Genomic DNA, 57,298 nt, shown 5'->3' on the forward strand with positions numbered 1-57,298 from the left:
GCGAACAGGCCGCCGTTGTTCGCGGCCAGCCACTGCGGGCGAAGCACCACGCCGTCGTGTCGCTGGCCTCCCATCCAGGCCTGCGTCAGCAGCCTCGACAGCGTCAGGTAGCCGGCGTGGTCGCGGCACAGCAGGGTCAGCCGCGAGGGCGGCTCGTCGCCTTCGGCGATGAACACGTCCGCGCCCGCGATCGGCTTGATCCCGGCCGCCTCCGCGGCGCGGTAGAACTTGACCAGCGCGAACAGGTTGTTGCGATCGGTGACCGCGACCGCCGGTTGCCCCAGCGCAACGCAGCGCTCGACGAGTTCCGGGATGCGGATCGTCGAGTCGGCGAGCGAGTACTCGCTGTGCAGGTGGAGGTGGGCGAAACGGGCGGACATCCGGGTGCCTGGGTGCTGCGGTGCGGACGCCGTCCAGGCACCCGCTGCGTCACGAAACGCCCGGCCGGGGCAGGACGGATCCGTGGAACAGCGGCAGGTGGCGCCTTGGCGGCAGTCTTGCGAAGGAAGCAGTCTTGCGAAAAGAGCAGTCTGCCAACGAGAACAGCAGGTTAGGCTGCGGGCAGGGTCCGGACAAGGCTTGACATCACCAGCCAGCGCCCTTGGCGGGACGGGAGTTCAGGCCGGCTCGGGAAGCAGCGTGCCCTGCGCGCAGTCACGCACCGGGGCGAAGCTGCGGCGGTGCTGCGGGCAGGGCCCGTGGTCGCGCAGCGCCGCCAGGTGCGCCGGGGTCGAATAGCCCTTGTGCAGGTCGAAGCCGTAGCGCGGCCAGGTGTCGTGCAGTTCGCGCATGAAGCGGTCGCGCGAGACCTTGGCGAGGATCGATGCGGCCATGATCGAGCGGTCGCGCGCGTCGCCGCCGATCCAGGCCTCCGCTGCACAGGGCAGGGGGCGCGGCAGGTGGTTGCCGTCGATCCGCGCCAGGCAGGCCTGGCCTTCGAGCGCCGGCAGCACGCCCTCCAGAGCCCGCCGCATGCCGAGCATGGTGGCGTGGAATATGTTGAGGCGGTCGATCTCGTCGACTTCGATGAACACTACCGTCCAGGCGAGCGCGCGTTCGACGATGCGCGAGTACAGCGTTTCGCGCCGCGCGGCAGTGAGCTGCTTGGAATCGTCCAGGCCGTTGACCGGCGTGCGCCCGGGCGCGAACACGACCGCGGCGACGACGACCGGGCCTGCGAGCGGTCCCCGGCCCGCCTCGTCGACGCCGGCGATGTGGGGCGCGGGCGGGGCGATGCGGGCGGGTGGAGCGAGGCAGGCGGATGTCGCGGACATCGGGCGATTATGCCGTGGCTGCGTCGCAGGGTCAGCCGGGCCGGAAGCGGCGATGCTCGCGCGGATGCCTCGCAGCGGGCCCAGTGGTCTTGTGGTGGGAGGAGCCTGGGGAGTGCCCTTCGCCACTCTGGCTCGGGAGCGCCAAGCTTGCACGCACAGGTAAGCCCGGACATTGGCGGCCAGGGCTGTGCCCAGAAAATACGCCCAGAGGTTTCCACGCTCCCGCCTGAGGCTCTCCGATCGGTGTTCCCGCGATCTGCGCGAAAATTGCTGTCGGGATCAGGAAAGCAACGCCCCAACAGCCGGCAGCTGCGACCAGCGACCGGCGACGCTATCGGAATCCGGCCTGCGTGCCGCCGACCAGCCCGGCCACCGCTTCGGCGGCACGCAACGACGCGTCCTGCCGCAGTTCCTCGTGGATCTCGCGATAGCGCGACTGCAGCGAGGCCACCGATTCCGGATTGCGCAACCAGCCCAGCACCGCATCGGCGAGCCTGTCGGGCGTGCAGTCGGCCTGCATCAGTTCCGGGGCGAGGTCCGCGCCGGCGAGCACGTTCGGCAACGCATAGCGATCGACTTTCAGCATGCCCAGCCCCTTGACGATCGCGTGGGTGAGCGGGGCGATCCGGTAGCCGACCACCATCGGGCGCTTGGCCAGCATCGCTTCGAGCGTTGCGGTGCCCGAAGCCAGCAGCACCACGTCGGCCGCGACCATTGCCGTGCGCGCCTGGCCGTCGAGGAGCCGCGGCTGCGCGCCGGTGACCGGGGACCGCGAAAGCAGGCTCTCGAGCGCCTGCCGGCACGCCGCGTTGGCGGCGGGAATGACGACCTGCAGGCCGGGGACTTCGGCCGCGACCTGCGCGGCGGCGGCGAGAAACGGCTCGCCCAGGCGCGCGATCTCGCCCAGGCGCGAGCCGGGCAGCACGGCGAGCACGGGTGCGTCGGCGTGCAGGCCAAGTTGCGCGCGCGCGGTCGCGCGGTCGGGCTCCAGCGGCATCGCGTCGGCGAGCGGATGGCCGACGAAGCGTGCGTCCACGTCGTGGCGCGCGTAGATCGGCGGCTCCATCGGGAACAGGCACAGCACCCGGTCCGCGCTTTGCCCGATCCTTTCCGCGCGCTTCTCGCGCCAGGCCCAGACCGACGGGCTGACGTAGTGCACCGTGCGCACGCCGCGCTGCTTGAGCCACTTCTCGACGCCCAGGTTGAAATCCGGTGCGTCGATGCCGATGAAGGCGTCCGGCTTCCAGTCGAGCACCCGCTGGCGGAAACCGCGGCGCAGCTGCAGCAGCCGCGGCAGGTGCGCCAGCACCTCGGCAAGCCCCATCACCGCCAGCTCCTGCGCGTCGTGCCAGGCCTCGAAGCCCGCCGCGCGCATCGCATCGCCTCCGATCCCGGCGAACTGCGCGTCCGGAAAGCGCGCGCGCAGCTGCTCGATCAGTCCTGCGCCGAGCAGGTCGCCGGAAGCTTCGCCTGCGCAAAGCACGAAGCGCCTTGGAGCGGGATGACCAGCCTGCGGCTGTTGAAGAGCGCTGGGGGTTGGGAATTGGGAACTGGGCAAGGCGAGGACCACGATTGCTGGGCGCCTCGCATTCTGCCGCAGGGCGCCACGCGGCGTATCCGGGAACAAGGCCGGCTTCGGCGAATCCCCGGTGCGGGTTCCGATTCAGGCGCTCAACGCGCCAACGGCCGCTCGCCGCGCTCGATGAAGTCGAGGAACTCGCGCACGTCGCCGCTTTCGGCCGCGATCTCCGCGAGTCGTTGCCTGGCGTCGGCCAGGCTGCCGCCAGCGAGGTACACCGCGCGGTAGGCGCGCTTGATCGCGGCGATCCGGTCGGCATCGAAGCCGCGGCGCTTGAGGCCTTCGCTGTTGATTCCGCGTGGTCGGCCGTAATCCTCGGAAGCGACGAGCAGGTAGGGCGGCACGTCGCCGTTGACCAGCGCGCCCATGCCGATGAAGGCGTGGGCGCCGATCCGGCAGAACTGGTGGATGCCGGCGAAGCCGCTCATGATCACCCAGTCGCCGATCTCCACGTGGCCGGCAAGCGTGGAGTTGTTGGAGAACACGCAGTGGTTGCCCACCTGGCAATCGTGGGCGATGTGGGTATAGGCCAGCAGCCAGTTATCGTCGCCGATCCGCGTCGCACCGCCACCGCCGCCGGTGCCGCGGTTGATGGTGACGAATTCGCGGATCACGTTGCGGTCGCCGATGACCAGTTCGACGCGTTCGCCGCCGTATTTCTTGTCCTGCGGGTCGCCACCGATCGCGGCGTGGCCGTGCACGTGGTTGTCGCGGCCGATGCGGGTGGGGCCGTGGATGCTGCAGTGCGGACCGATGCGGGTGCCGTCGCCGATCTCGACGTCGGCGCCGACGATGGTGAAGGCGCCGATCTCGACGCCGCTTCCGATCCGCGCCGACGGATCGACCACCGCGCTGGCGTGAACCGATGCGTCGCCCACGTCAGCTCTTGACCTCGGCGCAGAGGATGTCGGCGCTGGCCACCTGTTGCCCGTCGACGCTGGCGATGCCGCAGTACTGCGTCATGTTGCGGATCTCGCGGCGGATCGTCACTTCCAGGTCGAGGCGATCGCCGGGCACCACCATGCGCGAGAACTTGGCGTTGTCGATCTTGACCAGGTAGGACAGCCGCCCCTCGGCGCTGGTGCCGCGGGTGAGCTGGGTCAGGATGCCGCCGGCCTGCGCCAGGGACTCGATCACCAGCACGCCCGGCATGACCGGCTTGTCGGGGAAGTGGCCCTGGAAGAACGGCTCGTTGGCGCTGACGTTCTTGTATCCGAACACGCGCTTGCCGGGTTCGAACTCGACCACGCGGTCGATCAGCAGGAACGGGAAGCGGTGCGGCAACATGCGCCAGATTTCGGCGATGTCGATCGGCATGGTCACGGGTGCGGACATCAATCCTCCTTGTCGCGCGCGGGTTTGTCCTGGGCGTTGACCCTGCGTGCCAGTGTATCGAGTTGCCGGAAGCGCGCGGCGTTCCTGCGCCACTCGCGGTTCGGCATCAGCGGGGTGCCGGAAGAATACTCTCCCGGTTCGCGGATCGAGCTGGTGACCAGGCTCATCGCGGTGATCATCACGCGGTCGCAGACTTCGAGGTGGCCGAGGATGCCCGCGGCGCCGCCGACCAGGCAGTAGCTGCCGATCGTGGCGCTGCCGGCCACCGCCGCGCAGCCGGCCATCGCCGTATGCGCGCCGATGCGCACGTTGTGGCCGATCTGGATCTGGTTGTCGAGGCGTACGTCGTCGCCGAGCACCGTGTCCTCGATCGCGCCGCGGTCGATGGTGGTGTTGGCGCCGATTTCGCAGTCGTCGCCGACCAGCACGCCGCCCTGCTGCGGCACCTTGATCCAGTGCCCGGCGTCCATCGCCAGGCCGAAGCCGTCGGCGCCGAGCACGGCGCCTGGATGGATGAGCACGCGCTTGCCCAGGCGCACGCGGCGCACCAGGGTCACGCGCGCGACCAGCCTTGAGCCTTCGCCGACCACGCAGTCATCGCCGATCACGCAGCCCGGGCCGATCACCGCGCCGGCGGCAATGCGCGAACGCGCGCCGATGCTGCAGAACGCGTCGACCTGCGCGCCCGGGTCGACGCTGGCCGACGCGTGCACCACGGCGCTGGCGTGGATGCCCGGCTCCAACGGAGGAGGCGGGTCGAACAAGGCGGCGATCCTGGCGAACGCGACGTAAGGATCGGCGGCGAGCAGCGCGGTTCCGGCGTAGTCCTCCGCGTCCGCGGCGCGCATCACCACCACGCCCGCCTGCGAATCCGCCAGCTGGCCGCGGTAGCGCGGGTTGGACAAGAACGACAGCTGGCCGGCCGTTGCGTGCGCCAGCGTGGCGACGCCCGAGACGACGAGGCCGCCGTCTCCGATCAGCTCGAGGGCGAACCTCTCCGCCAGCGCGGCGGCGGTGAACCCGGCCGGCACATCAAGGTTGCCGATGACCACGTCCCGATTCCCGGCGCGCCGTCAGAACGCGCCGCCGAAGGTGAACTGCAGGCGCTCGAGCTCGTCGTCGTCGCCCTTGCGCAGCGGGAACGCGTAGCTGATCGAGATCGGGCCCACCGGCGCGCGCCACATGAGCGCGATGCCGCTGGAGACGCGCATCTCGCTGGCCTCCACGCTGTCGACGTCCTTGAACACGTTGCCGAAGTCGACGAACGCGGAAATGCGCGCCGCCGGGCTGTCGAACAGGGTGGGGAAGAACATTTCCAGCGAACCGACCGTCTTCACCGCGCCGCCGAGCGGCTGCAGGTAGGTGCTGCCCGATGCGGACTCGCGCGGGCCCAGCGTGTTGTCGCGGAAACCGCGCACCGAGCGCGCGCCGCCGGCGTAGAAGTTTTCGAAGAACGGCAGGCCGGTGGCGACCAGGGTCTTGTCGTAGGTCGAACCCGGCGCGCAGTCCGCCGGCGCGGCGGCCATCTGTGCGCCCGACGGCGACGTCGGCGGCTGGCCGGGATTGGTCTGGCAGAACACGCGCACCGCGTCGGCGCCGTAGCTGTCGCCGTAGCCCAGGTCGATGCGGGTGTTGAGCACCAGCGCGCGCGAGATCGGCCAGTACTTCGAGAACTCGTAGTTGAGCTTGTAGAACTGCACCGTGGAGCCGGGCAGGGTGGTTTCCAGCGAAACGCGCTGCAGCGTGCCGCGGGTCGGCTGCAGGTAGTCGTTGCGGGTGTCGCGGGCCCAGGCCAGCTCGCTGCGCCAGGAATGGAACGTCCTGGCGTCCAGGGCGTCGATGTAGTCGACGATGCTGTCCGGGGTCGAGCCGCGGTAGGTGTTGATCTGGTTGCGGTCGAGGCCGACCACGGCGCTGACCGTGTCCGACTCGGTGATCGGGATGCCGAGCACCATCTGCGCGGCGGCGCTGGTCGAGGAGTACTGCGCGGTGTTGAACTCGGAGTTGTCGAACTCGCGCCACCACAGGTTGTAGCCCAGCGACAGGCCGCCGTCGGTGAAGTAGGGGTTGAGGAACGAGAACGAATAGCGCTGCAGGTAGACGTTGCGCTGGGCTTCGACCGAGACCCGGTTGCCGCTGCCCAGGAAGTTGTTCTGCGACAGCTGGATCGAGGTGGTGACGCCGGACAGCTGCGAATAGCCCAGGCCGAACACGAAGCTGCCGGACGTGGTTTCCTTGACGTTGAACACCACGTCGACCTGGTCCGCGGTGCCGGCGACCGGTTCGGTCTGGACGTCGACGCTGCCCGGCTCGAAGAAGCCCAGGCGCTGCAGGCGCACCTTGGAACGGTCGATCGCGACCTGCGAATACCAGGCGCCTTCGAACTGGCGCATCTCGCGGCGCATGACCTCGTCCGAGGTCCGGGTGTTGCCCTTGAACACGACGCGGCGCACGTTGACGCGCGGGCCCGGGACGACCTGCAGCTTGATCGCGACGGTGCGCTTCTCGCGGTCGATCTCGGGGATCGGGTTCACCTGGGCGAAGGCGTAGCCGATGTTGCCCAGGGTGGCGACGATCGCGTTGGACGTCAGTTCGAGCAGCGCGCGGGAGAACGTCTGGCCCTCCTTGACCATGACCATGCGCTCGATGCTTTCCTTCGGCAGCACGGTATCGCCGGTGAGTTCCACCGAGGACACCTTGTAGATCTCGCCCTCGGTCAGCCCCATGGTCAGGAACATGTCGCGCTTGTCGGGGCTGATCGCGACCTGGGTGCTGTCGACGCTGAAGTCGACGTAGCCGCGGTCGAGGTAATAGTTGTTGAGCTTCTCCATGTCGCCGGAGAGCTTTTCGCGCGAGTACTGGTCGTCGCGCCGGTACCAGCTCAGCCAGTTGCTCTCGGCCGACTCCCAGGAATCGGTGAGGTCTTCCTGCTCGAACGTCTCGTTGCCGATCAGGTTGATGTGGCGGATCTTGGCCGCCTTGCCTTCCTTGATCGCCAGCGCGACGTCGACGCGGTTGCGGTCGAGCTTGGTGACCGTCGGCGCGATCTCGACGTTGTACTTGCCGCGATTGTTGTACTGCTTGGTGAGTTCCTGGGTGACGCGGTCCAGGCTGAGGCGGTCGAAGGTCTGGCCTTCGGACAGGCCGATGTCGGACAGGCCCTTGAGCAGTTCCTCGCTCTTGATGTCCTTGTTCCCGGTCACGGTGAGCTTGTTGATCGCCGGGCGTTCGACCACGGTGACCACCAGGATGTCGCCCTGGCGGCCCATCCGCACGTCTTCGAAGAAGCCGGTCTTGTACAGCGCGCGGATCGCCTGCGCGACGCGCGAGGCGTCGATGCTGTCGCCGCGCTCGATCGGCAGGTAGGTGAAGACGGTGCCCGCGCCGATGCGCTGCAGGCCGTCGACCCGGATGTCGCTGACGGTGAAGGCGGCGTCCGGCCTGGCGGCCGGCGCGAGGTCCGCGGTTGGGGCGGACGAGGGGGTGATCCCGAAGGCGGCCTGCGGATCGACCGTCTGCTGGGCCCAGGCGGCAGGCGCGGTGGCGGCCGTGGCGAGGGCAAGGACAAGCAGGCGGCGGGTAGGGGTACGCGTCATCAAATCGGATCCAGGTGGGGGTCGGCACCCATCCCGCGAATGCAGGCGGGGCAAAGTTGGACAGCTACCGCACGAAGTTGTTCAGGATGTCGTTGTAGAACGCCAGACCCATGAGTCCTGCCAGCAGGGCGAGGCCGACATACTGCCCTGCGGCCATCGCACGCTCGCTTAACGGGCTGCCCTTGACCAACTCGATAAGGTAATACAACAGGTGACCCCCGTCCAAGAGCGGGATCGGCAGCAGGTTGAGGATGCCCAGGCTCAGCGACAGCAGCGCGAGGATCGTCAGGTACCACGCGACGCCCTGCTGGGCGTAGGCGTTCGCCGCGCGGGCGATGGTGATCGGCCCGGCCACCGAGTTCTGCACCGAGACGCGGCCGGAGAACACCCGGCCGACCATTTCGAACAACTGCACGGTCTGGTAGCGCATCTCGCGCAGCGCAGCGGGCACCGCCGCCAGCGGGCCGTAGTGCTCTACCGCGTCCTTCGGCGGCAGTTCGCTGCGCCGGACCGGTTCGATGCCGAGCATCCAGAAGTCGCCGCGGCCTGCCTCCGTCGCCAGGCGCGGGGTGACCGGCAGCGCCAGCCGCTCGCCTTCGCGCTCGACCTCGACCATCGCCTCGCCGCCCTGGCGACCGAGCGCCTGGATCATCGGGCCGATGTCGTCGAAGGCGCGCACCGGGCTCCCGTCGATTGCCGTGATGCGGTCGTTCTCCGCCAGCACGCCCCAGGCCGGCGTGTCGGGCCGCACCTTGCCCACCACCGGCGGCAGCAGCGCCTGGCGCGCGGTCAGCCCGATGCCGGGCAGCACGCTGCGCTCGTCCAGGCCCGCGGGCAGGGCGGACAGCTTCAGCTGGCGCACGCGCTCCTGGCCCTGCGCATCGCGCACGCGAAGCGCGACATCCTCGCGGTCGAGCGCGTGCGGCAGCAGCGCCATCTGCACCCCGTCCCAGGTCTGGGTGACGCGCTTGCCGACCGCGAGCACGGTGTCATCCCGCTGCAGGCCGGCGGCCTCCGCGATGCCGTCGACGTGCCCGACCACGGGCGCGTAGCCCGGACGGCCGACCACGAACATCGCCCACAGCAGCAGCACGGACAACAGCAGGTTGGCGACCGGACCGGCAACGACGATCGCGATCCGGCGCCACACCGACTTGCGGTTGAACGCCTGGTCGAGCTCGGCCGGATCGACATCGGCCTCGCGCTCGTCGAGCATCTTGACGTAGCCGCCCAACGGGATCGCGGCGATCACGTATTCGGTCCCGTCGCGTCCGCGCCGCGACCACAGCGGCTTGCCGAAGCCGACCGAGAAGCGCAGCACCTTGACGCCGTTGCGGCGCGCGACCCAGTAGTGGCCGAACTCGTGGAAGGTGACCAGTAGGCCCAGGCTGATCACGAACCACCACAGGGATCCAACGAGGGTGCTCATGCGGGCGTGCTCATGCAGGCGTGGTCATGCGGGCGGCGTCAGTTGGCGCGGATGCGGGACGAAAGCCGGGTGGCGCAGTCGCGGGCCCGGGCATCCGCGTCGCGCAGGGCCTCGAGCGACGCGGCCGGCGCCGTGGGCAGTGCCGCGAGCGTCTGTTCGACGAGCGCGGGAATCGACAGGAAACCGATCCGGCCCTGAAGAAACGATGAAACCGCCACTTCGTTGGCGGCGTTGAGGGTCGCCGGCGCGGTGCCGCCTGCCGCCAGCGCCGCGTATGCCAGGCGCAGGCACGGAAAGGCATCGGTGTCCGGGGCCTCGAAGTCGAGTCGCCCGTGGGCCAGCAGGTCGAGCCCCGCGACGCCGGACTCGATCCGCTGCGGCCAGCCGAAGCCCACCGCCAGCGCGGTGCGCATGTCGGGCAGGCCGAGCTGGGCCAGGGTGGAGCCGTCGATGAATTCCACCAGCGAATGCACCAGGCTCTGCGGATGCACCAGCACGTCGATCCGCTCGCCGGGCAGGCCGAACAGGTGGTGGGCCTCGATCACTTCCAGGCCCTTGTTCATCAGCGTCGCCGAATCGACCGAGATCTTCGGCCCCATTGACCACTTCGGATGCGCGATCGCCTGGGCCGGCGTCACGTCCCCCAGCTCGGTCCGCCCGCGACCGCGGAACGGCCCGCCGGAGGCGGTGAGGATGATTCTCAGCAGCCCATCGTGCCGCCCGCAGCCTTCCCCGGCTCCTGGCTCCTGGTCCCTGGCCCCTGCCTCCGGCAGGCACTGGAAGATCGCGTTGTGCTCGCTGTCGATCGGCACGATGCAGGCGCCGCCGTCGCGCGCCGCGTCCATCAACAGTTCCCCGGCGAGCACCAGTGATTCCTTGTTGGCCAGCAGCAGGCGCTTGCCCGCGCGCGCCGCGGCCAGGGTCGAATCCAGCCCCGCGGCGCCGACGATGGCGGCGACCACGGTCTGGCAGGTGTCCCCGGCGGCCAGCTCGGTGATCGCGTCCATGCCGGCGTGGGCGCGGGTCGCCAGGCCGGCGGCGGCGAGGCCGTCGCGCAGGTCCTGGTAGCCGGCGGGATCGGCAATCGCCGCGTGGTCGGGGCGGTGCGCGCGGCACAGGTCGAGCAGGGCGCCGACATTGCGGCCGGCGGCCAGCACCGAGGCGCGCAGCCGGTCCGGATGGCGCGCGACCACGTCCAGCGCGGACGTGCCGATCGAGCCGGTGGCGCCCAGGACGGCGACGGATTGGATGGCGGAAGCCGGCATGTCAGAAGCCGAACAGTTCCTTGCCGAGCAGGAACACCGGCAAAGCCGCGAGCACGCCGTCGAGGCGGTCGAGGACCCCGCCGTGGCCGGGGATCACGTTGCCCGAGTCCTTGGCGCCGACGTGGCGCTTGAGCAGGCTCTCGAACAGGTCGCCGACCACCGAAAACATCACCGTGGCCACCGCCACCAGCGCCACCGCCGGCAGCTGCGAGGCCCCGGCGCCGGCAAGCCAGCCGAATCCCACCCCGGTGGCGACACCTGCGACCACGCCGCCCAGCAGGCCTTCCATGGTCTTGTTCGGGCTGATCCGAGGCGCCAGCTTGCGGCCTTTGAACAATTTGCCGCCGAAGCGCCGGCCGGCGAAATAGGCGCCCGAGTCGGCCGCCCAGACGATCGCCAGCGCCGCCAGCAGCCAGCGATGGCCCATCGCCGGGTCGGCCTGCACCGGCTGGTCGCCGCCGTGGATCAGCACCAGCGCGCACCACGCTGACAGCGTCGCCAGTGTGCCCGCGGCGATCTTGAACGCGCGGGCGTGGGTGTCGTGGTCGGACGCGAATTCGTAGAAGCGCAGCCACAGCAGCGCCAGCAGCCACCAGCCCACGCCGATCACCGCGATGATCTGCAGCAGCACGAACGAGCCTTGCGCCGCCCACACCATCAGCACCATCACCAGCAGGTTCAGCAGCAGCAGGATCGTGCGGTGCAGGGTGTCGTCGACCTCGGCCAGCTTCAGCCACTCCCACAGACCCGCCAGGAACACCACCGCGGCCAGCGCCGCCATCCAGGGCGTGGGCAGGAACAGGATCGCCAGGATCGCCAGCGGCGCCATCAGCAGGGCGGCGATCACTCGGGTGCGGGTCATGCGGAAGTCTCCAGGTCGGCGACCTGGTCGCCGGTCAGGCCGAAACGGCGCTCGCGCCGGGCAAAATCGTCGAGCGCGAGCGACAGGGTGGCGGCGTCGAGCTCCGGCCACAGGGTATCGGTGAACCACAGCTCGGTATAGGCGAGCTGCCACAGCAGGAAGTTGCTGATGCGGGTGTCGCCGCCGGTGCGGATGAACAGGTCCGGTGGCGGCAGGTCGGCCAGGGCCACGCGGGAGGCGAACAGGGCCTCGTCGATGTCGTCGGGCTGGATCCGGCCTTCGGCGACATCATGCGCCAGCGAACGCGCCGCCGCGGCGATGTCCTGGCGTCCGCCGTAGCTCGCGGCGATGTTCAGCGCCAAGCGCGTGTTGCCGGCGGTCTGCGCCTCGGCGGCCTGCATGCGCTCGCGGATCTGCGCGCCGAAGCGCCCGCGCTCGCCGATGAAGCGCACGCGCACGCCGCGGCGGTGCAGTTCCACCACTTCGCGTTCGAGCGCATTGAGGAACAGCTTCATCAGCGCGCCGACTTCCTCTTCCGGCCGGCCCCAGTTCTCGCTGGAAAAGGCGAACAGGGTCAGGGCCGCGATGCCGCGTTCGAGGCAGAAGTCGATACACAGGTTCACCGCGCGCGCACCGGCGCGGTGGCCGATGATGCGCGGCCGCCTGCGCCGCGCCGCCCAGCGGCCGTTGCCGTCCATGATGACGGCCAGGTGCCGGGGAATGGTCATTGGCCGCTGGCCCGGGTTCCGCATCCGGAATCGGGGATCGGGCTGGACGGAAGAAAACCGGTGCCGGCGCGACCCGGGGAGACCGGTCGCGTTCGCAGTTCCGAATGTCCGCTCCCGAACCCCGGATCCCGGCTCCTCATACCGCCATCAATTCCTGTTCCTTGGCCTTGACGACTTCGTCGACATCCTTGATGCCCTGGTCGGTGATCTTCTGGATATCGTCGCCGCCGCGGCGCTCGTCGTCTTCGGAGATCTGCTTTTCCTTGAGCAGGTCCTTGATCTGCTGGATCGCGTCGCGGCGGATGTTGCGCACCGCGATCTTGGTGTTCTCGCCTTCGTTGTGGACCAGCTTGGACAGTTCCTTGCGGCGCTCCTCGGTGAGGGCAGGCAGGTTGATACGGATGACGGTGCCGGCCGTGGTCGGGTTCAGCCCGAGGTCGGAGGCCAGGATCGCCTTTTCGACCGGGGCCACCATCTGCTTCTCCCACGGGGTGATGACCAGCGAGCGCGCGTCGGCGACGGTGACGCTGGCCACCTGGGTCAGGGGCATGTCCGAGCCGTAATAGTTGACCTTCAGGTGGTCGACCAGGGCGGTGGACGCACGGCCGGTGCGGACCTTGGTCAGGTCGTGGCGCAGCGCTTCCACGCTCTTCTGCATGCGCGTCTGCGCATCCTTCTTGATGTCGTCGATCATGCCCGGCTCCGGTCGAGTGCTTAATCCCGGGATTATAGGGCGAAGCGGCGCGCTCACGAACCGAGCAGGTTCGTGCGCCGCTGAGCGCCTGGCCATGGATGGCCGGGCCGGGCGACCCGGAGCCAACGTTGTTGCGCCAAGGATGGCGGGAGCGGAGTCCCGGCCTGCAGCGTGGCAAACCGGCCGGTTCGTGCGCTGCCGAACACCCGGCCATGAGGGCCGGATTTCCGCTGGAATACTTCATGTAGGAGCGGCTTCAGCCGCGAGCCCTTTCTCCGGCCCGCATGCCAAAAGCTCCCTGAACCCGCTCCGGAAGATCCCGCAAGATCGCGGACCGCCGGCCGTCAGTGGTGATGCTGCACAGCGTCCCCGTGCGCATCCTGGCGGCAGGTCGCGCCGTGTTCGATCTGCAGCGTCGGATGCTGGATGCCGAAGCGCTGGTCCAACGCGTGCACGACGCCGGCGAGGAATGCGTCGTGGCCGTCGCTGTCGCCGCGGACCAGGTGCGCGGTCATCGCGATTTCGTCGGAGCCCAGCGCCCAGATGTGCAGGTGGTGGACCGCCGATACCCCGGGCTGCGCGGCCAGGAAGGCCTGCACTGCGGCGCGGTCGACGCTGTCGGGCACCGCATCCATCGTCGCGTTGAAGCTGTCGCGCAGCAGCGCGAAGGCGCCTGCCGCGACCACCACGCCCACCAGCAGCGCGGTCACCGGGTCGAGCCAGGACCAGCCCAGCGTAAGCATGCCGACGCCGGCCAGCACGGCGGCCAGCGACACCGCCGCATCGGCCACCAGGTGCAGGAAGGCGCCGCGGCGGTTGAGGTCGTTGGCGTGGCCGTCGCGCACGAACCAGGCTGCGCCCAGGTTGACGACGATGCCGATCGCGGCGACCACGATCACCGGCATCCCCGGGATCTGCGGCGGCGCGCCGAGGCGGCGCACCGCCTCCCAGGTCAGGGCGCCCGAGAACGCGATCAAGAGCGTGGCATTGGCCAGCGGCGACAGCAGCGTGGCGCGACGCCAGCCGTAGGTGTGGCGCTCGGTTGGCCGGCGCCTGGCCAGCGCCGCGGCTCCCCAGGCCAGGCCGAGGCCGAGCACGTCGCCGAAGTTGTGCAGCGCGTCCGACAGCAGCGCCAGCGAGTCGGTGGCGAAGCCGTACCCGGCTTCCAGCGCCGTGTAGGCAAGGTTGATCAGCGTGATCGCCGCGAATGCGCGGGTCGACGAGCCGTGCGCGTGGGCGTGGGAGTGGCCGTGCATGGGGCGGCATGCTGCCATCGGCGGAGGGCGGACACTATTCCAGGAGGCGGTGATCCGCTCTCTTGGGAGCGGCTTCAGCCGCTAACTCCTGGTCCGACTGGTCCGGCAAGCTGGAAGCACGCGACTGAAGCCGCTCCCACAAGTGCGAACAGCCGAAGAACATGCCTTACTTCACCAGCGTCCCGATCTCCTCGCCGCGCAGGATGCGCAGCAGCACGCCGGGCTGGCTCATGTCGAAGATGCGCAGCGGCAGGCTGCTGTCGCGCGCCAGGGCGAAGGCGGCGGTATCCATCACGTTGAGGTTGCGGGAGATGACCTCGTCGTAGCCCAGCGTGTCGAATCGCTTGGCGTCCGGATTCTTCTTCGGGTCGGAGTCGTAGACGCCGTCGACCTTGGTGGCCTTGAGCAGCAGGTCGGCGCCGATCTCGATCGCACGCAGCGCCGCGCCCGAGTCGGTGGTGAAGAACGGATTGCCGGTGCCGGCGGCAAAGATCGCGATCCGACCCTTTTCCAGGTGGCGGATGGCGCGGCGGCGGATGTAGTCCTCGCACACGTCGTTGATCTTGATCGCGCTCATCACCCGCACCCGCGCGCCGAGCTTCTCCAGTGCGTCCTGCATCGCCAGCGCGTTGATCACCGTGGCGAGCATGCCCATCTGGTCGCCGGTGACCCGGTCCATGCCGCCGGCCGCCAGGCCGGCGCCGCGGAAGATGTTGCCGCCGCCGATCACCACGCCGATCTCGGCCCCCGCCTGCTGCGCTTCGATCACCTCGCGCGCCAGCCGGCCGATCACCTTCGGGTCGATGCCGTAATCCTCATCGCCCATGAGGGCTTCGCCGGACAGTTTGAGCAGGATGCGGCGATAGGCGAGGGGTGACGACATTGGGGGCTCCGGGCGGGGCAAACGCGGCAATTCTAGCCGATGGGCTGCGTGCGCGATCGGACGTTTGCACGAGCGGCTTCGGCCGCGAGCTCGTAGTTGCAGTCAATGCTGCACGGAGCTCGCGGCTGGAGCCGCTCCTGCAAGGCTTCAGCGCGTCTCTGGAACTACGCGGCCTGATCCGGCCGCAGCGCGGTCAACAAGCCGCGCGCGGCATTGAAGCGATTGGCCGCATCGGGCAGGTCGAGGGTGATGCGCAGCTTGTCCGGCCCGTCCATCCGGTAGTGCTTCGGCTGGCCCTGGATCAGGCGGATGATCGACATCGGGTCGACATCGGGCTTCTCGACGAACTGCAGGCGCCCGCCCTTGGGGCCCAGGTCGAGCTTGCGGATGCCCAAGGCGTCGGCCTGCAATTTCAGTTCCGCGGTCGCGAACAGGTGCTTCACCGGATCGGGCAGCAGGCCGAAGCGGTCGATCATTTCCACCTGCAGTTCGCGCAGATCCTCGGCGCCGCGCGCCGAGCTGATCCGCTTGTACAGCGTCAGGCGCGCGTGCACGTCGGGCAGGTAGTCGTCCGGGATCAGGGCCGGCACGTTCATCAGCACCTCGGCCCCGTGTGCGTGCGACCCGTCGACGTCCGGCAGTTCGCCGCGCTTGATGCTGCGCACCGCGCGCTCGAGCAGTTCGGTGTAGAGGCTGAAGCCGACCTCGGCCATCTGCCCGCTCTGGTCCTCGCCCAGCAGTTCGCCGGCGCCGCGGATTTCCAGGTCGTGGGTGGCCAGGGTGAAGCCGGCGCCCAGCTCGTCCATCGCCGCGATCGCATCGAGCCGCTTGCGCGCGTCGCTGGTGATCGAGCGCTTGTCCGGGATCACCAGGTAGGCGTACGCGCGATGGTGCGAGCGTCCCACGCGGCCGCGCAGCTGGTGCAGCTGCGCCAGGCCGAACTTGTCGGCGCGGTTGATGATGATGGTGTTGGCATTGGGGATGTCGATGCCGGACTCGATGATGGTCGAGCACAGCAGAACGTTGAAGCGCTGCTTGTGGAAGTCGAGCATCACCTTTTCCAGCTCGCGCTCGGGCATCTGGCCGTGGGCGATGCCGATGCGCGCCTCCGGTACCAGTTCCTGCAGGTCGCGCTGCATGCGGCCGATGCTCTCGACGTCGTTGTGCAGGAAGTACACCTGGCCGCCGCGCGCCAGTTCGCGTTCGAATGCCTCGCGCAGCTGCGCGTCGTCCCACGGCACCACGAAGGTCTGCACCGCCAGCCGGTGCGCCGGGGGAGTGGCGATGATGGCGAGGTCGCGCAGCCCGGCCATCGCCATGTTGAGCGTGCGCGGGATCGGCGTCGCGGTGAGGGTCAGCAGGTGCACGTTCGCGCGCAGCGCCTTGAGCGCCTCCTTCTGGCGCACGCCGAATCGCTGTTCCTCGTCGACGATCACGAGGCCCAGGTCCTTGAACTTCACGTCCGGCTGCAGCAGCCGGTGGGTGCCGACGATGACGTCGATCTTGCCCTCGGCGAGCTTCTCCAGTTCGGCCTTGATTTCCTTGCTGCTCTTGAAGCGCGACAGCACCTCGACCCGGATCGGCCAGTCGGCAAAACGGTCGGCCATGGTGCGGTAGTGCTGCTCGGCCAGCAGCGTGGTCGGCACCAGTACCGCGACCTGCCGGCCGGCGGTCGCGGCGACGAACGCTGCGCGCACCGCGACCTCGGTCTTGCCGAAGCCGACATCCCCGCAGACCACCCTGTCCATCGGCTGGGAGCTTGCGAGGTCGCGGATCACCGCCTCGATCGCGCTGTGCTGGTCGGGTGTCTCTTCGAACGGGAAGGCGGCGGCGAACGGTTCGTACATCGCCCGGTCGACGTCGACCGCCAGGCCCGCGCGGGCCTGGCGCTTGGCCTGGATCTCGAGCAGTTCGGCGGCGACGTCGCGGACCTTTTCCGCCGCTTTCCGCTTCGCCTTGGTCCACTGCTCGCCGCCGAGCGAATGCAGCGGCGCCGTCTCGGCAGACGCGCCGGAATAGCGGCTCACCAGGTGCAGCTGCGCGACCGGCACGTACAGCCGATCGCCCTTGGCGTACTCGATCTCGAGGTATTCGCCCGGCTGGCCGCCGGCCGCGAGCGTCACCAGGCCGCGATAGCGGCCGACGCCGTGGTCCTCGTGCACGATCGGCGCGCCTTCGCTCAGCTCGCCGAGGTCGCGGATGATCGCTTCGGGTTCGCGACCGGCCCGCTTGCGCCGCCTTGGCTGCGCCGCACGCTCCGGGAACAGCTGGCGTTCGGTGAGGATGGCGAACGGAACGCCGCCGCCGGCGTCCTTGTCCAGCGCGAAACCGTCGTCCAGCGGGGCGACGGCGATGTGCGCGCTGCCCGCGCGCTGCGCGGACGGATCGATGGCAAGCGTCGGTGCGCCGCCGCCGCGATGCCCCTGGCCGGCGAGGAAGTCCTGGAACGACGGCAGCACGTTCGGGCGAATATCGGCCGCCTGCAGCACCTCGATCAGCGCCTCGCGGCGCCCGGCGGTGTCCGCGGCGATCAGCACGCGTCCGGGATAGGTCGCCAGGAACGACTTCAGCGCAGCCGCCGGCGGCGCATCCTTCACCACCAGCGGCAGTTCCGGCGCCGGCTGGTCGCCGAGCGCCGCGGCCTGCGCGTGGCGCGGATGCCGCGGACCGCAGACCTCGATGCGGGCGCCTGCATTGAGCCGTTCGCGCAGGGCGCCGGGCGCCAGGTAGAGCTCGGCGGGTGGCAGCAGGGGGCGCTCGATGTCATGGCGGCGCTGTTCGTAGCGCTCGCCGGTCTGCTTCCAGAAGTGTTCGGCCGCCTCCTGCACGCCTTCGCCCAGCATCGGCAACGCGGCCGCGTCGAGGTAGTCGAACAGCGTGGCGGTGGATGCGTGCGGCTCGCTCGCGCGCAGCCCCTGGCGGGGGGCCTCGAAGAACAGCGGCAGGTAGTATTCGATGCCGGCAGGCGCATGGCCGGACTTCAGGTCCTGGAACAGCGCGCTGCGCCGCGTATCGATGTCGAAGCGTTCGCGCAGCGCGTCCATCGCCCGCGCGGTCGCCGTTTCGTCCATCGGCACCTCGCGGCCCGGCAGCAGCTGCACCGCCTCGACCTTGTCCAGCGAGCGCTGCGTCTCCGGGTCGAAGCCGCGCATGGTGTCCACGACATCGTCGAACAGCTCGACCCGGAACGGCATGTCCGCGCCCATCGGGTAGACGTCCAGCAGCGCGCCTCGTACCGCGAAATCGCCCGGATCGAAGACCTGCGGCACGTTGCGGTAGCCGGCCGCCTCCAGGCGGCGCTTCTCGGCGTCGAGGTCCAGGGTCTGGCCGACGCGCATGTCAAAGGTGTTGCCGACCACGTAGGACAGCGGCGCCAGCCGCTGCATCAGGGTCTGCACCGGAACGATCACGATGCCGCGCTTGAGCGTGGGCAGCCGGTGCAGCGTGGCCAGCCGCTGCGACACGATCTCCGGGTGCGGGCTGAAGCGGTCGTAGGGCAGGGTTTCCCAGTCGGGGAAGTTCAGGACCGGCAGCGGCGCGTCGACGCCCAGCAGCGTACGCAGGTCGGATTCGAGCTGGTGCGCGGCCTGGTTGTCGCGGGCGATCGCCAGCAGCGGGCCATCGTGGACCCGGGCGGCACCCGCGATCCACCAGGCCAGGGCGCTGACACTGGCCGGCGCGCGCCACCAGGCGCGCTGCTGGCCGGCAACCGGCAAGGGGGGCGTAGGGAACCGGGCGGATTCTGGGGTCTGGGGCATCTGTGCACGCAACAACGAAAGCGCCGGACGCGATGCGCCCGGCGCAGGAATCAGTATTTTAGCCGCTGCCGGCCAAGTCGACGTCGTGGCGGCCGCAGGCGGATCCATGCAGGCATCGTGGCTCCGCGCCGCTGGCCCGCCGCGGGGAGCGCATCGCGCTTGTCGAGGGGTTGCCCAGTGCGCGCGCCACGTCCCCGGGTGGTTGCGGGAGGGCGGCAACCGGAATGCGGTGGGACAGGGACGGGATCTGGATCGCTGCGCCTGCCAGCCTAGGCCAGCGGGCGTGGCGCATCGGCTTCGCGCCGCGCTTCGACTGCGGGCGCCAGGTCGAGCGTTACCCGCAGCAGGCCCCGCGTTTCCGAGGCTTCGCGGCGAAACCCCAGCGAGTGCAGCAGCGCCAGCATCGGCTGGTTGCTTTCCAGCACGTCGCCGTACAGGCGATCGAGCCTCTTCCCCTTGGCCCAGCGCACCAGCCGGCGCATCAGGTGCCGCCCCAGGCCCATGCCGCCCACGTAACGGCTGACCAGGATCGCGAATTCGGCATCGCGCGTGCCGGGCGTGATCGACGCGCGCGCAACCGCGCCGACCAGCGCCTCGCCCGGCGGCAGCGGTTCGGCGGCCACCAGGGCGAATTCGGTCCTGGGCTGCGGCTGGGTCAGGCGCCGGACCGTCTCCGGACCCAGCTCCTTGACGACGTGAAGGAAGCGCTGGCGCACTTCCTCGGGCTGCAGCAGCGCAAACGACGCGCGCAGCGGCTCGGCATCGTCGGCACGGATTGGACGGATCAGGATTTCGCGACCGTTGGCCAGGCGAATCCGCTCATGCCACGGGGGAAGGCGGTTGCGGGTACTCATGTGGGAAAGATCGCATCCATCGCGTTAAAGAAACCTAGATGCCGTGAAGAGGGGGTGTTGGACACGCGTTGCGCATCGCGTGGCGAACGCTCACCATCGTTGATCCCACGACACGGAGTCCCTCGATGGCCGGTAGCGGCGATTCCACTCGCGCAATCTTCTTCGCGCTCGGCGCCAATTTCGCGATCGCCTGCGCCAAGGGCGCAGCGGCGTTCTTCACCGGTTCCAGCGCGATGCTGGCCGAAACCGTGCATTCGCTCGCCGACTGCGGCAACCAGCTGTTGCTGCTGCTGGGCATGAAGCAGTCCAAGCGCCCGCCCTCGCCCGATTATCCGCTGGGCTATGGCAAGGCGATCTACTTCTGGTCATTCCTGGTGGCGGTGATGCTGTTCACCGTCGGCGGCATGTTCTCGCTCTACGAGGGCATCCACAAACTGCAGCATCCCGAGCCCTTGCGGCAGTGGTGGTGGGCGGTAGGCGTGCTGGTGTTCGGCATCGTCGCCGAGGGCATCTCGATGCGCACCTGCATGCAGGAAGTGAACAAGGCGCGCGGCGATCGCGGCCTGTGGCAATGGTTCCGCGGCAGCCGCCAGGCCGAGCTGGTGGTGATCTTCGGCGAGGACTTCGCCGCGCTGCTGGGCCTGGTCTTCGCGCTGGGCGCAGTGCTGCTGGCCGTGGCCACCGGCAACCCGGTGTGGGATGCGATCGGCACGATCGCCATCGGCGCGCTGCTGATCGTGGTGGCGGTGTTCGTGGCGATCGAGGTCAAGGCCATGCTGATCGGGCAGGGCGTGCATCCCGTGCGGCAGCGGGAAATGCGGGCCTGGTTCGAAGCGCGGCCGGAGGTCGCGCACGTGTACAACCTGATCACCCTGCAGTTGGGCAACGACGTGATGGTGTCTGTGAAGGCGCGGATGCACGAAGCGCGCGACGCGATGGTGCTGCTCAAGCAGATCAACGTGGTCGAGTTCGCGATGCAGAGCGAGTTCCCCGAGGTGCGCTGGAGCTTCTTCGAGCCGGACATCGAGGACGACGACGTGCACGGCGCGCCCGCGGGTTGAGCGCACGCCGGGCGCGCGACGGCACTCGTCCAACTGGGTGTCTACGCTGGCGGCCGCAGCCATTCGAGGCGGGTCGAGGCGCCGGGTTCGCCCAGCGCCTCCTGCAACGCGTGCAGGGCGGGCTGCAGGGCGGCGTCGATCTGCCACGGGGAATTGAGCAGCAGCAGACCGCTGCCGTTCATGCGTAGCGGTGAATCGTCGGGTCGCACCAGCAGTTCGGCGAGCAGCGCCGATTTCGCCTGCAGGCGCGCGGCCTTGCGCAGGAACGGCTGCAGCGCGCGGCGCAGCTTCACCGGATACCACAGCGCGTAGGTCGCCTGCGGCCAGCGCGCCAGCGCTTCCTTCAGCGTGGCCAGCACGGTGTCGAACTCGTCAAGCTGGGCCTCGTAGGGCGGATCGATCAGCACCAGCCCACGGCCGTAGCGGATCTCGCCGTGCTTCGGCGGCAGCAGCGCGCGAACCGCGGCGTAGCCGTCGCGCTCGTGCACGGCGATCCGGTCGTCGCCGGCGAAGTTCTCGCGCAGCGCAGACGCTTCGACGGGCTGCAACTCGCAGCATGCGATCCGGTCCGATCCGCGCAGCGCGTGCGCCAGCAGCCAGGGCGAACCGGGATAGGCGTCGTGCCCGTGAACCGCGCGGCAGGCTTCCACCGCCGCCAGGTAGCGCGTGATTGCGGGCACGCGCGGCCGCTCCACCAGCAGCCTGCCGATGCCGTCATCCGACTCGCCTGTCCGCTGGGCCGAAGCCGACTTCAGTCGGTACAGGCCGCGCCCGGCGTGCGTGTCGAGCGCGAAGCACGGCGACGGCTTGGCGGCCAGCGCATCGCAGACGGCCAGCAGGATGACGTGCTTGAGGACGTCGGCGTGGTTGCCGGCGTGGAAGACATGGCGGTAATTCATGGCCGTGATTCGCGATTCGTGGTTCGGAGGAGCGGAGCGGCCACATCCGGGCCGCCAAGGGTATCCGGTCTACGGGCGGCGCCGCGGTCTCGTGACGCCGTCGCGCGCCGCGAGCTCGCTGAAAGCCGCACCGTCCCGCGCGGCTGCCCGGGAACTGAGCCGCGGATTCCTGGATGGACGCACGGAGTCAGGGGCAGTCCGCGTCTGCCGGCGACCGCGCCGAAGGTCTGACGCCAGCCACTGCTCCCCGTGGAAAGGCAAGCCCGCCATGGCGCATGGGCGAATTCAGCGCGGCAATGGCCGCTCCGCAGAGACAATCGCAGGGGTCAGGGTTCGATCGCCACGTCCACCCACACCAGCCGGTGGTCGCTGGCGGTGACCAGCGCGCCCGCCGGGGTGGTCGATTCCGGCCAGTAGACGCCGCTGCCCGCCAGCCGAAGGCCGGTCGATGGCAGCACGTAGTCCAGTCGCAGCGTACCGACCCGGTCGCCGAAATCGCCCGTCGCATGGGCGGCGGCGTCGCGGTGCGCGATGCCCTCCGCGGCGTACTTCGCGGCTGCCCCGATCGCGCCTTCGCTGCGCGAGGGCGCCTGGCGCAGCACGCGCGGATGCCCGAGCAGGTCGACGATCGCCTCGTGGCGGCCATCGCCGTCGAGCGGGTCGTTGTTGAGGTCGCCCACGATGACGAAGCGCGCGCCAGCCTCCAGCCCGCCGCAGCGGCCGGCGTCGTCGCACAGCCATGGCTGGTCGCCCGCAGAAATGTACTCTCGCCACAGCCGGATCTCGTCGGCGTTGCGCGCGCCGTTGCGGTCTTCGGGACCATCGAAAACCGGCGGCGTGGGGTGCGAGGCGAGCAGGTGCAGCGTGCCGCCTGGAACGCGGATCGGAACGTCCCAGTGCGATTTCGACGACAGCCGCAGCTGCGCCCAGGTCGCGTCCGGATGGAAGGGCGCGCCCGAGTCCGGGTCGACCGGGCGCGCCGCATCCGGCATCGCACTCCACTTCAACCGCTGGAACGTGCGCGCCGCCGCGGCGTCGATGGGATGCCGCGACAGCACCAGCATTCCGTATTGGCCGGGATGCAGGCCATAGCCCCAGGCATCGTTGCCGTGGTCGCGTCCGACCCCGCCGACGGCCCCGCTGCGGTCGAGGTCGAGGCCGCTCGGCACGCCGGTGTTCACCGGTGCGAGGTAGCGATGGGGATAGCGCAGCGGCGCGCCGCCGCCGGGTTGGGCCTGTTCGAGGTAATCGCGCTGGAACAGGTCGGCGGCGCGGTGCGCGCTGTCGTGGTCGAACTCGTTGAGCAGCACGATGTCGGGTCGGACACGCTGCAGCACTGCGGCGATCCGGCGCGCACGGTCGTCGCCGGCTTCGAGGCGTCTGACCAGGCCGCTGGCGGCGTCGTCATAGAGCGAGGTGTTGTAGGTCGCGACACGCAGCGTGCCGTTGACGTGCACCGGGCGCGCGGCGTCCGCCGCCGGTTCATCGTGCACGCGAACGCAGCCCGCGCAGGCCAGCCACAGCAGGCACAGTGGAACGGCCGCCTTCATGCATCGTCCCCGCGCTCCAGTCGCCGCCAGCCGCGGCCAGTGAATGTTTCCAGCGGCCGGTAGCGTTGCTTGTAATCCATCTTGCGGTGGCCTTCGATCCAGTAGCCCAGGTACAGGTGGTCGAGGCCCTCGCTGCGCGCCCATTCCACCTGCCGCAGCACGGCGAACGTGCCCAGTCCGCGCGCGGATTCGGCCGGATCGAAGAACGTGTAGACCGCCGAAAGCGCACGCTGCGTGCGGTCGGTCACCGCCACGGCCAGCAGGCGTCCCGCGTTCCGGAACTCAAGGAAGCGCCCCTCCGACCATGCGCCCACCAGGAACTGCTCGAACTCGCTGGCGCCGTGCTCGTCCATGCCGCCTCCGGCATGGCGCGCCTTCAGGTAGCGCTGGTAGAGCGCAAGTTGTTCGTCGGTGCGCTGCGCCGCCACCACGCGCATCGCGACATCCGCGTTGCGTTGCAGGCACCGGCGCTGGCTGCGGTCGGGGACGAAGTCGGCCACCGGGATGCGCACCGCGACGCAGGCGCGGCACTGGCCGCAATGGGGCCGATAGACGAGGTCGCCCGAGCGGCGGAATCCCCACTCCAGCGCCTGCGGATAGAACTGCGGCAGCCGGGGGTCGCGCGGATCGAGCACCATGTCGCGGGCGGCGCGTTCGGGAAAGTAGCCGCAGGGATGCGCGCCGGTGTCGAACACCCGCAGGCCTTCCTCGTCGCGGCGCGGCGTGCTGCCCACGTCCGGTCCTAACCGGCCACGGCCGGCAGCAGGCGCCAGAAGGCGAGGCCGGCCAGTGCGCCGGCGATCGCGCCGGCCGCGAGGTCGCGCGGCGCGTGCCGGTCCAGCACCAGCCGCGACCAAGCGACCGCGAGCGCGAATCCGACGCCCGCCGCGCAGGCCAGCCACGACAGCTGCAGCAGGAGCACCGCCGCGTACATCGCGAACGCGACGTGCAGCGACAGCTTGCACCAGCGCGCGGACACCATCGCCACCGCCACCAGCAGCGCCGACAGCGCCAGGCCCAGCGCCAATTCGCGCTGCGGCGACCACGCCCACACGGCCGTGGCGGCGACCGCGAACAGGACCAGCAGGAAGCGGTTGAGCGTGCGCCGCTCCCCGCGGCCGCTGGCATCGACGTGGCGCCAGCGATTGCGCCGCACCTGCCAGTGCGAGTACCCCATGACGCCGGCGGCGATCGCCCCCAGCCCCATTGCCAGTGCGGCCAGGCGCGCAGGGCCGGCGCCGCGATGGGCCGCCAGCAGCAGGGCCGCTCCCGGCAGCGACAGCAGCGGATGGCCAAGGATCGAGAGCGCGCGGGCGATGCCGTTCAACATCGGGCAAGCATAGCGCCCGCGCTCGCAGGCGCTGCGACTGTCCGCGTGCTGAACGCGCCGGACCGCATGTCATCCCGGCGGGCAGCCGGGCGTTGACCGATGCGATGGCGGCACCGTCGCTGCCGGAATGGAGATATCGATGAACCACAAGATCCTGTTCGCCACCGTGGCACTGGTACTCGCCTCGGGTGGTACCGCCGCGGCCCAGCAGCCTGCCACCACGTCCGGCAAGGCCGGGCACCACATGCGCCTGGACACCAACAGCGACGGCGCGATCGATCGAGCCGAAGCCGCCGCTTCGCCGCGCCTGGCCGAGCGTTTCGACCAGATGGACAAGGACAAGGACGGCAAGCTGCTCGCCGGCGAAGTTTCGCGCCGCCATGGCTGGGGTCATCGCGGCCACCGGATGATGATGAAACTCGATGCCGACAAGGACGGGCGCGTCAGCAAGGCCGAGGCCGCGGCAGAGCCGAAATTTGCAGAGCGCTTCGCCAAGCTGGACTTCAACAAGGACGGCTATGCCGACCGGGCCGACTTCAAGGCGCGCATGGAACAGCGTCGCGGTGAGTGCTTCGACAAGGCCGACCTCAACAAGGACGGCAAGCTCAGCCGGGTCGAGTACTCGAACATGCACGAAGCCTGCGGCAGAGGGATGGACGACGGGCCGGGGATGCGCGCAGACAGGCAACAGGGCGCCGTTTCGACGAAGTAGGGCTGCAAGCGACTGTCAGGCCCGCGCAGGGATGCGCGGGCTTTTTCGTGCGCGGCAAGGATGCGCGCCGATTCGGCCTGCCCGTCGACTCTGGTGCAGGAGCGGCCCGGACGCGCGGTCCGGGCGGTGATCGCGTCGCTTTATCGGGACGTGTGCCGGGGGTGTCGTTTGGAGAAATGCCTGGGGCCGACGCTTCGGACAAACCGCGATCGCTCTGCGCCCGCGGCTGCGGGGTGAGCACAGGATTGATCGACCGCCCGGATCAGAACAGCCCCGCCGAGCGCAGGCCCAGGAACATGCCTGCACAGCCCGACGCGAGGCCGATCGTGCCGCCGATCCAGCAGTGGATGCGTTCACGCCGTCGCCGCCGGGCTGCCGCGACCGGGTCGTGGGCAGCCTCCCGTGCATGGCGCCGGCGCATGGCGCGGGGCTGGGCCACCAGCGCCTGATAGAAGACGACCGCGATGAAGCCGATCCACGCGAGCACGGTCGAGACCAGCATGGCGGGGCCCTGCGTGCCGGACGCGGCCAGGAGCATGCACGCGACGAATCCGATCGATGCCAGCGCGTTGATCACCGCGCTGCGCACGAGTGCGCTGCGTTCCTCGGCGTCGATCGCGCCCTTCAGCTGGTTGCGCAGCCCCAGCCAGATGCCGGCGGAAGCGGCGACCAGTGCGATGCCGATGCTGCCTGCGGCGCCGAGCAGCAGTTTGGCGAAGGTCTTGGCGCCACCTGCCGCCGCGACGGCGAGAATTCCCTTGGCCGCGGCGGGCGGGCTGGCGACGACCAGCGCGGTGGAGAGGATCGTGGCGAACGTGGCGGTCGGCGCACTGCTGCGCGCGAACTCGCCGAAGCGTCGCAGCAGGTCCTCGCGCAGGCTCTGGCGCGCGCGCGACAGGCGCTTGCGGACGGCGGCATCGGACAGCCCGAGCAGCGCGGCCACCTGCTGCGAGCTCTGGTCCTCGCGGTAGTAGAGCAGCAGCACTTCGCGGCTTTCCTCCGGCAGCGCGGCGATCAGTTCGGCGGCGGCCAGCTCGCGCTCGTCCGCGGCCAGTTGCTGGGCCGGCGTCGGCGCAGGATCGGCGGCCAGCGAGATCGCGATTTCCGCGCCCTCGCCGTCGAGCGGGCGATGCCGGTTCGCGCGCAGGTGGTCGCGGGCGAGGTTGCGCGTGATCTGGCGCAGCCAGGGCAGGAAACTCGACGGATTCTGCAGGCGCCGGAGGTTCTGCCAGGCGGCCAGGAAGGCGTCCTGGGCGATGTCCTCGCTGGCCGGCACGTCGCGGGTGATGGCGAGCGCAACCGCGGTGACGACATTCTGGCAGGCAATGACGATGCGGCCATAGGCGTCGCGATCGCCGCGCGCGGCGGCGGGCAGCTCGTTGCGGATCAGCAGGTCGATGGCTTCGGCGTTCATGGCGGCTTTCGCGGGACGGTCAGCCTCAAGGACGCGGCGGCGGACGGGATGTGACCGGCCAGCTCGCGGACGGGACATCGTAATCCCGGCCGGCCAGCGGCCGCGAACGGCCCGGAGTCCATCAGGCGTCCCTTCCACGAAGCGGAATCCGTGCTCCGCTTCGTGCCACTGCGGGAAATCAGAGCGGCCGGGGTCGGCTCTCGCGGCGATGACGGCGTCGGGAACGCCTACAGCGGCTGCACGATCCGCCAGCCATCTCCCTCGCGGCGTACGTCGTACCACTGCGGTATTCCCTTCGCGCCCACCCGCCGACGCTGCAGGAAGATCGTGCCGGTGCCGCTCGGATTGGCTTCGTACTTGCCCACCGCGATCAACAGCGCCGCGGGCGCGCCTTCGACCGCGTGCGGGCACCGCGATGCCGGCAGTACGGGTCCCGGCGAGGGCGGCAATGCGGCGAGCAGCGCCGGGGAAGGATCGCCTCCATCGATGGCGATGCACGCGACCTCGCCCGCGCGCCCGGGCAGTTCGCCCCGCAGCAGGGCCACAGCCAGCGAGTCCGGCGTGGCGGTATTGCCGCGCTCGGGCAGGTCCTCCGGCACCGAAGCGACCGTGCCCGGCGCGGGTGCCGATGCGTGTGCCGGAGCCTGTTGCGTGGGAGTCCGCTGCGGTCGCGGGACCATGTAGGCCAGGGCCATGATCGCCGCGATCACCGCCAGCAGACCGAGCTTCATGCGCAGGGCCCGCCGCCGCGGATCGCTGCGGCGACCGGGCTCCGGATTGGTGCCGCGGAAACTCATCGCCACGTAGCTGTCGGCTGCGTTGCGCGAGGAGTCCATCAGCCCGGCCTCGCGCAGCATCGCGCGCGCCCTGGGCTGGTCCTCGGACCTGACGATCCACACTGCCGGCTTGGGTCCATCCTCGTCGCGATAGGAGAAGTTGCCGCGGATGCCGCCCTTGTACGAACGGCCGTGGGTGATGCGCACCTCGATCCCGGCGTCCTCGAGCAGCTTCGCCACGTGTTCGACGTTCTCGAGCCGCGCGCTGGTGAAGACCTGCCTCATCGTCTGATCACCTCGATGCCGGCACGTGCGAGGACGAGTCGCCCGCGGTCACGCGGATCAGGCCTTCCTGCGCGGTGCTGGCGACCAGCTGGCCCTGGCGGTCGAAGACCAGCCCGCGGGCCAGTCCGCGCGAGCCCTGCGCGCTGGGGCTGTCGATCGAATAGAGCAGCCAGTCGTCGGCGCGGAACGGGCGGTGGAACCACAGCGCATGGTCGAGCGAGGCCATCTGCACGTTGGGCTGGTAGTAGCTGATCCCGTGCGGGAAGGTCGCGGTGCCGAGCAGGTGGAAGTCCGACGCATAGGCGAGCAGCGCGCGATGCAGTTCGGGCGCGTCGCCGACCTTCTCGGCCAGGCGGAACCAGACCTGCTGGAACGGGGGCCGCTTCGGCGGCTTGAGCTCGTCGCGCGGATAGACATGGCGGAATTCGAATGGGCCCATGCGGTCGAGCCAGCGCTGCACCTTGGTCGGCAGGGTCGCCAGTACGTCCGGCGGGATCGCCGGCGCCGGGTCGATGTCCTCGGGCTTGGGCACTTCCGGCATCGACAGCTGGTGTTCGCCGCCGCCTTCCTGATCCTGGAACGACGCCGCGCAGAAGAAGATCACCTGGCCGTGCTGGATCGCGGTGACCCGGCGCACCGAGAACGTGCCGCCGTCGCGGGTGCGGTCGACGTCGTAGACGATCGGATGCTCGATGTCGCCGGCGCGCAGGAAATAGGCGTGCAGCGAATGCGCGTTGCGCGGCTGGGTCAGGGTCGCCTGCGCGGCCGACAGCGCCTGCCCCAGCACCTGGCCGCCGAACACGTACTTGGTACCGATGTCGCGGCTCTGGCCGCGGAACAGGTTGTCCTCCAGCCGCTCCAGCGACAGCAGTTCGATCAGCTCGGAGACCACGGGTTGCAGGGGAGGGGACATGGCGGGCCGGTGCGGGAGTCGGCGGCGATTATACGGGCGTGCGGGGGCCGGCCCCGACAAGGCTGCCGCGGGCGCGAGCTTGTGGGAGCGGCTTCAGCCGCGAGCTCTTGCAGGATGGTTGCCACCCAAAAGCTCACGGCTGAAGCCGCTCCACAAGGTCAACCCCAGTGCGCCAACGCCACAATCACGACAGCCGCTGCAGCGGCACTGCGCGCAGCACCCGCTGCCACGGGAACCGCGGCCCCGGGTCGCGCTTGCGCGGCACCAGCAGCGTCGCGTCGTCGCTGGCCGGCACCATCGCCGTGTCCAGGTCCTCGTGCCCGGCGATGTGGCGCAGCGACGGCAGCTCCGCGCGCAGCGCATTCAACAGACCGATCAGCGCCTCGATCTGTGCGTCGGGATAGGCCTCGTCCATCTCCTGGTGGCGCGAATCGAGCCAGTGCGGCCAGCGGCCGCTGTTGACCAGTTCGATGCCGATCGAGCGCGGGTTGTAGCCGCGGACGTGGTGGGCGATGCGGTCGGGTGCGATGAAGCGATGGCAGGCGCCGTCGCGATCGACGTAGTAGTGCCCGCTGTTGCCGGTGCCGGATTCGACGTAGATCACGCGCTCTCCGTACTCGCGGGCGGTCGCCAGGTCGGGCAGTTCGGTGCAGTGGACGACGACCAGGTCGACCTGTGCCAGCGCGCGTGCGTCCAGCCTGCTTTCATACGCAAGCGGAGACACCTGCGGCGCGTGCGGAACGGACTCGATCGGCATCCGGCGATGCTAGCATCCGCGCATGAGTACACGCGGCCACTGCATCCTGTCCCATGGTTTCGAGAGCGGCCCCGACGCGACCAAGGTCACCGCATTGGCCGAAGTGGCCGAGCGCTTGGGCTGGACCCACGAACGCCCCGACTACACCGATCTCGATGCCAGGCACGAAGTGAGCGAGCTGGGCGACGTGCCGGTGCGGCTGCGGCGCCTGCTTGCGCTGGCGCGCGCAGCGTCGTCGCGCGGTCCGGTGGTGCTGGCCGGCTCCAGCCTTGGCGCCTGGATCTCGGCGCGCGCCTCGCTGGAGCTCCCGGTGGCGGCGCTGTTCCTGATGGCCCCGCCGGTGGGGATGGAGCCTGCGCGGGCACTGGATGCCGCCGCGGTGCCGACATCGATCGTCCACGGCTGGGACGACGAACTGATCCCGGCTTCGCAGGTCGTCGACTGGGCGCGCACGCGCCGGGCGCGATTGCTGCTGGTGGACGATTCGCATCGGCTCGCCGGCCACGTGGAGGCTTCCGCGAACGCGTTCGCCTCGCTGCTGGCGGGGCTGTGATGCGGGTGGTCGAAGGCTGCGCCACGCATCCCCGTGTGTCCGCGTCCTCGCCTCGCCAATCCCGGACAAGCGGCGCCCCTGCGGGAGCGGCCCAGGCCGCACGATCTTCCTGCCGCCTCCGGCACGCAAGAAATTTGGCGGCTGAAGCCGCTCCCGGTGATTCGGGTTTGCGCGGAAGCCGTCGTCGGGTCGCCGCCGCAATGGATGCATCCGAAACACTGACGAGGCGGAAAGCCGCATGAAATTCTTCGCCTCCTGCGCCAAGGGCCTCGAGTACCTGCTCGCCGACGAGCTGCTCGCGCTGGGCTGCGCGCGCGCCACCGCCACCATGGCCGGGGTCAACGTCGAGGGCACGCTGGAAGACGCGCAGCGCGCGGTGCTGTGGTCGCGCCTGGCGAGCCGGGTGTTGTGGCCGCTGGTGGAGTTTCCCTGCGAGGACGAGCACGCGTTGTACCGCAACGTGGCCGTGGTGCCCTGGCGCGAGCACCTCGACGACACCATGACCCTGGCGGTCGACGCGCACGTGTCAGGGGAGGCGATCACCCACGCGCGCTACGCCGCGCTGCGGGTCAAGGATGCCGTGGTCGATACCCTGCGCGACGCAACCGGCGCGCGGCCATCGGTGGACGTCGAGGCGCCGGACCTGCGCCTGAACCTGGTGGTGCGCAAGGGCAGGGCGATCCTGTCGGTGGACCTCGGCGGCGGCCCGATGCACCGCCGCGGCTGGCGCCGCGCGCAGGGCGAAGCACCACTGAAGGAGAATCTCGCCGCGGCCGTCCTGCTGCGCGGCGGCTGGCCGCAGGTGTACGCCGATGGCGGCGCGCTGCTGGATCCCATGTGCGGCAGCGGCACGTTGATGATCGAGGGCGCGCTGATGGCCGCCGATGTGGCGCCGGGCCTCATGCGCCACGGCGAGGTGCTGCCGTCGCGCTGGCTCGGCTTCGACGAGAAAACGTGGGCGCGGATGTACGCCCAGGCGCATGAGCGCGAGCGCGCGGGCCGCGGCGCGCTGTGCGACGTGTTCGACGGCAGCGACAGCGACCCGCATGCGATCCGCACGGCGCGCGAGAACGCCACCGCCGCGGGCCTGCGCGACGCGATCCGGCTCGAGGTGCGCGACATGGCCGCGCTGCCGGTGCAATCCACGCCGCGCGGACTGGTGGTTTGCAATCCGCCCTACGATGCGCGGCTGGCCGCGGACGCGGCCCTGTACCGCACCCTCGGCGCCGCGCTCAAGCGGGCGGCGCCCGGTTGGCGCGCCAGCCTGTTGTGCGGCGACGCGGCGCTGGCCCAGGCCACCGGCCTGCGCGCGGCGAAGAAGTACCAGTTGTTCAACGGCGCGCTCGAATGCAGCCTGATCGTCTGCGACCCGCTGCGGCCTACGCTGCGCGAGGACGCGCAGGCGCGGGCGTTGTCCGAAGGCGCGCAGATGCTCGCCAACCGCCTGCGCAAGAACCTGCGCAACCTCAAATCCTGGCGCGCCCGCGAAGCCGTGGAATGCTTCCGCGCCTACGATGCGGACCTGCCCGAGTACGCCGCGGCGATCGACGTCTATGCCGAGGCCGACGATCCCGACGCCACCTGGCTGCACGTGCAGGAATACGTGGCCCCGGCGGAAATCCCCGAAGCCGACGTCCGCCGGCGCTTTGGCGAAGTCCTGGCCGCCGCACGCGAAGTGTTCGGGGTGCCGCGCGAGCGGGTCGCCACGAAGACCCGCGCGCGCGGCAAGGGCGGCAGCAAGTACGCCCAGGCGGGCGCCGGCCTCGGCCCGCGCGGAGAGACCTTCGTCGTGCGCGAGGGCGCGGCGCGGCTGCGGGTGAACCTGTTCGACTACCTCGACACCGGCCTGTTCCTCGACCACCGCCCGTTGCGCCAGCGCATCTTCCGCGAGGGGCGCGGCCGCCGCTTTCTCAACCTGTTCTGCTACACCGGCGCGGCGACGGTGCAGGCCGCGGTGGGCGGCGCGTCATCGACGACCAGCGTCGACCTGTCGGCGACCTACCTGCAATGGCTGTCGGACAACCTGCAGGAAAACACCTTCGAAGGGCGCGCCATCGGCGGCGATGCGCATCGCCTGGTGCAGGCCGACGCGATGGCGTGGCTGGAGGCCGATCCGGGCCGCTACGACCTGATCTTCTGCGATCCCCCGACCTTCTCCAACTCCGCGCGCGCCGACGATTTCGACATCCAGCGCGAACACGTGCGGTTGCTGCGCGCAGCGGTGGCGCGGCTGTCGCAGGGCGGCGTCCTGTACTTCTCCAACAACTTCCGCCGCTTTCGCCTGGATACCGAAGCGGTGGCGGCCTTCGCCGACTGCGAGGACATCAGCGCGCAGACGATCCCGCAGGACTTCGCGCGCAACCCGCGCATCCACCAGGCCTGGCGGCTGACGCGGTCGTAGCCCGGGTGCGTGCGCCGCAGCGACCAGCCTTGCCGGTCGGTCAGTTTCGCGGGCTTCCACCAGCGCGCCGCAGCGGGTAACCAGCCTGCGCTCCGGTGCGTCCATCGGATGGGCACGCGCTCGCAGGCCGGTTCTTCGCTGCCGATGCCGATCCTGCGAGGATGCCAGTGCTGCTGCGCGGCGCGGTGGGCGGAGGACCGCACCGCCCATGCCAGGCGGCACGCGCCGCTGCGAGAACCACGGTGCGTTCCAGCCATGGCGCTGGTTGGCGCGCATCATGGCCCCATCCAGGGTCCATCGCATTCCATCGGAGCCTTGCCATGCAGACCACCAGCCACGCCCACGTCGTCCGCAAGGTCCGCGGTGAAGCGACCTCCGATGGCGCCGGGGTCAAGCTGACCCGCGTCATCGGCGGCCCTGCGCTGCCCGCGCTCGATCCCTTCCTGCTGCTGGACGAGTTCGGCACCGAGCAGGCCGAGGACTACATCGCAGGCTTCCCGAGCCACCCGCACCGCGGCTTCGAAACCGTGACCTACATGCTCGACGGCCGCATGCGGCACAAGGACAACCACGGCAACGAAGGCCTGCTGGTGCCCGGCAGCGTGCAGTGGATGACCGCCGGCCGGGGCCTCGTGCATTCGGAAATGCCCGAGCAGCAGGAGGGCCGCATGCGCGGGTTCCAGCTGTGGGTGAACCTGCCGTCGAAGGACAAGATGATCGATCCGCGCTACCAGGAATTCGACGCAGCGCGGATACCGGCAGTGCAGCCTGCCAGCGGCGTGACCGTCAAGGCGATCGCCGGCGAAGTCGACGACGGCCGCGGCGGCAGCGTGCGCGGTCCGATCGTGCAGCCGGCGACCGATCCGCTCTACCTGGACATCACGCTCGACGCAGACGCGGGCTGGGGATATGCCCTGCCGGAAGGCCACAACGCCTTCGCCTACGTGTTCGAGGGCGAGGTCGCGCTTGGCGAGGGCGACGACGCCCGGCCGTTGGGTTCCCATGAGATGGGCGTGCTTGGCGGCGGCGGGATGCTGGATTTGCGCGCCGGCGAGGCCGGCGCACGCCTGATCCTGGTGGCGGGCCGGCCGCTGCGAGAGCCGGTCGCCCGGCACGGGCCATTCGTGATGAATACCCGCGAAGAGCTGATGCAGGCGTTCGTGGATTTCCAGGAAGGGCGCTTCTAGCAGCGCCCGTCGGACGCTGCCTCCCGGGGTTTTCCGCTCGCAAGGCAGGGAGCGGCGGCAGTGTCGTTGCGAAGCGACCAGCCCGGGTGCGAACGCAATCGTGCGTGCGCGCAGGCAAAAGCCTGGCTGCCTCAGCCTCTTCCCGTTTGCGGGAGAGGGACCACACCGGGTACCTGACTGCGTGGAGCGCACCATGCTTGCGCGAGCGCAATCCGGCTCGCGCATGCACGCGAAAGTCCTATCGAGACAGATGACGCCATCGCGGCTGCGACGGCGCCGCCTGGCGCACTGTCAGTTGCTGCTGAGCTGCGGCCCGTGGAAGCGCAGCGATTGGGCCTGCTGCAGGGCGCTCGCCAGCTCGGCTTCCGAGTTGGCGCGCAGCGAAATGTGCGCGACCCGGCCATTGCCGAGTTCGATCAGGGTCTCGCGGACCTGCGCCTGCGGCGCGGAGGCGATTTCGCCGCGGTACCAGCGCGTCTCGTGACCGTCGATCACGGCCTCCTCGGCCCGGTCGGCACGCTTGGGCTCGAACGGCGAATCCTTGGCAATCGTCACGGCGAAAACCTCGCCGCCATCCTCCTGCAGCGCCTTGCAGAAGACGAAATCGTCGCCGGTCATCGCCTTCCACGACAGGTGGCTGTCGCCAGGCAACAGTGGGCATTCCCCGGCCGATTGCGCCTCGACGGCGCCGATGGCCAGCAGGCATGCGAGCGGAAGTATCCGAAGCAGGTTCATACGCACCCCCTTGCGCACGGGAACAGCTGTTACCCGACCATAGTGGAGGGCCGGGCGGGATGCAAACCGTGACGCAGATCACTTTTGATCGGCAACAGCGCATCGACGCGCCCCTCACGCGACGATCGGTTGCATTGAAAGGCCCCGGTTCAAGGCGCCGCGGCGGGCCTGCCCGAGCCGTTCGGGTGCGCGTTTTCGCGGAAGCTCAGCGCATCCGCAAGTGCCACTGGCGGCGAGGTTTTACCGGCCAACAGCGCCCCGCGCGCAACGCGGTGGTCAGGGCAGCGTTTCGAGTTTGAGCTGCGCTTCCGGGTCCGCGCCCTGCGCCAGCGACATGAGTGTCAGGCGGCGCCCCGCCAGGTCCTTGCTGCGGTCGCCGCGGCCGGTGTGCAGACTGAAGGACTCGGGGGTTGCCGCGGCGCCAGTGGCCCACTCGAAGACGACTTCGGCGTCGCCGGCCCACACGCACTGGCGCCCGGGCTGGCAGCGCGAATCATTGGTGACCCGCACGTAGCGCAGCGTGCCGCGATCGGGAAGTGCGACCTGTTCGCCGGTCGCGAGCGTGAACGCCTCGCCGTCGGCGACGGTGCGCTGGTCGCTGGCGTCGGCCGGCGGGGTGGAGCACGCCGCGAACAGCAGCGGCAGCAGGCCGGCAACGGCGGCGGCATGGGGCAGGAGCGTACGCATGCGGAACCTCCTCGAGCGGGGGAGCGACCGATTCTAGCCAGCCCCGCGCCTGCCGCGGGTGAACGCTGGCACCGCGCCGGCCCGCAACGGAATCAGTCGTCGCCTTCGGCCTCGCCGTCGCGCGGCGGCCCGAGCAGCTCGGCCAGGCGCATCGGTTCGGGCAGGCGGTCGTCGCGCGTGAACCGCATCACCAGGTCGGCGGTCGAAGCCATCGACATGCGATGCCCGGGCGACACCACCAGCGGGTCGCAGGCGAGCCTGCTGCGCAGCAGCCAGCCCACCTGCTTGCCCTGGCTGCGAAGCGGCGTGTAGGCGCCGCGCACCTGGTGCGGCTCCGAACCGCTGCCCACCAGGATCTCGTTCGCCACGCCGATGCTCGGCACGCCGCTGGCAACGCCGAAATGGGCGGCGAGGCCGAGTCCGCGCGGATGCGCGATGCCGTGACCGGCGACGAAGGCCAGGTCCGGCGCCTGGGGCAGGGCTTCGAGCGCCTGTAGCAGCGCCGGAAGGCCGCGGAACGACAGCAGCCCGGGGATGCGGGTTATCGGGACGGGAGCGCGCGCGATTTCCGATCCGAGCTTTTGCAGGCTGTCCGCGTCGAACAGCACCGCCACCGCGCGCGCGGTCGCGCCCCCGTCCTCGTAGTCGACGTTGAAGGCGGCGACGGTGCGCAGCGGCGTGGAATAGCCGTCGCGCAGCCTCACCTTCGCCGCCAGCTCGAGCTGCAGCGCGCGCGCCGCTTCGATACCGTCGTCCGGGTCCGGCAGGCCTGCCGGGGCGGCGTCTTCTATGCCTGCCACCTCAGTAGCGTCGGCGCGACAGCACCGGTGGCGCATCGCCGTCGGTGTGGACCTCGAACAGGTTGCCGTAGTCGCTTTCGTCGATCGGCGCGACGTCGCAGCCGCACAGTGCCGACACGATGCCAGGCACGGTGTTGCTGTGGCCGACGATCAGCACCGTGCCGCGGGCAGGAGCCTGGCGCAGGCGTGCGGCGAACTCTCTGGGCCGCGTGTCGGCGTCGTACGAGGTGATGCTCAGGTCATGCGCGGCCGCGGTTGGCGCCGCGGTGTCGCTGGTCCTGCGGTACTGGGTGGCATAGATGGCGACCACGTCGCGCGAACGCAGCAGCGTGGCCAGCGCCTCGGCCCGGGCGAGTCCGGCGTCGGTCAGGGCCGGATCGCGCGCGTCATCGGTGGCCTTTTCCGCGTGGCGGACGACCACGTAATCCACCGAAGAGGACGCGGACAGCGTGGCGCAGCCTGCAAGCGCGAGAACGCAGGCGGCCATCAGGAAACGGAACGGAACTGGCATGGGTCGGGTCTCGGTTCGGATCCGGGAGGAGTTGAGCGCGTTGCGCACGATCCGGAGCATGCGCCCGATCGCGACGTCGGGCGACGCCCGAGGCGGATCGACCGCCATTGTCCGCCATCGCGCCGCCAGCGCGGACCCGCCCGCGGAAGCGGCCCGAATGCGATCGGCCGGGACGGCCCGCGGTTCGCTCAGGGTCCGAGGCATACCCGGTTGCGGCCTTCCTCTTTTGCCCGGTAGAGCGCGGCGTCCGCGGCGGTCATCAGGCGGATCCGGGTGTTCCGCAGCGGCGACAGGTCGGCGATCCCGATGCTGACGGTGATGCGTTGCGGTTCGCCCCCGGGCGCGAACACCGCGGCGGCGACGGCTTCGCGCAGGCGCTCGGCGAAGCCGTAGGCGGCGTCGGCGTCGCACTCGGGCAGCAGGACGGCGAATTCCTCGCCGCCGATGCGCGCGGCGATGTCGTCGTTGCGCACGTGGTGGTGGACCAGGTCGGCGATCTGGCGCAGCACCTCGTCGCCGGAGATGTGGCCGTAGCGGTCGTTGACCGGCTTGAACAGGTCCACGTCGATGATGCAGGTCGACAGCGGCCGCCGGTGGCGCAGCGCGCGGGCGACCTCGCGGTCCATCTGCTCCATGAAATGGCGGCGGTTGCATAGGTTGGTCAGCGCATCGCGGGTGGCGAGCTGGTAGATCTCTTCGTGGTAGTTCGCCTCCACGCTGGTGTGGCTGATGAACTTCAGGATGCTTTCGCCGACGGTGACATGGTCGCCATCGGACAGCGTCGCTTCGTCGACCGGCGCGTCGTTGACGCGCGTGGCGTTGGTGGCGCCCAGGTCGCGGATGCGGTATTCGTCGCCCTCGCGCCAGAGCTGGCAGTGTTCGCGCGACACGCTCTTGTGGGCGATGCACAGGTCGGCGTCCTGCGATCGCCCGACCAGCACGCGGCTGGCATCGATGTCCACCCGGCCGCCCAGGCCAACGCCGTGGATCACGACCACGCACGCCGATCTCGGCGACGCGGTGTGCGGACCGTCGCTGAGCAGGGTGCGTTGCGTGGTTTCGGACGGGCCGTTGCGGTTGTCCATGCGGGCCGGGCGCGGAACGGGGCTGCAGTGTAGCGGCAATCCCGCGGTGGAACAGGGCGCTTCCGGTAACATGCCGGAGCTGTGGACAGGGGGAACAGGGCATGACCACGCCCGTGGGAGACGATCCGGATCGGACCGAATTGCTGGCCACGCGTGGCCCCATCGCGGATGACGCCGACGCGGCCGACGGCGAGTCGCTCGCGCCGGGCGCGCGGCTGGGCCGCTACCGGATCGAGGCGCTGCTCGGGCGCGGCGGCATGGGCGACGTCTATCGCGCCGAACAGCTCGAGCCGGTGCGGCGCACGGTGGCGCTCAAGCTGCTGCGCAGGCGTCGCCTGGATGCGCGGCACCTCGCGTATTTCGAGGTCGAGCGCCAGCTGCTTGCGCAGATGCGGCACCCGGCGATCGCGCAGGTGTTCGACGCCGACACCACGGCCCAGGGGTACCCCTTTTTCGCGATGGAGTTCATCGCCGGCAGCCCGCTGACGCGCTTCTGCGAGGAACACGCGCTGTCGCTGCGCCAGCGGATCGAGCTGATGATCCGGGTCTGCGAAGGCGTGCAGCATGCGCACCAGAAGGGCGTGGTGCACCGCGACCTCAAGCCGGGCAACCTGCTGGTCGACGAGGTGGACGGCCGCGCGCTGCCGAAAATCATCGACTTCGGCATCGCCACCGCATCGTCGATGGTCGAAGGCCGCGAGATCGCCGGCACGCCCGACTACATGAGCCCGGAGCAGGCCGCCGGGGACCAGGCGCTGGTCGATACCCGCAGCGACGTGTATTCGCTGGGCGTGGTGCTGTACGAAGTGCTGACCGGGCGACGCCCGGAGATCGCGGGCGAGACGCACGTGGCAAGCACCCGGACGCTGCGCCTGCCTTCGGAACAGTTGGCGACGCTGCCGCCGGGCGACGCCGGCCGCATCGCGCGCGCCAACGGCCTGCGGCTGGCGGACATGCGGCGCGTGCTGCGCCATGAACTCGACTGGGTGGTCGCCAGGGCGATGCGCCACGATCGCAGCGAGCGCTATCCGTCCGCGGGAGCGCTGGCCGACGACCTGCGGCGATTCCTCGACGGAGCGCCGCTGTCGGCGGTGCCGGCCTCGCGCGGCTACGTCTGGGGCAAGTTCGTGCGTCGTCATCGGGTGGGCCTGGCGGCCGCGTCGATCGCCCTGGCAGCCCTGCTCGGCGGCCTGGCGATGTCGCTGTACGGCCTGCAGCAGGCGCGCACGCAGCGGGCGATCGCCCAGCAGCGCAGCGCGGAGCTGGAAAAGGTGGCGGCTTTCCAGCAGTCGATGCTCGAAGGCATCGACATCGAGGCGATGGGGATCGGCATGGCCCGCGGCCTGCGTGGACAGGCCGCGAAAGCCGAACCCTCGACGCGCGCGGCGGTCGAGGACACGCTCGCCCACGCCAGCACCGCCGACATCGCCCGCAACCTGATCGACCGCAACATCCTCGCCGGCGCCGAAACCGCGATCGCCCGCGACTTCGCGCGCGAGCCGGGGCTGGCCGCCGACCTGCGCGAATCGGTGGCGCGGGTGCGCGATGCGCTCGGGCTGCCGGAGGCGGCCGCCGCCGGGTTCGGCAAGGTCGCCGATTACCGGGAGCAGGCGCTGGGCGCGTCCGCCGTCCCGACGCTCGACGCGCGCAGGCAACAGGCGACGGCGATGCTGTCGGCGCAGCAGCCCAAGCCGGCGCTCGCGTTGCTGCAGCGCACGCTGTCGGACGCCGCCTCGCTGCCGCCCGACGATCCGCTGCGCATCCGCCTGGAAATGGCGCAGGCCGAGGCCGTGGGCTCGCTCGGCGACCGCGAGGCCGCGCGCAAGGCATTGCAGTCGCTGTACGCGCGCAGCCGCAAGGCGCACGGGGAGCGCGGCCCCATCACCATGGAGGCGATGAACAACCTGGCGATCCTGCTGGGCCGCATGGGCGAGGCCAAGCTCGGTCGCGACTACATGGAGCGCCTGGTGCCAATGCGCCGCGCCGTGCTCGGCGCCGACCATGAGGACACCCTGGGCTCGCTGCACAACTTGGCGGTGATGCGGATCATGACCGGCGACAGCGACGGCGCGCTGGTGCTGCAGCGCCAGCTGGTCGCAACGCAGACGCGCCGCCTTGGCGCGGAACACCCGAAGACGCTCACCGAACGCGGCAACCTCGCGAGCATGCTGGTCGACAGCGGCAAGGCCAATGAAGCGCTGCCGATCTCGCTGTCGGTGGTGGAGGCCTGCACCCGCGTGCTGGGCGCGGACAGCCCGCAGACGTTGCGCGCCAAGCTCAACCTGTCCACCCTCTACGCGCGCCTGGGGCAGTTCGACAGGACGCTGGCGATGCAGCAGGAGGTGGTCGATGCCCGTACGCGCCTGCTCGGGCCGCGCCATCCGGACACGATCTACATCCGGGTCAACCGCGCCGGCTCGCTGCTGCAGGCCGGCCGCGCTAAGGAGTCGCTGGCGCTGCTGGACAGCTTGCTGCCGCTGACGCGCGAAGTGCTCGGCGGCCGGCATCCGCAGACCCAGTCCGCGTACGACATCCGCGCCCAGGCCGCCGAAGCGGTCGGCGACACGACGCTTGCGATCGCGAGCTATCGCGAAGCGCTTGCGTTGCGCGCGGCTGCGCTGGGCGGGGGCGATCTCAAGACCATCGACACTGCCTGGAAACTCGAGGGCCTGCTGGCTGCCGTTGGCGAGGTCGGCGAGGCGGGGCGCATCCGTGCCCGCTATGTCACTCCGCTGCTGGAGAAGCCGGACGCGCAGCTCGATGACCGGCAGCGCACCTTCGTGGCCAAGATCCGCAGGACCGAAGCCGAGGAAGCCGCGCAGGCGGCAAAGAAGGTGGCGGAGCGCTGATGTCCTGCCGCGGGCGGCGTGGTCATGGCGGTATCGGCCGCTCGCTTTCGCGACGCCGCCGGATCGGAGATTGCGGGTTTCCGCCGCAGGATATGCCCGCTATGCGAGCAATTCGCCGTTGCAACGCGTCGCGCAAACGGATGACGGCTGACGCACACCTACGCGCGACCAGTTGCGTCACTCCGCGGGCTTGGCCGCTTCCACCGGCGCATTGGTCGCTGCGCGCCGTGCCAGCTGGACTTCGCGATGGGCGATATAGATGTTGGCGGTGAGGATCACGGCCGCGCCGGCGACGGTGTAGCGGTTCGGGCTTTCGCCGAACAGCAGCCATGCGGCCATCGCCACCAGCGGCAGCTGGAGGAAGCTGATCGGCTGCAGCGCCGAGACGTCGCCCAGCTTCAGCGCCCGCGTCCACAGCAGCTGGCCGCCGGTGCCGAAGATACCCAGCAGCACCAGCCATGCCCACGTCGCACCGCTGGGCCATTCCCATGCGAACAGCGCCGGCACCAGCGACAGCGGCACCCAGAACAGGTAGGTGTACAGGACGATCGTGTCGGCCGGGTCGATCCGCGACAGCTGCTTGATCTGGATCGCGACGATCGCACTGAGCAATGCGCCCGACAGCGCGATCAGGGTGCCGCCGCTGAATGTCGCGCTGCCCGGACGCACGATGATCAGCACGCCGATGAAGCCGATGATCACCGCGCTCCATCGGCGCATGCGGACCTTCTCGCCCAGGAAGAACACGGCGGCGATGGTGACGAACAGCGGCGCGGCGTAGGACAGCGAGATCGCCTGCGCCATCGGCAGGTGGCCCAGCGCCCAGAATCCGCACAGCATCGACGCCACCCCGATCGTGCTGCGCAGCAGGTAGCGCGGCAGCTGCTGCGTGCGGAACACCCCGCGCCCCGAGCGCCACAGGAAAGGCAGCAGCGCGGCCAGGCCGAACACGTTGCGGAAGAAGGCGATCTCGTAGGTCGACAGGCTGCTGGAGGCCAGCCGGATCATCACCGACATGCCGGCGAAGAACAGGGTGCTGCCGGCCATCAGCAGCGCGGCGCGCAGGTGCGGGTTGGACGTGGTCATCGCGTCAACGGGCAGGTGCCGGTGGAGGAGCGGGGGAGGGCGACATCGTGCTTGTGCGCGCGTTTCCAGGGCGAGAAGACCCGGGATGGTCGACCGCAGCGCTGGCGACCGTGGTCACCATGGCGCGCCGACGATGCGCGGTTCGGGTTCCAGCGCCACGCCGAAGCGGGCGCGCACCGATGCGGCGATGGCCCGCGCCAGCGCGAGCAGTTGCTCGCCGGTCGCGTGGCCGTGGTTGACCAATACCAGCGCGTGCTCGGGCGACACGCCGGCATCGCCGTCGCGATGGCCCTTCCAGCCGCAGGCGTCGATAAGCCAGGCGGCGGACAGCTTGCGCATGGCATCGCTGCCGCCCCCGAACACCGGCAGCGCGGGATGCGCGGCGTGCAGCGCTTCGGCCCGTGCGGACGTCACGATCGGGTTCTTGAAGAAGCTGCCGGCGTTGCCCAGCACGGCCGGATCGGGCAGCTTGCGCCGGCGGATGCGGATCACCGCCTCGGCGACCTGCATCGCCGTTGGCGTGGCGATGCCCGTCGCGGCGAGCTCATCGCGCAGGCCGGCGTAGTCGAGCACCGGAGCGCCGACGCGCGAGAGCGCGAACTCGACCGCGGTAACGATCCAGCGCTGCGGTTCGCGCTTGAACGCGCTGTCGCGATAGGCGAAGCGGCAGTCTTCCGGTGCGAGACGTCGGACCTGCCCGGTGGCGCGTTCGAAAACCTCGACCGCGTGCACGCGTTCGCGGACCTCCACGCCGTACGCGCCGATGTTCTGGATCGGCGCTGCGCCGACGGTCCCGGGAATCAGGGCCAGGTTCTCGAGCCCGCACAGGCCCAGCGACAGCGTGTGCATGACGAATCCATGCCACGGCACGCCGGCGCTGGCGCGCACCACCACGCCGTCGCCGTCGCCCGCGTCGATCTCGAGGTTGCGCGCGGTCAGCGCGAGTACCGGCCCGGCCGGATCCGCGGCGAACAGCAGGTTGCTGCCTCCGCCCAGCACCAGCAGGGCCGGATCGCCGGCGTCGACGACGCCGCTGTCGAACAGCCGCGGCAGCGCCGCCGCGTCGTCGACTTCGACCAGCAGCGGCGCGCGCGCGGCAATGCCGAAGGTGTTGCGCGACGCCAGGTCGGCGTCGTCGACCAGCCGGTAGCCATCGATCTTCATGCGGTCACTGGTTGGGCAGGTTGCCGCGACTGGGCGCTTCCTTGCGCCGGCGGATCGCCTCGACGCATTCGCCGATCAGCGCCGGGCCGCGATACACCAGGCCGGTGTAGCACTGCACCAGCGAAGCGCCGGCCGCCATCTTCTTGGCCGCGTCGGCGCCCGACAGGATGCCGCCGACGCCGACCAGGGGGATCGAGTCCGGCAGCCGCGTGCGCAGCATCCGCAGCACGGCGGTCGACTTGTTCATCAGCGGCGCGCCCGACAGACCGCCGGTTTCGCGCGCGCGCGGGTCTTCCTGCACGGCGATCCGCGATACGGTGGTGTTGGTGGCGATCACGCCGTCCACCCGCATGTCGCCGAGCACGCGCGCGGCGGCGTCGATGTCGTCGTCCGACAGGTCCGGCGCGACCTTGACCAGCATCGGCACGTACCTGCCGTGCCTGGCCGCGAGCCGCTCCTGCTCCTCGCGCAGGGTGCCGATCAGGCGACGCAGCGCCTGCTCTTCCTGCAGCTCGCGCAGGCCGGCGGTGTTGGGCGAGGAAATGTTGACGGTGACGTAGTCGGCCGCCGGATACACGTGTTCGAGGCAGAACAGGTAGTCGGACGCCGCCAGCTCGTTGGGCGTGTCCTTGTTCTTGCCGATGTTGATGCCCAGCAGGCCATCGCGGCGGCGCGCGCGGCCTACGTTGCGCAGCAGCGCCTGGATGCCGTCGTTGTTGAAGCCGAGCCGGTTGATCACCGCGCGGTGGCGCGGCAGGCGGAACATGCGCGGCCTGGGGTTGCCGTCCTGCGGCTCCGGGGTGACCGTGCCGATCTCGACGAAACCGAAGCCCAGCGCGAGCAGCGCATCGATGTGCATGCCGTTCTTGTCGAGCCCGGCGGCGAGCCCGACCGGATTGCGGAACGTGAGCCCGAATGCCCGCGTCGGCAGCGGCCGCGGCTGCCGCGCCAGCAGCGGCGACAGGCCGCTGCGGTAGGCGAGCTCGAGCGATGCCAGCCCGAGCCCGTGCGCGCGCTCCGCATCGATGCCAAACAGGAAGGGGCGGGCGAGTCCGTACATCAGCCAAGCGTACCGACGAACACGCGGGTGTCATAGCCGAAATCGGCCTGGCATTCGACCGCGTGGCCCGTCGCCGCGACCACCGGGTGCCCGGCGTCGAGCCACATGCGCATGGAGACCCGGGTGCCCGAATCGATGCCGGCCACTGCATGGCCGGTGTCGATGCGCTGCGAGCGGTGCAGCCGCGCCCGAAGCGCCGCCGGACAGCCGGGCCGATGACGAACATCGTCATCGACCCGGTGGCTGGAACGCTCGGTGGGCGCGGAGGCGTCCGGCATGGCGGTGATGCTCCGGCTACAGGTCGAACTTGATGCCCTGTGCCAGCGGAAGCGCGTCGGAGTAGTTGATGGTGTTGGTCTGGCGGCGCATGTAGGCGCGCCACGCGTCCGAACCCGATTCGCGCCCGCCGCCGGTCTCCTTTTCGCCGCCGAACGCGCCGCCGATCTCCGCGCCGGACGTGCCGATGTTGACGTTGGCGATGCCGCAGTCCGAACCGGTCGCGGCCAGGAACGCTTCGGCGGCCTTGAGGTTGGTGGTGAAGATCGCCGACGACAGGCCCTGCGGCACGTCGTTCTGCATCGCGATCGCGTCGTCGAGCTTCGAATACTTCATCACGTACAGGATCGGGGCGAAGGTTTCGGTCTGCACGACCTCGGCCTTGTTTTCCAGCCCGGTGACGATCGTCGGCAGCACGAAGTTGCCCTTGCGCTCGGTCAGCGCCTTGCCGCCGCTGGCGACGGTGCCGCCGGCGGCCTTGGCCTTTTCGATGGCATCCAGGTACGCGTCGACCGCGTCGCTGCTGTTGAGCGGGCCCATCAGGTTGGCCGGGTCGGTCGGGTCGCCGATCTTCTTCTCGACCTGGCCGTAGGCGGTGACCAGCTTGGCCAGCACGTCGTCATGGATCGATTCGTGCACGAACACGCGGCGCGTGCTGGTGCAGCGCTGGCCCGCGGTGCCGACCGCGCCGAACACGATCGCGGGGATCGCCAGCTTCAGGTCGGCGGTCTCGTCGACGATGATCGCGTTGTTGCCGCCGAGTTCCAGCAGCGAGCGGCCCATGCGCTGCGCGACGCGCTCGCCGACCTGGCGACCGACCCTGGTCGAACCGGTGAAGCTGACCAAGCCGATGCGGCGGTCGTCGACGAAGTTCGAGGCCAGCTCGGTGCCGGCGTCGTTGAACAGGAAGAACAGGTCGGGGAACCCGGCCTTCTTCAGCGCTTCGTTGCAGATCTTCATCGAGGCGATCGCCGACAGCGGGGTCTTGGGCGAGGGCTTCCAGATCGAGATGTCGCCGCAGACCGCCGCGACGAACGAATTCCAGGCCCACACCGCGACAGGGAAATTGAACGCCGAGATGATCCCGACCAGGCCGATCGGGTGCCACTGCTCGTACATGCGGTGGCCGGGGCGCTCGCTGTGCATGGTCAGGCCGTAGAGCTGGCGCGACAGGCCGACGGCGAATTCGCCGATGTCGATCATCTCCTGCACCTCGCCGTCGCCCTCGGGCTTGGACTTGCCCATTTCCAGCGCGACCAGCGAACCCAGCGCGTCCTTGTGCGTGCGCAGCGCGTCGGCGCACAGGCGGATCGCCTCGCCGCGGCGCGGCGCGGGCGTCGTGCGCCAGACCTTGAAGGCGGCCTGCGCGCGCTCGACGATCGTGTCGTAGTCCGCCTGCGACGAAGCCTGCACCTTGGCCAGCACCGAGCCGTCGGTGGGGTTGACCGGTTCCAGCACGCCGGCATCACTGGTCTTCGACCACTCGCCATGGCCGAGGTAGGTGCCCGATTCGTTGTCGGACAGGCCGAGGGCGGTGAGGACGGGGTGGGTCATGGAGAACTCCTGGAGGGCAAAGAATGAAGAGCGATGGCGCAAGGCCGCCTGCGGGCGTGGCAGCGGCTGTGGCCGCGAGCGGATTCCCTGGAGAAGCCGTCGCGGGCCTGGCGGCCCTCACCGGCAAGTGGTGCCCCCGGCGCGATTCGAACGCACGACCTTCCCCTTAGGAGGGGGACGCTCTATCCAGCTGAGCTACGGGGGCTTAGCCGCGCATTTTCGCACGAACGCGCGACCGGCTGGAAATCCACGGGGCGATGGCCGGCCCGCGCGGCGGCACCGAAGCACGAGCGTTCGAGCCATCCTCAGGGCCGCCAAGGGAGCCGGCCAGGGAACCGCGGTCGGGGGGCCGGGATGGACCGGGCCCGCTGCGGCCGCCGGTGCGCGAAGCCGCGGCCGGCACGCTCAGGCGTCCGGCTTCCCGGCCACGCCCTCGAACGGCCCGATGGGATCCACGGTGTCCGCTGGCGCGCCGCGGGCCACCACGCTGGTCGCGGTCAGGTCGGCGCTGACGTTGCCCACGGTCGAGAACACGTCGGGGATCGTGTCCACCGCCAGCAGCACGCCCAGCGGTTCGATCGGCAGCCCCATCGCCTGCGCGACCGGCATGTTGGTGGCCATGAAGCTCACCTGGCCGGGCAGCCCCACCGAGCCCATGCTGACGATGACCGCCAGGCCGACGCCTGCCGCGACGTGGGCCGTGGTCACGTCGATGCCGTAGATCCAGGCGATGAACGCGGCCACGCCCAGGTACTGGATCGGGCTGGTGATGCGGAACAGCGACACCGCCATCGGCAGCACCAGCGAGCTGACGTGCAGCGGATAGCCCAGGCGCACGCGCGCGCTTTCGAGCATCGCCGGCAGCGACGCCAGCGACGATTGCGTGCTGGCCGCGATGGTCTGCGCGGGGATGATCGCCAGCGCGAAGCGCTTGAACGGCTCGCCGCCGAACACCCGCGCGACCAGGTACAGCATCACGGTGACGCTGATGTACAGCGTGCACTGCAGTGCGATGTACCAGGCCAGCGCGCTGAGCATCCTGACTCCCACCTGCGCGCACACCGCCAGCACCAGCGCGAACACGCCCAGCGGCGCGACCCACAGCACCCAGCGCACGATCACGATCATCACGTCGGCGATCGCCTGGGTGAAATCCAGCAGCCGCGCCTTGTGCGCCGGGTCTATGCGGTTCAGGGCGAAGCCGAAGAACAGCGCGAACACCACCAGCGGCAGCATCGCGCTGGCCGCCGCGGCGGCGATGACGTTGGCCGGAATGATCGCGGCGACCGCTTCGCCGAAGCCGCCGGGTGCCGTGCCGGCGGCCACTGGCGTCAGCGCGCTGCGGAACGATGCCACCAGCGCTTCGTCGCGCGGCAGCAGCGAAAGCAGGGCAGGCGCGGCAAGCGCGGTGTAAATGGCGGCCAGGGTCAACAGGATGAGGAACACCACGATCGCCTTGCGCGCGGTGCGGCCGGATGATGCGGCGTCGCTGGCCGTGTTGACGCCGAGCACGATCAGCGCGACGACCAGCGGCACCACCGTCATCTGCAGCGCGTTGAGCCACAGCCGGCCGACCGGTTGCACGAAGCCGGCAACGACCGTCGCCACGGCCGGATCCCAGAACGCAAGCGCCAGGCCGATGACGGCGCCCAGCGCCAGTCCGAGCAGTACGCGGGTGGACATCAACATGCGGTGCGGTCTCTTGTGGGAAATGGGTTGCGGGATACGAGGTTGGAGCGGCTTGAGCCTGGATTTCCTTCGCCCTCATCTGCGAAGGCAAAGAAAGGTTGGAACGAGGATTTTCCGCGGCACCGCGAACGGCAGGCGCCATCCCGGCTCCACCTTGCCTCGGCAGGGCCAAGGCACCGATGCAAGGATGCACGCCGCCGAGGTGGCTCCCCTACGATTGCGGCGACGGCAGGTGCCAGGCCGCTTGCAGGCGATGATATTCGGCCTCCGGCAGCAGCACGAACACCGGCTTCTCATCGGGCCGCAGCCAACCGTACAGGCGCTGCATGGTCGCATCGGCCATCGCCGTGCAGCCGGCGGTCGGCGCGCCGGAGGCCTTCCACAGGTGGGCGAAGATGCAGCTGCCGGCGCCCTTGCGCGCGCCGGGGTTGTGTTCGATCACGAAGCCGGCGCGGTAGCGCTGGTCGCCAGCGTTGTGCAGGTCCAGGCGCATCGGCTCGCTGGAACCGCGCACTGCGTCTTCGCCGACCTGCGTGGCATCGACGATGCGGTTGTACAGCGGGGAATCCACGACATCCATGCACCAATTGCTGGCCTGCATCTGCGCGTAGGGCAGGGCGGTGTCGGCATGCGTCGCGTAGCCGAAGGCCTGGCCGATGGCGAACACGCCGGCGGGCGCGCGGCCGTCGCCCTCGCGCTTGGTCGGGCCAGCGGCCTGCGCGGGATGCAGGCCGACGCCCCAGGCCGACCCGCCGCGGCCCACGCTGACCGCCGCGGCTGCGCCCTGTTCGCGCCATGCGCCGGCGCCATCGCGGGCGAAAGTGCGGAGCGTGCCGGTGGTGGCGTTCCAGTCGGCGGTGGTCACGAGCACCAGCTGCCGGGCGTCGCGCCACGCGTCGGCATCGTTTCGCGGACCGACGGTCGTGCAGCCGGCGAGCAGCAGGGCGGCCAGCAGCCAGGCAGCGCGGTACGCGCGAATCCCGGACGCCGCGAAAGCTGGCGCCCGGCCTGTCCCGCGGGCGTGCGCGATCCCATGGCGCGTGTGCGATGCAGCGCGCAGCTGCGCGCATGCCTTCATGATCGGGTGGGAAGCCATGGTCACGTATCCAGCATCGGGTGCATCAGCTCGAGATTGATCGACAGCTGCTGCAGGCGGCCTTCGTCTTCGCACAGGAGCTGGAAGATCAGGTCGAGCAGCTGCTGCAACGCGGTCTGGTACAGCAGCGGCTGGATATGCGCGCGTTCGTCGTGCGCGGAGACCAGCAGCGACAGGTCGGCGTGCGCGCGCAACGGGTTGGCGGTATGCCGCGTCACCGTCACCACCTTGCCCTGGCGCTCGTGGAACAGCCGGGCGATCTGGCACAGGGACGACTGCCGGCCGTGTTCGGAGAACGCCAGCAGCACGTCGCCGCCGGACGTGGTGGACACCGCCGCGGGCATCAGTACCGGGTCGAAATGGTGCACGGCGAGGACACCCAGCAGCGACAGCCGCATGGCGAAGCCGCGCGCCTGGATGCCATCGGGTCCGAGGCCGATCACGAACACCTTCTGAGCGCCGCGGATCGCGTCGGCGATGGCGTCGATCGTCTCGGGCGGGTTGATCAGCCGCGTTTCCTCGCCGGCCTGCGCCTTGGCGCGCCACAGGCCTTCGGCCAGCGCCGCGTGCGGATGCGGCTCTTCGCTGCTGGCCGGCGCGCCGTTCTCGTCGTTGTCATCGCCGCGCGCGAGCGATTCGCCGACCGAATACTTCAGGTCGGGATAACCCTTGAACCCGAGCTTCTGGCTGAACTTGACCACGCTCGACTGGCTGATGCCCAGCGCGCTCGCCAGCTGCTGCGAGGAATAGTCGCGCAGCAGGTGCGCGTTCTCGAGCACGAAGTCGGCGATGCGACGCTCGATCGCCGACATCTGGTCGCGCTCGGAACGGATCTTCAGCAGCGGCGACATCGGGCGCGCCGCTTCAGACCGAGAGCGGTTCGAGGCCGCGGATCTCGCGGATGCCCAGGCCCGGCGCATCGCTGATCGAGATTTCCGATTCGTTGAACGTCACCCCCCCGTCGACCGGGTCGAACGCGCACAGCGACGGCCCGTCCAGGTCGACCTTGGTGATCACGCCGGACTTCGCCACCGCCACGTGCACCGCGGCCGCGACGCTGATGCTGGTTTCCAGCATGCAGCCGATCATGCATTCGACCCCGTACAGCGCGGCGATGTCCGCGATCCGGATCGCGTTGGAGATGCCGCCGGTCTTCATCAGCTTGATGTTGATGATGTCGGCCGCGCGGGCCTTGATCAGGTCGATCACCTCCAGCGGCCCGAACACGCTTTCATCCGCCATCACCGGCGTGTGCACGCGGTCGGTGACGTACTTCAGGCCGTCGATGTCCTGCGCCTTGACCGGCTGCTCCAGCAACTCCAGGCGCACCCCGGCGTCTTCCAGCGACTGCATCGCGTAAACCGCCTGCTTGGCGGTCCAGCCCTGGTTGGCGTCGAGTCGCAGCAGGGCGCGGCCCTCGACCGCGGCGTAGATCGCCTTGACCCGCTCGATGTCGACGCCGATGTCCTTGCCGACCTTGATTTTCAGCGACTCGAAGCCGCGGTCCACCGCCGACAGCGAGTCGGCCACCATCTTGTCGATGTGATCGACGCTGATGGTGATGTCGGTGGTGATCACCGGCTCGCCGCCGCCCAGCATCTTGTACAGCGGGGTCTCGTAGAGCTGCGCCCACAGGTCGTAGACCGCGATCTCGACCGCCGCCTTGGCGCTGGTGTTGCGTTCCAGCGCGCCCTGGATCAGGCGCGTGATGCGGTTGAGGTTGGCGATCTCCTCGCCGATCAGGCGCGGGGCGATGAACTTGTTGATCGCCGAGACGATCGAGCCGTGGGTGTCACCGGTGATCACCGCCGTCGCCGGCGCCTCGCCGTACCCGACGTGGCCGGTGTCGGTGTGGATGCTGACGACAATGTCCTCGACCAGCTCGACCGTGCGCAGCGCGGTCTTGAACGGCGTCTTGAGCGGAACCCGCAGCATGCCGAAGCGGATGTCGGTGATCTTCATTGCGTCGCCTTGTGTGATGGGATACCAGGCCGGACGGGACGGTCAGGGCCGGATGCGCTGGATGTTGGTGATGCGGTCGACGTAGGTCTGCGAGGCGTTGAACCGCAGCGGCGTGAGCGGCGTCACCGACACCCCGTTGAGGTGGCCGCTGACCAGCTTGCCGTCCGGGCCGAGCCAGCTGCCGCCGTTGGTGTCGTGGATGACATAGGGCATGCCGTTGTCGTGCCCGATCACCATCATCACGTGGCCGGGGATGTAGACCAGGTCGCCCACCTGCAGGTCGGCGACGGCGTCCATGCGCTTGTCGCGGCTGTCGGCGGTGTCGAAGGCGAGGCGGTTCAGCGCCGGACTCACGCCCTGGTCGCGGGTGTTGCGCGGCAGCAGCACGCCGAAGCTGCGGTAGACCTCGGACACGAAGCCGCTGCAGTCGCGGGTGCCGTACGAATGCCCCCAGCCGTAGCGTTCGCCGAGGAACTTGAAGGCCTGCCGGATCAGGTTGGCGCGGGTGAGCGGCAGGTAGTCGGGCGCGACGTCGGCCGTGCGCGGCAGCAGCGCGGGCACGATGCGCAGGTTGCCATCGCCATTGCGCACGGGCAGCTCGACCACGTGCGAGGTGTAGGCGGCCTGGCCGTTGACGGTCTTCGTCCCCGGCCAATCGCGCAGCACCGGCACGCGCACGCCCATGTCCAGCTGCAGGTTCGAGACCGCGGGCAGGTCGGGGGTGAACGCGGTGCGCTCGTGCGCGCCGGTGACCACCAGGTACGGCACCTTGCGGGTATAGGAGAACACCTGGGTCTTGCTCCCTTCGGCCACGGCCTGCTTCTCGATCCAGGCCGCATAGAGGTTGCCCACCACGAACCACCACTTCCGGTCGCGGCTTTCGTGCACGATCGCCACCGGCGTGCCGGGGAAGAACGCGCTTTCCTGGAAGCGGTCGATGTCGGTGTCGTCAACGCTGCTGAATACTCGCGTCGTAGTCGGGAAGGTGCGCAGGTCCGCGCGCCGGACGACCAGACCGTAGCGGGTCTTCTGGGTCTTGGGGATCGCCTTGAGGTTCAGGGCGTCCATGAGCCCGTCGAGGGTCTTCTTCGCGACCGGCTTGCCCTGGTCGTCGTACAGCGCCTTCGACGGCCGCGACGACAGGTCTTCGATCCACTCGCGTACTTGCGCGCCATCGAGTTCCGCCGGCAGGCCCTCGACATCGTGCAGCGAGGGATCTTGTTGCTGCAGCTTGCGGTTCTGCGACGCGATCGCGCCACGGTCGAGGATGACCCGGTCGGCCTGGCGCTGCCGGCCCACCCAGTAGTCGGGCGTGAGCTGGGTGGTGTCGACGCCGATCACGCCCGTCGGCTGCGGCGCCACGCGCGCATCGGCCTGCAACGCCGGCACGCCCGCGAACAGGCCCAGCAGGGCGGCAAGGAGGAAGGTGCGCTTCATCGGATCGATCCCGCGTCAATGAATGGAAGGGCAGTGTCCGCGACCTGCGCGAAGACCGGCGTGCACGGTGCCGGAACGTGCCCTGCCGATCGCGCGCACAACGCCCCATCGTGTTTCTTGCACTGCAGCATGGACTTCCCCCGACGCGCATGCGGCGCGCCTGTCGCGAGCATCATGGAATACATATTTCTTCCTGCGCAAGTTTTTCGAATAAATTATTGACGATGGTGGGGGCGCATGTTACACAGCCGTGACGGTCGGCAGATGCAGCGGGGCGGGGAGCGGCGTGTATTTCACCTTGATCCATCCGGTTCGAACGCTGTCGATCCCGTCGGCCACGATGGGCCGCCGCCCGCGGCTACGGCTGGCCACCTGCATGCTGTCGGTGGTGCTCGCGTGCGGCTTGGCGACGGTGCATGCGGCGCCCGCTTCGCCCTCGGCGGAGCAGGTATCGGCACTGGTGGACGCCGGCGACTTCAGGGCCGCCGAAGCCGGCATCGACGAGGCGCTGCAACAGGCCAAACTGTCCTCGGGTGAACGACGTGCCTACGCCTTCCAGCGTGAGCGCATGCGCCGCATCCTGCTCGACTTCACGCTTGACGAAAGCGACGTCCAGGCGCGGGTGCGCAAGCAGATCCCGGACCTGACCGACGCCGAGTTCGCGAAGTGGAACGCGGCCGGGCTGTTCGAGCGCATGGTCATCGATGGCCGCACCCTGTACTTCAACCGTTCGCCATCCAACCTGTTCCGGCTGAGCAAGGAGGCGGTGGCGCGCCGCGATCCGAAGTTGCCGCCGATCGGCGACGGTCCGATGGAATCGCTCAGCGCGCAACAGGTCGCCATCCGTGATGCGGCCTTGGCCGAGCACAGGAGCAGCGTGCTGCCCTTGCGGCTGCGCATGACCCAGAAGCTGACCGTCGATGCCGACGCGGTGCCCGCCGGCGAGACCGTGCGCGCCTGGATTCCGTATCCGCAGGCGATTCCGGGCCATCAGGAAGACATCGTCTTCGTTGCCAGCGCGCCGGCCGCGCACGAGATCGCGCCAGAAACGGCGCCGCAGCGCACCGTGTACCTGGAGCGGCCTGCCCGGGCCGGTGCGGCGACCGAATTCTCGGTCACCTACGAGCTGACGATCCTCGGCCAGTACCACGCCATCGACCCCGACAAGGTGGTGGCGACCGATATCACGCCGGAACTCGCGCCCTACGTCGCCGAGCGCGCGCCGCACGTGGTGTTCACCGACGCGATGCGCGAGTTCTCGCGCAGGGTCGTGGGCGACGAAACCCGTCCCTATCGGATCGTGCAGAAGCTGTTCGCCGCGGTGGACGAGATCCCGTGGGCGGGCGCGCGCGAGTATTCGACGATCTCCAACATCAGCGACTACGCGCTGCATGCAGGCCATGCCGACTGCGGCCAGCAGACGCTGCTGCTGATCACGCTGCTGCGCATGAACGGCATTCCCGCGCGCTGGCAGTCCGGCATGGTGTTCAGCGACGGGGACTACAGCAACATCCATGACTGGGGCCAGGTCTACCTCGCGCCCTATGGCTGGGTGCCGATGGACGTGACCACCGGCCGGCTGGCCGCTGACAAGGACACCGGCAACGACCCGTCGATGGAATGGTTCTACCTGGGCGGCCTGGACAACTGGCGCATCGCCTTCAACCAGGACTGGGACCAGCCGTTCCAGCCGCCGAAGAAGCACTTCCGTTCCGACGACGTCGACTCCCAGCGCGGCGAAGCCGAATGGGACGGCGGCAACCTGTATTTCGACCAGACCGGCTACGACTTCGAATGGCAGATCCTGCCGGCGAAGTCCGCACCGACACAACGCTGAACCACCGACTTCAACAACCGCATCCACAGCATCGACGGGGAGAGGGAAATGAGCAACGAGCGGAATCTGCGCAAGCGCGCGCTTTGCATGGCGATGGGGATCTGCCTTGCTTCCATGGCATCGGCGCCGGTATTGGCGCAGAGCGTGACCGGCGCGGTCGCCGGGCGTGCGGAGGCGGGCCAACAGGTGACAATCAACAATCCTGCGACGGGATTGACGCGTTCGGTGACGGTGGGCAGCGATGGCAACTATCGCATCGGCCAGCTGCCCCCGGGCGATTACACTCTGAGCACGGGGTCGGGTGAGCCGATTTCGGTCGGCGTGTCCATCGGCGGCACGACGACGGTCAATCTGACCGGCTCCGGCGCGGTGGACCTGGCCGCGGTACAGGTGGTCGGCTCCCGGGTCATCAACCGGGTGGACGTGCGTTCGACCGAGTCGGCAACCAACATCAGGCGCGAGGAGATCGCGCGGATGCCGGTCGACCAGAGCCTGACGTCGGTCGCGCTGCTGGCGCCCGGGGTGGTGTCCTCCGCCGCGAGCTTCGGTGGCCTCAACTTCGGTGGTTCGTCGGTTGCCGAGAACGTGGTCTACATCAACGGCCTCAACGTCACCGATCCGTACCGCCGCCAGGGCTTCTCCTCGGTGCCCTTCGGGTTCTACGAGGAATTCCAGGTCAAGACCGGTGGGTACTCGGCCGAGTTCGGCCGCAGCACCGGCGGCGTGATCAATGCCGTGACGCGCTCGGGCACCAACGACTTCCACGCCGGCGCCGAGTTCACGATGGAACCCAACGCCTGGTCCTCGCCCGCGAAAGACCGCTTCTACAAGGACGGCGATGTTGTCGAGCGTGATCGGACCAGTCGTGATGGCGCATCGTTCTACAAGGCGAATGTCTGGGCGTCCGGCGCCCTCATCCAGGATCGCCTGTTCTTCTTCGGCATGTACGAACAGCGCGACAGCAATCCGCGGGACATTGACACGGTCGAGGCCTGGTATACCGACAGCAACAACGACTTCTGGGGCGGCAAGCTCGACTGGCAGATCAATGACAGCCATCTGCTGTCGCTGCTGGCCTTCTCGGACAAGTCCGAATCGGACACGCTCAAGTACGATTACGACTGGGATACCGCAACGCGGGGTGCGGCGCAGGGAGGAAGCGTCGCGGGCTCCGGTGGTGACAACTGGTCGCTGACCTATACCGGCAACTTCACCCAGAATTTCGTCGCCAAGGCGATGTACGGCGTCAACAAGCGCAGTTCCGATAGTTTCAGCCAGTGGGACCCCTACTGCAGCATCCTGGATCGCGACGGTACCTACACTGCGATTTTCGGTCCGAAGACCATGCGCGAAGGTTGTGCCCCGAGCACCAGCGGAATCAGCTACAGAGACGACAAGCGAGAGGCTGCGCGCCTCGACTTCGAGTGGACGCTTGGCGACCACCTGCTGCGCTTCGGCGCCGACCAGGAAGTCATGGACTCCACGACTTCCGCCCTCTACCCCGGCGACGGCGTGCGTTACAGGTTAATGGGCATGCCGGACGATGCGACGCCGGACGAGCGTACCCTTCCCAACGGCGCCGTGGTCCCGGTTGGCGTCAACGCCTACCTGGACGGTCGTTACAAGGTCACCGGCGCCCCGGTCAGCACCAAGGCGCAGGCGATCTACATCGAAGACAACTGGAACGTGACGCCCAACCTGCTGTTGAACCTGGGCGTTCGTGCCGACATGTTCGAGAACACGCTCGCCTCTGGCGTCACCTTCGCCAAGGCCGACTTCAGCGACATGGTCTCGCCGCGCCTGGGCTTCAGCTGGGACATCATGGGCGACGGCACCACCAAGCTGTTCGGTAACGCAGGCCGCTATTACATCCCGCTGACCAACAAGCTCACCGATTACTTCGGCGGTGGCACCATCGACGAGCACACGTACTACGTGCTGGACGGCTGGGAAGAGCGGATCGATCCGATCCTCGGCACCCCCTACCTGTATCCGATCATCGGCGAGCAACTCGGCCCGGTGAACACGGAAGGCAACGCGCCCGCGCCGGACGACGTCCGCACGGCGGTGGCGCGCGACCTGAAGCAAGTGTTCCAGGACGAGTTCATCATCGGTTTCCAGCAGGCGCTCAGCCAGGCCTGGTCGTGGGGCGTGAACGCGACCTATCGCAAGATGACGCGTGCGGTGGAAGACGTGAGCATCCGGCACGTGGAGGGATGCCCGTGGTACTCGGGCGACTGGCCCATCCTCAATCCCGGCGAGACCAACACGCTGTGGTGTCCCGATACCGAACAATGGGTGACCTTCGACAACTCCGAGGACGGTTACATCACGTCCGGCAGCGGCATCGTCATGGGCTACAAGCGGCCCCGGCGCACCTACAAGGCCGTGGAGTTCCAGCTCGACCGCGCGTGGGACGACAAGTGGGCGCTGAATGTCAGCTACCTGTGGTCCAAGTCCGACGGCAACATCGAAGGGCCGGTGAACTCGGACACCGGCTACAACGACACCAGCCTGGTGCAGTACTACGACCATCCGGCCGTGAACGAGCGCTACGGCCCCACGTTCAACGACTACCGCCACCAGATCAAGATCCGCGGCAGCTACAAGTTCAACGATATGTGGAGCGTCGGCAGCACCCTGTCGGTACGCTCCGGCGGTCCGATCACCGCCTTCGGCGTTTCCTGGCCCGATGACAACCGCACCGCGGGTGGACCCAGCGAATACTCCGGCGGCGGTTCCGGCTGGCTGTGCGAATCCGGCTGCGGCGACTGGTCCACGCGACAGCTGGTCTACACGGAGAAGGGGGCGTTCGGCCGCATGCCGTGGGTCACCGACCTCGGCGCCAGCGTGATGTGGACGCTGCCCTCGGACAGGATCGACCTGAAGGCGCGCTTCTCGGTCTACAACCTGCTCAACCAGCAGACCAAGATCAACGTGCATTCCCGCTACGAAAGCACGCCCGGCAACATGATGCCGCACTTCGGCGAAGCAAAGGCCTGGCAGTCGCCGCGCTACATGCAACTCGTGGTGACCTGGAACTTCTTCTGATCTCCTCCCATGGGCGGCCCGCGTGTCGGGCCGCCCTTTTTTTTTGCCCGAGCGCGCGGCAGGATGGCCACGCCCGATCGAGGACGCCTGCCATGAAGCCACTTCGTCATTCCCTGTCCGCGATGTCGGTTGTCCTGCTCGCGGCGTCGATGGGGTTGTCGCCGGCGCTGGCGGCTGGCCCGTCCGTCGACAAGGCCGCCATCGACCAGGCGTTCGACGACACCATCGCGCGTTACCACCTGCCGGGGCTGGCGGTGGGAATCGTCGAGGACGGCGAGGTCGCCTACACCCGTACCGCCGGCGAGCTTGCCGCGGGCGACGGCGAGAAGATCGACGCCGACACGCTGTTCAAGATCGCCTCCAACAGCAAGGCGATGACCACCGGGCTGCTGGCACGTCTCGTCGATGCCGGCAAGCTCGAGTGGGACGACCCGGTAACGAAGTACATGCCGGACTTCCGCATGTTCGATCCCTGGGTCACGCGAGAAATGCAGGTGCGCGACCTGCTGATCCACAACAGCGGGCTGGGCGCGGGTGCCGGCGACCTGATGCTGTGGCCCGAGCCCAACCATTTCAGCCGCGCCGACGTGATCCACGGCCTGCGGTACCTGAAGCCGACATACAGCTTCCGCTCGCGCTACGCCTACGACAACACGCTGTACATCGTCGCCGGCGAGGTGGCGGCCGCTGCCGGCGGGGCGCCTTACGAAACGCTGGTCAGGCGTGAACTGTTCGGCCCGCTGGGCATGGACCGCTGCCAGGTGGGCGAATGGAACCGCGACGCGGTGGGCAACATCGCCCAGCCGCACGCGCGCCGCGATGGCGTGAATGTCGTCACCAACGAAGACGGCGCGGTGATTCCGGACGTGCCGATGATGGCCGCCGGCGGCATCCGCTGCAGCCTGCGCGACATGCTCGCCTGGGCGACGATGTGGCTGGAGCCGGAGACCTCGGGCCTGGTCGATGGCAAGCCCTGGCTGTCGCCGGAGCAGCGCGAGGCGGTGTGGACGCCGCAGACGATCATGCCGCTGTCGCGGCGGATGCGCGAATGGGACGACAGCCATTATT

48 protein-coding genes and 1 tRNA gene (2 of these 49 only partly in view) are annotated in these 57,298 nt (G+C 69.5%); 9 read left to right on the forward strand and 40 right to left on the reverse strand.

The features are described 5' to 3' along the window. The 16 genes from dnaE to ACFOM9_RS03545 form a co-directional block, all read right to left on the reverse strand. On the reverse strand, positions 1-380 hold the 5' end (the start) of the coding sequence (dnaE, locus tag ACFOM9_RS03470) for a DNA polymerase III subunit alpha (protein WP_386706205.1). Its footprint begins 3,196 nt before the window's first position; 380 of the gene's 3,576 nt are visible here — the first part of the coding sequence; the start codon lies at positions 378-380; its stop codon lies off the left edge, out of view. A 237-nt stretch (positions 381-617) separates the two neighbouring features. Next, the gene (locus tag ACFOM9_RS03475) at positions 618-1,274 is read right to left on the reverse strand and encodes a ribonuclease HII (RefSeq protein ID WP_386706207.1); all 657 of its coding nucleotides are present in this window, start codon (positions 1,272-1,274) and stop codon (positions 618-620) included. 331 nt (positions 1,275-1,605) lie between these two features. Next, a complete protein-coding gene (gene lpxB, locus ACFOM9_RS03480; protein WP_386707287.1) occupies positions 1,606-2,874 on the reverse strand; it encodes a lipid-A-disaccharide synthase in 1,269 nt (422 codons plus the stop codon). A 71-nt stretch (positions 2,875-2,945) separates the two neighbouring features. Next, positions 2,946-3,731 carry an acyl-ACP--UDP-N-acetylglucosamine O-acyltransferase gene (lpxA, locus tag ACFOM9_RS03485; protein ID WP_386706209.1) on the reverse strand — a complete coding sequence of 262 codons (786 nt, stop codon included), beginning with the start codon at positions 3,729-3,731 and terminating at the stop codon, positions 2,946-2,948. 1 nt (position 3,732) lies between these two features. Next, positions 3,733-4,188, reverse strand: coding sequence for a 3-hydroxyacyl-ACP dehydratase FabZ (gene fabZ, locus ACFOM9_RS03490; RefSeq protein ID WP_386706211.1), 456 nt, complete (start codon positions 4,186-4,188; stop codon positions 3,733-3,735). Beyond that, positions 4,188-5,219, reverse strand: coding sequence for a UDP-3-O-(3-hydroxymyristoyl)glucosamine N-acyltransferase (lpxD, locus tag ACFOM9_RS03495; protein WP_386707290.1), 1,032 nt, complete (start codon positions 5,217-5,219; stop codon positions 4,188-4,190). The genes fabZ and lpxD overlap by 1 nt, the downstream gene beginning before the upstream one ends. Positions 5,220-5,261: 42 nt before the next feature. After that, positions 5,262-7,784 (reverse strand): outer membrane protein assembly factor BamA, encoded by a 2,523-nt coding sequence (gene bamA, locus ACFOM9_RS03500; RefSeq protein ID WP_386706213.1) that lies wholly within the window; start codon positions 7,782-7,784, stop codon positions 5,262-5,264. Between the two features lie 64 nt (positions 7,785-7,848). Beyond that, entirely contained in the window at positions 7,849-9,213 is a 1,365-nt protein-coding gene (gene rseP / locus ACFOM9_RS03505) for an RIP metalloprotease RseP (RefSeq protein ID WP_386706215.1), read from the reverse strand. Positions 9,214-9,251: 38 nt separating this feature from the next. Further along, complete coding sequence (locus tag ACFOM9_RS03510) at positions 9,252-10,478, reverse strand: 1-deoxy-D-xylulose-5-phosphate reductoisomerase (protein WP_386706217.1); 1,227 nt, start codon at positions 10,476-10,478, stop codon at positions 9,252-9,254. Position 10,479: 1 nt separating this feature from the next. Continuing rightward, positions 10,480-11,340 carry a phosphatidate cytidylyltransferase gene (locus ACFOM9_RS03515; protein ID WP_386706219.1) on the reverse strand — a complete coding sequence of 287 codons (861 nt, stop codon included), beginning with the start codon at positions 11,338-11,340 and terminating at the stop codon, positions 10,480-10,482. Next, positions 11,337-12,068: a polyprenyl diphosphate synthase gene (gene uppS / locus ACFOM9_RS03520; RefSeq protein ID WP_386706221.1), complete on the reverse strand. Its 732-nt coding sequence runs from the start codon at positions 12,066-12,068 to the stop codon at positions 11,337-11,339. Before uppS ends, ACFOM9_RS03515 begins: the two co-directional genes overlap by 4 nt. 136 nt (positions 12,069-12,204) lie before the next feature. Next, positions 12,205-12,762, reverse strand: a complete 558-nt coding sequence (gene frr, locus ACFOM9_RS03525) for a ribosome recycling factor (protein WP_386706223.1) — start codon at positions 12,760-12,762, stop codon at positions 12,205-12,207. A gap of 344 nt (positions 12,763-13,106) precedes the next feature. Next, a complete protein-coding gene (locus ACFOM9_RS03530; RefSeq protein WP_386706225.1) occupies positions 13,107-14,018 on the reverse strand; it encodes a cation diffusion facilitator family transporter in 912 nt (303 codons plus the stop codon). A gap of 166 nt (positions 14,019-14,184) precedes the next feature. Then, positions 14,185-14,901: a UMP kinase gene (pyrH, locus tag ACFOM9_RS03535; protein WP_386706227.1), complete on the reverse strand. Its 717-nt coding sequence runs from the start codon at positions 14,899-14,901 to the stop codon at positions 14,185-14,187. A gap of 164 nt (positions 14,902-15,065) precedes the next feature. Then, on the reverse strand, positions 15,066-18,659 hold the full coding sequence (gene mfd, locus ACFOM9_RS03540) for a transcription-repair coupling factor (protein WP_386706229.1): 3,594 nt from the start codon (positions 18,657-18,659) through the stop codon (positions 15,066-15,068). A 269-nt stretch (positions 18,660-18,928) separates the two neighbouring features. Then, positions 18,929-19,513 carry a GNAT family N-acetyltransferase gene (locus ACFOM9_RS03545; protein ID WP_386706231.1) on the reverse strand — a complete coding sequence of 195 codons (585 nt, stop codon included), beginning with the start codon at positions 19,511-19,513 and terminating at the stop codon, positions 18,929-18,931. Between the two features lie 125 nt (positions 19,514-19,638). On the opposite strand from ACFOM9_RS03545, the gene ACFOM9_RS03550 reads away from it, so the two are divergent. After that, entirely contained in the window at positions 19,639-20,574 is a 936-nt protein-coding gene (locus tag ACFOM9_RS03550) for a cation diffusion facilitator family transporter (RefSeq protein ID WP_386706233.1), read from the forward strand. Positions 20,575-20,615: 41 nt separating this feature from the next. On the opposite strand, the gene ACFOM9_RS03555 is transcribed toward ACFOM9_RS03550, so the two are convergent. The 4 genes from ACFOM9_RS03555 to ACFOM9_RS03570 form a co-directional block, all read right to left on the reverse strand. After that, positions 20,616-21,473 (reverse strand): 23S rRNA (adenine(2030)-N(6))-methyltransferase RlmJ, encoded by an 858-nt coding sequence (locus ACFOM9_RS03555; protein WP_386706235.1) that lies wholly within the window; start codon positions 21,471-21,473, stop codon positions 20,616-20,618. A gap of 326 nt (positions 21,474-21,799) precedes the next feature. Further along, the gene (locus tag ACFOM9_RS03560) at positions 21,800-23,023 is read right to left on the reverse strand and encodes an endonuclease/exonuclease/phosphatase family protein (protein ID WP_386706237.1); all 1,224 of its coding nucleotides are present in this window, start codon (positions 23,021-23,023) and stop codon (positions 21,800-21,802) included. Then, complete coding sequence (locus tag ACFOM9_RS03565; protein ID WP_386707293.1) at positions 23,020-23,796, reverse strand: arginyltransferase; 777 nt, start codon at positions 23,794-23,796, stop codon at positions 23,020-23,022. Before ACFOM9_RS03565 ends, ACFOM9_RS03560 begins: the two co-directional genes overlap by 4 nt. Then, positions 23,766-24,353 (reverse strand): phosphatase PAP2 family protein, encoded by a 588-nt coding sequence (locus ACFOM9_RS03570; RefSeq protein ID WP_386706239.1) that lies wholly within the window; start codon positions 24,351-24,353, stop codon positions 23,766-23,768. The genes ACFOM9_RS03565 and ACFOM9_RS03570 overlap by 31 nt, the downstream gene beginning before the upstream one ends. Positions 24,354-24,492: 139 nt before the next feature. Between ACFOM9_RS03570 and ACFOM9_RS03575 the strand changes: the two genes are divergently transcribed. Continuing rightward, positions 24,493-25,065, forward strand: a complete 573-nt coding sequence (locus tag ACFOM9_RS03575; protein WP_386706241.1) for an EF-hand domain-containing protein — start codon at positions 24,493-24,495, stop codon at positions 25,063-25,065. A 262-nt stretch (positions 25,066-25,327) separates the two neighbouring features. On the opposite strand, the gene ACFOM9_RS03580 is transcribed toward ACFOM9_RS03575, so the two are convergent. The 4 genes from ACFOM9_RS03580 to ACFOM9_RS03595 form a co-directional block, all read right to left on the reverse strand. Continuing rightward, the gene (locus tag ACFOM9_RS03580) at positions 25,328-26,479 is read right to left on the reverse strand and encodes an RNA polymerase sigma factor (RefSeq protein WP_386706243.1); all 1,152 of its coding nucleotides are present in this window, start codon (positions 26,477-26,479) and stop codon (positions 25,328-25,330) included. Between the two features lie 227 nt (positions 26,480-26,706). Beyond that, entirely contained in the window at positions 26,707-27,540 is an 834-nt protein-coding gene (locus ACFOM9_RS03585; RefSeq protein WP_386706245.1) for a hypothetical protein, read from the reverse strand. A gap of 7 nt (positions 27,541-27,547) precedes the next feature. Continuing rightward, on the reverse strand, positions 27,548-28,453 hold the full coding sequence (gene tesB, locus ACFOM9_RS03590) for an acyl-CoA thioesterase II (RefSeq protein WP_386706247.1): 906 nt from the start codon (positions 28,451-28,453) through the stop codon (positions 27,548-27,550). Between the two features lie 184 nt (positions 28,454-28,637). After that, positions 28,638-29,210: an N-acetylmuramoyl-L-alanine amidase gene (locus tag ACFOM9_RS03595; RefSeq protein ID WP_386706248.1), complete on the reverse strand. Its 573-nt coding sequence runs from the start codon at positions 29,208-29,210 to the stop codon at positions 28,638-28,640. Between the two features lie 22 nt (positions 29,211-29,232). On the opposite strand from ACFOM9_RS03595, the gene ACFOM9_RS03600 reads away from it, so the two are divergent. The 3 genes from ACFOM9_RS03600 (at position 29,233) to ACFOM9_RS03610 (ending at position 33,351) form a co-directional block, all read left to right on the forward strand. Beyond that, positions 29,233-29,763, forward strand: a complete 531-nt coding sequence (locus tag ACFOM9_RS03600; RefSeq protein WP_386706250.1) for a hypothetical protein — start codon at positions 29,233-29,235, stop codon at positions 29,761-29,763. Positions 29,764-30,001: 238 nt separating this feature from the next. Next, entirely contained in the window at positions 30,002-32,164 is a 2,163-nt protein-coding gene (gene rlmKL, locus ACFOM9_RS03605) for a bifunctional 23S rRNA (guanine(2069)-N(7))-methyltransferase RlmK/23S rRNA (guanine(2445)-N(2))-methyltransferase RlmL (RefSeq protein ID WP_386706252.1), read from the forward strand. 320 nt (positions 32,165-32,484) lie between these two features. Next, positions 32,485-33,351, forward strand: coding sequence for a pirin family protein (locus tag ACFOM9_RS03610; RefSeq protein ID WP_386706254.1), 867 nt, complete (start codon positions 32,485-32,487; stop codon positions 33,349-33,351). Between the two features lie 291 nt (positions 33,352-33,642). Here ACFOM9_RS03610 and ACFOM9_RS03615 read toward each other — a convergent pair whose 3' ends face one another. From ACFOM9_RS03615 to ACFOM9_RS03635, 5 genes are all read right to left on the reverse strand, one after another. Beyond that, the gene (locus ACFOM9_RS03615) at positions 33,643-34,086 is read right to left on the reverse strand and encodes a hypothetical protein (protein ID WP_386706256.1); all 444 of its coding nucleotides are present in this window, start codon (positions 34,084-34,086) and stop codon (positions 33,643-33,645) included. A gap of 276 nt (positions 34,087-34,362) precedes the next feature. Beyond that, positions 34,363-34,773 carry a hypothetical protein gene (locus tag ACFOM9_RS03620; RefSeq protein ID WP_386706258.1) on the reverse strand — a complete coding sequence of 137 codons (411 nt, stop codon included), beginning with the start codon at positions 34,771-34,773 and terminating at the stop codon, positions 34,363-34,365. A 92-nt stretch (positions 34,774-34,865) separates the two neighbouring features. Then, positions 34,866-35,573: an endonuclease V gene (locus ACFOM9_RS03625; RefSeq protein ID WP_386706260.1), complete on the reverse strand. Its 708-nt coding sequence runs from the start codon at positions 35,571-35,573 to the stop codon at positions 34,866-34,868. Position 35,574: 1 nt separating this feature from the next. After that, entirely contained in the window at positions 35,575-36,084 is a 510-nt protein-coding gene (locus ACFOM9_RS03630) for a SixA phosphatase family protein (RefSeq protein ID WP_386706262.1), read from the reverse strand. 188 nt (positions 36,085-36,272) lie between these two features. After that, positions 36,273-37,169, reverse strand: a complete 897-nt coding sequence (locus ACFOM9_RS03635; protein WP_386706265.1) for a diguanylate cyclase — start codon at positions 37,167-37,169, stop codon at positions 36,273-36,275. Positions 37,170-37,270: 101 nt separating this feature from the next. Here ACFOM9_RS03635 and ACFOM9_RS03640 point away from each other — a divergent pair, with 101 nt between their 5' ends. Then, positions 37,271-40,018: a protein kinase domain-containing protein gene (locus tag ACFOM9_RS03640; RefSeq protein WP_386706267.1), complete on the forward strand. Its 2,748-nt coding sequence runs from the start codon at positions 37,271-37,273 to the stop codon at positions 40,016-40,018. Positions 40,019-40,195: 177 nt separating this feature from the next. On the opposite strand, the gene ACFOM9_RS03645 is transcribed toward ACFOM9_RS03640, so the two are convergent. From ACFOM9_RS03645 to ACFOM9_RS03695, 11 genes are all read right to left on the reverse strand, one after another. Further along, the gene (locus tag ACFOM9_RS03645; RefSeq protein WP_386706269.1) at positions 40,196-41,104 is read right to left on the reverse strand and encodes a DMT family transporter; all 909 of its coding nucleotides are present in this window, start codon (positions 41,102-41,104) and stop codon (positions 40,196-40,198) included. 114 nt (positions 41,105-41,218) lie between these two features. After that, positions 41,219-42,268, reverse strand: coding sequence for a UDP-N-acetylmuramate dehydrogenase (gene murB, locus ACFOM9_RS03650; RefSeq protein ID WP_386706271.1), 1,050 nt, complete (start codon positions 42,266-42,268; stop codon positions 41,219-41,221). A 4-nt stretch (positions 42,269-42,272) separates the two neighbouring features. Continuing rightward, a complete protein-coding gene (locus ACFOM9_RS03655; protein ID WP_386706273.1) occupies positions 42,273-43,328 on the reverse strand; it encodes a quinone-dependent dihydroorotate dehydrogenase in 1,056 nt (351 codons plus the stop codon). Continuing rightward, positions 43,328-43,606, reverse strand: coding sequence for a hypothetical protein (locus tag ACFOM9_RS03660; protein WP_386706274.1), 279 nt, complete (start codon positions 43,604-43,606; stop codon positions 43,328-43,330). Before ACFOM9_RS03660 ends, ACFOM9_RS03655 begins: the two co-directional genes overlap by 1 nt. 16 nt (positions 43,607-43,622) lie before the next feature. After that, positions 43,623-45,158: an L-piperidine-6-carboxylate dehydrogenase gene (amaB, locus tag ACFOM9_RS03665; RefSeq protein ID WP_386706275.1), complete on the reverse strand. Its 1,536-nt coding sequence runs from the start codon at positions 45,156-45,158 to the stop codon at positions 43,623-43,625. A gap of 128 nt (positions 45,159-45,286) precedes the next feature. Beyond that, positions 45,287-45,363: transfer RNA gene (locus ACFOM9_RS03670), tRNA-Arg, on the reverse strand. Between the two features lie 200 nt (positions 45,364-45,563). Beyond that, positions 45,564-46,847 carry a dicarboxylate/amino acid:cation symporter gene (locus ACFOM9_RS03675; protein ID WP_386706277.1) on the reverse strand — a complete coding sequence of 428 codons (1,284 nt, stop codon included), beginning with the start codon at positions 46,845-46,847 and terminating at the stop codon, positions 45,564-45,566. Between the two features lie 211 nt (positions 46,848-47,058). Then, positions 47,059-47,943 carry a L,D-transpeptidase family protein gene (locus ACFOM9_RS03680; protein WP_386706279.1) on the reverse strand — a complete coding sequence of 295 codons (885 nt, stop codon included), beginning with the start codon at positions 47,941-47,943 and terminating at the stop codon, positions 47,059-47,061. 2 nt (positions 47,944-47,945) lie between these two features. Further along, a complete protein-coding gene (locus tag ACFOM9_RS03685; protein ID WP_386706281.1) occupies positions 47,946-48,794 on the reverse strand; it encodes a MurR/RpiR family transcriptional regulator in 849 nt (282 codons plus the stop codon). A 13-nt stretch (positions 48,795-48,807) separates the two neighbouring features. After that, a complete protein-coding gene (locus tag ACFOM9_RS03690; protein WP_386706283.1) occupies positions 48,808-49,905 on the reverse strand; it encodes a dipeptide epimerase in 1,098 nt (365 codons plus the stop codon). Positions 49,906-49,947: 42 nt separating this feature from the next. Continuing rightward, positions 49,948-51,342 carry a C40 family peptidase gene (locus tag ACFOM9_RS03695; RefSeq protein ID WP_386706285.1) on the reverse strand — a complete coding sequence of 465 codons (1,395 nt, stop codon included), beginning with the start codon at positions 51,340-51,342 and terminating at the stop codon, positions 49,948-49,950. A gap of 340 nt (positions 51,343-51,682) precedes the next feature. Here ACFOM9_RS03695 and ACFOM9_RS03700 point away from each other — a divergent pair, with 340 nt between their 5' ends. The 3 genes from ACFOM9_RS03700 to ACFOM9_RS03710 form a co-directional block, all read left to right on the forward strand. Then, a complete protein-coding gene (locus ACFOM9_RS03700; protein ID WP_386707296.1) occupies positions 51,683-53,179 on the forward strand; it encodes a transglutaminase-like domain-containing protein in 1,497 nt (498 codons plus the stop codon). 48 nt (positions 53,180-53,227) lie between these two features. Next, the gene (locus tag ACFOM9_RS03705; protein WP_386706287.1) at positions 53,228-56,230 is read left to right on the forward strand and encodes a TonB-dependent receptor; all 3,003 of its coding nucleotides are present in this window, start codon (positions 53,228-53,230) and stop codon (positions 56,228-56,230) included. A gap of 92 nt (positions 56,231-56,322) precedes the next feature. Then, on the forward strand, positions 56,323-57,298 hold the 5' portion of the coding sequence (locus tag ACFOM9_RS03710) for a serine hydrolase domain-containing protein (protein ID WP_386706289.1). 635 nt of this gene lie beyond the right edge of the window; only the first 976 of its 1,611 coding nucleotides appear in the window; the start codon lies at positions 56,323-56,325; its stop codon lies off the right edge, out of view.

This window comes from Luteimonas notoginsengisoli (assembly GCF_042648885.1).
GTDB lineage: Bacteria > Pseudomonadota > Gammaproteobacteria > Xanthomonadales > Xanthomonadaceae > Luteimonas > Luteimonas notoginsengisoli.

Bases quoted from the DNA above. Each gene is read 5' to 3' on its own strand.
- ACFOM9_RS03610 (WP_386706254.1), top strand. From the start codon at position 32,485: ATGCAGACCACCAGCCACGCCCACGTCGTCCGCAAGGTCCGCGGTGAA.
- ACFOM9_RS03690 (WP_386706283.1), bottom strand. From the start codon at position 49,905: ATGAAGATCACCGACATCCGCTTCGGCATGCTGCGGGTTCCGCTCAAG.
- ACFOM9_RS03700 (WP_386707296.1), top strand. From the start codon at position 51,683: ATGGGCCGCCGCCCGCGGCTACGGCTGGCCACCTGCATGCTGTCGGTG.
- frr (WP_386706223.1), bottom strand. From the start codon at position 12,762: ATGATCGACGACATCAAGAAGGATGCGCAGACGCGCATGCAGAAGAGC.
- rlmKL (WP_386706252.1), top strand. From the start codon at position 30,002: ATGAAATTCTTCGCCTCCTGCGCCAAGGGCCTCGAGTACCTGCTCGCC.
- amaB (WP_386706275.1), bottom strand. From the start codon at position 45,158: ATGACCCACCCCGTCCTCACCGCCCTCGGCCTGTCCGACAACGAATCG.
- ACFOM9_RS03635 (WP_386706265.1), bottom strand. From the start codon at position 37,169: ATGGACAACCGCAACGGCCCGTCCGAAACCACGCAACGCACCCTGCTC.
- pyrH (WP_386706227.1), bottom strand. From the start codon at position 14,901: ATGTCGTCACCCCTCGCCTATCGCCGCATCCTGCTCAAACTGTCCGGC.
- ACFOM9_RS03555 (WP_386706235.1), bottom strand. From the start codon at position 21,473: ATGAATTACCGCCATGTCTTCCACGCCGGCAACCACGCCGACGTCCTC.
- ACFOM9_RS03630 (WP_386706262.1), bottom strand. From the start codon at position 36,084: ATGCCAGTTCCGTTCCGTTTCCTGATGGCCGCCTGCGTTCTCGCGCTT.
- ACFOM9_RS03545 (WP_386706231.1), bottom strand. From the start codon at position 19,513: ATGAGTACCCGCAACCGCCTTCCCCCGTGGCATGAGCGGATTCGCCTG.
- ACFOM9_RS03510 (WP_386706217.1), bottom strand. From the start codon at position 10,478: ATGCCGGCTTCCGCCATCCAATCCGTCGCCGTCCTGGGCGCCACCGGC.
- ACFOM9_RS03685 (WP_386706281.1), bottom strand. From the start codon at position 48,794: ATGTCGCCGCTGCTGAAGATCCGTTCCGAGCGCGACCAGATGTCGGCG.
- ACFOM9_RS03515 (WP_386706219.1), bottom strand. From the start codon at position 11,340: ATGACCCGCACCCGAGTGATCGCCGCCCTGCTGATGGCGCCGCTGGCG.
- ACFOM9_RS03705 (WP_386706287.1), top strand. From the start codon at position 53,228: ATGAGCAACGAGCGGAATCTGCGCAAGCGCGCGCTTTGCATGGCGATG.
- murB (WP_386706271.1), bottom strand. From the start codon at position 42,268: ATGAAGATCGATGGCTACCGGCTGGTCGACGACGCCGACCTGGCGTCG.
- ACFOM9_RS03530 (WP_386706225.1), bottom strand. From the start codon at position 14,018: ATGCACGGCCACTCCCACGCCCACGCGCACGGCTCGTCGACCCGCGCA.
- uppS (WP_386706221.1), bottom strand. From the start codon at position 12,068: ATGACCATTCCCCGGCACCTGGCCGTCATCATGGACGGCAACGGCCGC.
- ACFOM9_RS03550 (WP_386706233.1), top strand. From the start codon at position 19,639: ATGGCCGGTAGCGGCGATTCCACTCGCGCAATCTTCTTCGCGCTCGGC.
- ACFOM9_RS03645 (WP_386706269.1), bottom strand. From the start codon at position 41,104: ATGACCACGTCCAACCCGCACCTGCGCGCCGCGCTGCTGATGGCCGGC.
- mfd (WP_386706229.1), bottom strand. From the start codon at position 18,659: ATGCCCCAGACCCCAGAATCCGCCCGGTTCCCTACGCCCCCCTTGCCG.
- tesB (WP_386706247.1), bottom strand. From the start codon at position 28,453: ATGTCCCCTCCCCTGCAACCCGTGGTCTCCGAGCTGATCGAACTGCTG.
- rseP (WP_386706215.1), bottom strand. From the start codon at position 9,213: ATGAGCACCCTCGTTGGATCCCTGTGGTGGTTCGTGATCAGCCTGGGC.
- ACFOM9_RS03615 (WP_386706256.1), bottom strand. From the start codon at position 34,086: ATGAACCTGCTTCGGATACTTCCGCTCGCATGCCTGCTGGCCATCGGC.
- ACFOM9_RS03680 (WP_386706279.1), bottom strand. From the start codon at position 47,943: ATGGCTTCCCACCCGATCATGAAGGCATGCGCGCAGCTGCGCGCTGCA.
- ACFOM9_RS03655 (WP_386706273.1), bottom strand. From the start codon at position 43,328: ATGTACGGACTCGCCCGCCCCTTCCTGTTTGGCATCGATGCGGAGCGC.
- ACFOM9_RS03580 (WP_386706243.1), bottom strand. From the start codon at position 26,479: ATGAACGCCGAAGCCATCGACCTGCTGATCCGCAACGAGCTGCCCGCC.
- bamA (WP_386706213.1), bottom strand. From the start codon at position 7,784: ATGACGCGTACCCCTACCCGCCGCCTGCTTGTCCTTGCCCTCGCCACG.
- ACFOM9_RS03675 (WP_386706277.1), bottom strand. From the start codon at position 46,847: ATGTTGATGTCCACCCGCGTACTGCTCGGACTGGCGCTGGGCGCCGTC.
- ACFOM9_RS03575 (WP_386706241.1), top strand. From the start codon at position 24,493: ATGAACCACAAGATCCTGTTCGCCACCGTGGCACTGGTACTCGCCTCG.
- ACFOM9_RS03660 (WP_386706274.1), bottom strand. From the start codon at position 43,606: ATGCCGGACGCCTCCGCGCCCACCGAGCGTTCCAGCCACCGGGTCGAT.
- ACFOM9_RS03475 (WP_386706207.1), bottom strand. From the start codon at position 1,274: ATGTCCGCGACATCCGCCTGCCTCGCTCCACCCGCCCGCATCGCCCCG.
- ACFOM9_RS03595 (WP_386706248.1), bottom strand. From the start codon at position 29,210: ATGCCGATCGAGTCCGTTCCGCACGCGCCGCAGGTGTCTCCGCTTGCG.
- ACFOM9_RS03560 (WP_386706237.1), bottom strand. From the start codon at position 23,023: ATGAAGGCGGCCGTTCCACTGTGCCTGCTGTGGCTGGCCTGCGCGGGC.
- ACFOM9_RS03585 (WP_386706245.1), bottom strand. From the start codon at position 27,540: ATGAGGCAGGTCTTCACCAGCGCGCGGCTCGAGAACGTCGAACACGTG.
- ACFOM9_RS03695 (WP_386706285.1), bottom strand. From the start codon at position 51,342: ATGAAGCGCACCTTCCTCCTTGCCGCCCTGCTGGGCCTGTTCGCGGGC.
- ACFOM9_RS03570 (WP_386706239.1), bottom strand. From the start codon at position 24,353: ATGTTGAACGGCATCGCCCGCGCGCTCTCGATCCTTGGCCATCCGCTG.
- ACFOM9_RS03620 (WP_386706258.1), bottom strand. From the start codon at position 34,773: ATGCGTACGCTCCTGCCCCATGCCGCCGCCGTTGCCGGCCTGCTGCCG.
- ACFOM9_RS03600 (WP_386706250.1), top strand. From the start codon at position 29,233: ATGAGTACACGCGGCCACTGCATCCTGTCCCATGGTTTCGAGAGCGGC.
- fabZ (WP_386706211.1), bottom strand. From the start codon at position 4,188: ATGTCCGCACCCGTGACCATGCCGATCGACATCGCCGAAATCTGGCGC.
- ACFOM9_RS03640 (WP_386706267.1), top strand. From the start codon at position 37,271: ATGACCACGCCCGTGGGAGACGATCCGGATCGGACCGAATTGCTGGCC.